The 57,671-nt window shown below is 39.6% G+C and carries 52 protein-coding genes and 1 tRNA gene (1 of these 53 running past the window's edge); 41 read left to right on the top strand and 12 right to left on the bottom strand.

Going from position 1 to position 57,671, the window contains the following annotated elements:
* The 22 genes from leuB to ACIY19_RS02675 all read left to right on the top strand — a co-directional run.
* Nucleotides 1-1,035: the 3' portion of a 3-isopropylmalate dehydrogenase gene (gene leuB, locus ACIY19_RS02780; RefSeq protein WP_045594891.1), read on the top strand. 3 nt of this gene lie to the left of the window's left edge; only the last 1,035 of its 1,038 coding nucleotides appear in the window; its start codon lies beyond the left edge, outside the window; the stop codon is at nucleotides 1,033-1,035.
* A complete protein-coding gene (locus tag ACIY19_RS02775; RefSeq protein WP_409002639.1) occupies nucleotides 1,032-1,301 on the top strand; it encodes a DUF1294 domain-containing protein in 270 nt (89 codons plus the stop codon). The genes leuB and ACIY19_RS02775 overlap by 4 nt, the downstream gene beginning before the upstream one ends.
* Before the next feature lie 3 nt (nucleotides 1,302-1,304).
* A complete protein-coding gene (leuC, locus tag ACIY19_RS02770; protein ID WP_409002638.1) occupies nucleotides 1,305-2,687 on the top strand; it encodes a 3-isopropylmalate dehydratase large subunit in 1,383 nt (460 codons plus the stop codon).
* 9 nt (nucleotides 2,688-2,696) lie between these two features.
* On the top strand, nucleotides 2,697-3,290 hold the full coding sequence (gene leuD / locus ACIY19_RS02765; protein ID WP_409002637.1) for a 3-isopropylmalate dehydratase small subunit: 594 nt from the start codon (nucleotides 2,697-2,699) through the stop codon (nucleotides 3,288-3,290).
* A gap of 26 nt (nucleotides 3,291-3,316) precedes the next feature.
* Nucleotides 3,317-4,096 carry an L-threonylcarbamoyladenylate synthase gene (locus ACIY19_RS02760; RefSeq protein ID WP_409002636.1) on the top strand — a complete coding sequence of 260 codons (780 nt, stop codon included), beginning with the start codon at nucleotides 3,317-3,319 and terminating at the stop codon, nucleotides 4,094-4,096.
* A 151-nt stretch (nucleotides 4,097-4,247) separates the two neighbouring features.
* Nucleotides 4,248-6,191 (top strand): McrB family protein, encoded by a 1,944-nt coding sequence (locus ACIY19_RS02755; protein WP_409002635.1) that lies wholly within the window; start codon nucleotides 4,248-4,250, stop codon nucleotides 6,189-6,191.
* Entirely contained in the window at nucleotides 6,175-7,482 is a 1,308-nt protein-coding gene (locus ACIY19_RS02750) for an McrC family protein (RefSeq protein ID WP_409002664.1), read from the top strand. Before ACIY19_RS02755 ends, ACIY19_RS02750 begins: the two co-directional genes overlap by 17 nt.
* Before the next feature lie 174 nt (nucleotides 7,483-7,656).
* Nucleotides 7,657-8,643: a GMP reductase gene (locus ACIY19_RS02745; protein ID WP_000931163.1), complete on the top strand. Its 987-nt coding sequence runs from the start codon at nucleotides 7,657-7,659 to the stop codon at nucleotides 8,641-8,643.
* A gap of 67 nt (nucleotides 8,644-8,710) precedes the next feature.
* Nucleotides 8,711-8,782: transfer RNA gene (locus ACIY19_RS02740), tRNA-Arg, on the top strand.
* A gap of 184 nt (nucleotides 8,783-8,966) precedes the next feature.
* Complete coding sequence (gene rnc, locus ACIY19_RS02735; RefSeq protein WP_000661472.1) at nucleotides 8,967-9,665, top strand: ribonuclease III; 699 nt, start codon at nucleotides 8,967-8,969, stop codon at nucleotides 9,663-9,665.
* Nucleotides 9,656-13,195, top strand: coding sequence for a chromosome segregation protein SMC (gene smc, locus ACIY19_RS02730; protein WP_409002634.1), 3,540 nt, complete (start codon nucleotides 9,656-9,658; stop codon nucleotides 13,193-13,195). The genes rnc and smc overlap by 10 nt, the downstream gene beginning before the upstream one ends.
* Before the next feature lie 143 nt (nucleotides 13,196-13,338).
* On the top strand, nucleotides 13,339-14,265 hold the full coding sequence (locus ACIY19_RS02725) for a bifunctional riboflavin kinase/FAD synthetase (protein WP_409002633.1): 927 nt from the start codon (nucleotides 13,339-13,341) through the stop codon (nucleotides 14,263-14,265).
* Between the two features lie 146 nt (nucleotides 14,266-14,411).
* On the top strand, nucleotides 14,412-15,905 hold the full coding sequence (locus ACIY19_RS02720; protein WP_042767806.1) for a class I SAM-dependent DNA methyltransferase: 1,494 nt from the start codon (nucleotides 14,412-14,414) through the stop codon (nucleotides 15,903-15,905).
* A 12-nt stretch (nucleotides 15,906-15,917) separates the two neighbouring features.
* A complete protein-coding gene (locus ACIY19_RS02715; RefSeq protein ID WP_409002632.1) occupies nucleotides 15,918-17,051 on the top strand; it encodes a restriction endonuclease subunit S in 1,134 nt (377 codons plus the stop codon).
* A gap of 76 nt (nucleotides 17,052-17,127) precedes the next feature.
* Complete coding sequence (locus ACIY19_RS02710) at nucleotides 17,128-17,364, top strand: AbrB family transcriptional regulator (RefSeq protein ID WP_000260605.1); 237 nt, start codon at nucleotides 17,128-17,130, stop codon at nucleotides 17,362-17,364.
* Complete coding sequence (locus ACIY19_RS02705; protein ID WP_000158366.1) at nucleotides 17,361-17,774, top strand: type II toxin-antitoxin system death-on-curing family toxin; 414 nt, start codon at nucleotides 17,361-17,363, stop codon at nucleotides 17,772-17,774. Before ACIY19_RS02710 ends, ACIY19_RS02705 begins: the two co-directional genes overlap by 4 nt.
* A gap of 117 nt (nucleotides 17,775-17,891) precedes the next feature.
* Nucleotides 17,892-18,857, top strand: a complete 966-nt coding sequence (gene xerA / locus ACIY19_RS02700; RefSeq protein WP_409002631.1) for a site-specific tyrosine recombinase/integron integrase — start codon at nucleotides 17,892-17,894, stop codon at nucleotides 18,855-18,857.
* A gap of 33 nt (nucleotides 18,858-18,890) precedes the next feature.
* Nucleotides 18,891-20,021, top strand: coding sequence for a restriction endonuclease subunit S (locus ACIY19_RS02695; RefSeq protein ID WP_409002630.1), 1,131 nt, complete (start codon nucleotides 18,891-18,893; stop codon nucleotides 20,019-20,021).
* A 28-nt stretch (nucleotides 20,022-20,049) separates the two neighbouring features.
* Nucleotides 20,050-23,400, top strand: coding sequence for a DEAD/DEAH box helicase family protein (locus ACIY19_RS02690; protein ID WP_049484159.1), 3,351 nt, complete (start codon nucleotides 20,050-20,052; stop codon nucleotides 23,398-23,400).
* A 17-nt stretch (nucleotides 23,401-23,417) separates the two neighbouring features.
* Nucleotides 23,418-24,191, top strand: coding sequence for a DNA polymerase beta superfamily protein (locus ACIY19_RS02685; protein WP_409002629.1), 774 nt, complete (start codon nucleotides 23,418-23,420; stop codon nucleotides 24,189-24,191).
* Nucleotides 24,192-24,199: 8 nt separating this feature from the next.
* Nucleotides 24,200-25,249, top strand: coding sequence for a hypothetical protein (locus ACIY19_RS02680; RefSeq protein WP_409002628.1), 1,050 nt, complete (start codon nucleotides 24,200-24,202; stop codon nucleotides 25,247-25,249).
* 17 nt (nucleotides 25,250-25,266) lie between these two features.
* The gene (locus tag ACIY19_RS02675) at nucleotides 25,267-25,878 is read left to right on the top strand and encodes a lipopolysaccharide assembly protein LapB (RefSeq protein ID WP_096406980.1); all 612 of its coding nucleotides are present in this window, start codon (nucleotides 25,267-25,269) and stop codon (nucleotides 25,876-25,878) included.
* A 20-nt stretch (nucleotides 25,879-25,898) separates the two neighbouring features.
* On the opposite strand, the gene ACIY19_RS02670 is transcribed toward ACIY19_RS02675, so the two are convergent.
* From ACIY19_RS02670 to ACIY19_RS02660, 3 genes are read right to left on the bottom strand one after another with little or no spacing between them, the layout of a single operon-like run.
* The gene (locus ACIY19_RS02670; RefSeq protein ID WP_409002627.1) at nucleotides 25,899-26,714 is read right to left on the bottom strand and encodes a TIGR03943 family putative permease subunit; all 816 of its coding nucleotides are present in this window, start codon (nucleotides 26,712-26,714) and stop codon (nucleotides 25,899-25,901) included.
* Nucleotides 26,711-27,616 (bottom strand): permease, encoded by a 906-nt coding sequence (locus tag ACIY19_RS02665; protein ID WP_409002626.1) that lies wholly within the window; start codon nucleotides 27,614-27,616, stop codon nucleotides 26,711-26,713. Before ACIY19_RS02665 ends, ACIY19_RS02670 begins: the two co-directional genes overlap by 4 nt.
* Nucleotides 27,617-27,748, bottom strand: coding sequence for an SPJ_0845 family protein (locus tag ACIY19_RS02660; protein ID WP_000268696.1), 132 nt, complete (start codon nucleotides 27,746-27,748; stop codon nucleotides 27,617-27,619).
* A 130-nt stretch (nucleotides 27,749-27,878) separates the two neighbouring features.
* Between ACIY19_RS02660 and ACIY19_RS02655 the strand changes: the two genes are divergently transcribed.
* The 5 genes from ACIY19_RS02655 (at nucleotide 27,879) to ACIY19_RS02635 (ending at nucleotide 33,906) form a co-directional block, all read left to right on the top strand.
* Nucleotides 27,879-30,008: a Tex family protein gene (locus ACIY19_RS02655; RefSeq protein ID WP_409002625.1), complete on the top strand. Its 2,130-nt coding sequence runs from the start codon at nucleotides 27,879-27,881 to the stop codon at nucleotides 30,006-30,008.
* Entirely contained in the window at nucleotides 29,995-30,444 is a 450-nt protein-coding gene (locus ACIY19_RS02650) for a SprT family protein (protein ID WP_409002624.1), read from the top strand. Before ACIY19_RS02655 ends, ACIY19_RS02650 begins: the two co-directional genes overlap by 14 nt.
* 59 nt (nucleotides 30,445-30,503) lie before the next feature.
* Entirely contained in the window at nucleotides 30,504-30,776 is a 273-nt protein-coding gene (locus tag ACIY19_RS02645) for a PspC domain-containing protein (protein WP_001092797.1), read from the top strand.
* Nucleotides 30,777-31,157: 381 nt separating this feature from the next.
* Entirely contained in the window at nucleotides 31,158-31,916 is a 759-nt protein-coding gene (locus ACIY19_RS02640) for an ABC transporter ATP-binding protein (protein ID WP_409002623.1), read from the top strand.
* Nucleotide 31,917: 1 nt separating this feature from the next.
* Complete coding sequence (locus tag ACIY19_RS02635) at nucleotides 31,918-33,906, top strand: FtsX-like permease family protein (protein ID WP_409002622.1); 1,989 nt, start codon at nucleotides 31,918-31,920, stop codon at nucleotides 33,904-33,906.
* A 40-nt stretch (nucleotides 33,907-33,946) separates the two neighbouring features.
* On the opposite strand, the gene ACIY19_RS02630 is transcribed toward ACIY19_RS02635, so the two are convergent.
* Entirely contained in the window at nucleotides 33,947-34,642 is a 696-nt protein-coding gene (locus ACIY19_RS02630) for a VIT family protein (protein ID WP_409002621.1), read from the bottom strand.
* 205 nt (nucleotides 34,643-34,847) lie between these two features.
* Between ACIY19_RS02630 and ACIY19_RS02625 the strand changes: the two genes are divergently transcribed.
* The 3 genes from ACIY19_RS02625 to ftsY are packed head-to-tail and all read left to right on the top strand — an operon-like array spanning nucleotide 34,848 to nucleotide 37,750.
* On the top strand, nucleotides 34,848-35,639 hold the full coding sequence (locus ACIY19_RS02625) for a Cof-type HAD-IIB family hydrolase (RefSeq protein WP_409002620.1): 792 nt from the start codon (nucleotides 34,848-34,850) through the stop codon (nucleotides 35,637-35,639).
* Nucleotides 35,639-36,457, top strand: coding sequence for a Cof-type HAD-IIB family hydrolase (locus ACIY19_RS02620; RefSeq protein ID WP_409002619.1), 819 nt, complete (start codon nucleotides 35,639-35,641; stop codon nucleotides 36,455-36,457). Before ACIY19_RS02625 ends, ACIY19_RS02620 begins: the two co-directional genes overlap by 1 nt.
* A gap of 3 nt (nucleotides 36,458-36,460) precedes the next feature.
* Entirely contained in the window at nucleotides 36,461-37,750 is a 1,290-nt protein-coding gene (gene ftsY / locus ACIY19_RS02615) for a signal recognition particle-docking protein FtsY (protein WP_409002618.1), read from the top strand.
* Nucleotides 37,751-37,794: 44 nt separating this feature from the next.
* Here the strand turns inward: ftsY and zwf are convergent, their stop codons facing one another.
* The 3 genes from zwf to ACIY19_RS02600 all read right to left on the bottom strand — a co-directional run bounded on the left by zwf (nucleotide 37,795) and on the right by ACIY19_RS02600 (nucleotide 42,337).
* A complete protein-coding gene (gene zwf, locus ACIY19_RS02610) occupies nucleotides 37,795-39,282 on the bottom strand; it encodes a glucose-6-phosphate dehydrogenase (protein ID WP_044020675.1) in 1,488 nt (495 codons plus the stop codon).
* A 149-nt stretch (nucleotides 39,283-39,431) separates the two neighbouring features.
* Nucleotides 39,432-40,172 carry an amino acid ABC transporter ATP-binding protein gene (locus ACIY19_RS02605; RefSeq protein WP_409002617.1) on the bottom strand — a complete coding sequence of 247 codons (741 nt, stop codon included), beginning with the start codon at nucleotides 40,170-40,172 and terminating at the stop codon, nucleotides 39,432-39,434.
* Nucleotides 40,172-42,337 carry an ABC transporter substrate-binding protein/permease gene (locus ACIY19_RS02600; protein WP_409002616.1) on the bottom strand — a complete coding sequence of 722 codons (2,166 nt, stop codon included), beginning with the start codon at nucleotides 42,335-42,337 and terminating at the stop codon, nucleotides 40,172-40,174. The genes ACIY19_RS02605 and ACIY19_RS02600 overlap by 1 nt, the downstream gene beginning before the upstream one ends.
* Before the next feature lie 180 nt (nucleotides 42,338-42,517).
* Here ACIY19_RS02600 and uvrB point away from each other — a divergent pair, with 180 nt between their 5' ends.
* From uvrB to ACIY19_RS02565, 7 genes are all read left to right on the top strand, one after another.
* A complete protein-coding gene (gene uvrB / locus ACIY19_RS02595) occupies nucleotides 42,518-44,506 on the top strand; it encodes an excinuclease ABC subunit UvrB (protein ID WP_409002615.1) in 1,989 nt (662 codons plus the stop codon).
* 18 nt (nucleotides 44,507-44,524) lie between these two features.
* On the top strand, nucleotides 44,525-46,354 hold the full coding sequence (locus ACIY19_RS02590; protein WP_000413446.1) for a DUF2971 domain-containing protein: 1,830 nt from the start codon (nucleotides 44,525-44,527) through the stop codon (nucleotides 46,352-46,354).
* 158 nt (nucleotides 46,355-46,512) lie between these two features.
* Nucleotides 46,513-47,016, top strand: coding sequence for a hypothetical protein (locus ACIY19_RS02585; RefSeq protein WP_409002614.1), 504 nt, complete (start codon nucleotides 46,513-46,515; stop codon nucleotides 47,014-47,016).
* Nucleotides 47,017-47,020: 4 nt separating this feature from the next.
* Nucleotides 47,021-47,566: a cytochrome C oxidase subunit I gene (locus ACIY19_RS02580; RefSeq protein WP_409002613.1), complete on the top strand. Its 546-nt coding sequence runs from the start codon at nucleotides 47,021-47,023 to the stop codon at nucleotides 47,564-47,566.
* Nucleotides 47,512-48,069, top strand: a complete 558-nt coding sequence (locus ACIY19_RS02575; protein ID WP_409002612.1) for a hypothetical protein — start codon at nucleotides 47,512-47,514, stop codon at nucleotides 48,067-48,069. Before ACIY19_RS02580 ends, ACIY19_RS02575 begins: the two co-directional genes overlap by 55 nt.
* Nucleotides 48,047-48,487 (top strand): hypothetical protein, encoded by a 441-nt coding sequence (locus tag ACIY19_RS02570; protein ID WP_409002611.1) that lies wholly within the window; start codon nucleotides 48,047-48,049, stop codon nucleotides 48,485-48,487. The genes ACIY19_RS02575 and ACIY19_RS02570 overlap by 23 nt, the downstream gene beginning before the upstream one ends.
* A gap of 23 nt (nucleotides 48,488-48,510) precedes the next feature.
* Entirely contained in the window at nucleotides 48,511-48,978 is a 468-nt protein-coding gene (locus ACIY19_RS02565) for an 8-oxo-dGTP diphosphatase (RefSeq protein WP_409002610.1), read from the top strand.
* Here ACIY19_RS02565 and ACIY19_RS02560 read toward each other — a convergent pair.
* Both ACIY19_RS02560 and ACIY19_RS02555 read right to left on the bottom strand, forming a co-directional pair.
* Nucleotides 48,975-49,490 carry a transcription repressor NadR gene (locus ACIY19_RS02560; protein WP_000159158.1) on the bottom strand — a complete coding sequence of 172 codons (516 nt, stop codon included), beginning with the start codon at nucleotides 49,488-49,490 and terminating at the stop codon, nucleotides 48,975-48,977. The two genes, ACIY19_RS02565 and ACIY19_RS02560, sit on opposite strands and share 4 nt — an antisense overlap.
* Nucleotides 49,491-49,501: 11 nt before the next feature.
* Nucleotides 49,502-50,029, bottom strand: coding sequence for an ECF transporter S component (locus ACIY19_RS02555; RefSeq protein WP_000354644.1), 528 nt, complete (start codon nucleotides 50,027-50,029; stop codon nucleotides 49,502-49,504).
* A gap of 135 nt (nucleotides 50,030-50,164) precedes the next feature.
* Between ACIY19_RS02555 and ACIY19_RS02550 the strand changes: the two genes are divergently transcribed.
* Nucleotides 50,165-50,524, top strand: a complete 360-nt coding sequence (locus ACIY19_RS02550; protein WP_409002609.1) for a hypothetical protein — start codon at nucleotides 50,165-50,167, stop codon at nucleotides 50,522-50,524.
* 41 nt (nucleotides 50,525-50,565) lie between these two features.
* Here the strand turns inward: ACIY19_RS02550 and ACIY19_RS02545 are convergent, their stop codons facing one another.
* Genes ACIY19_RS02545 through coaB form a run of 3 tightly spaced genes read right to left on the bottom strand, consistent with a single transcriptional unit; the run spans nucleotide 50,566 to nucleotide 52,365 of the window.
* Complete coding sequence (locus ACIY19_RS02545; RefSeq protein WP_409002608.1) at nucleotides 50,566-51,129, bottom strand: ECF transporter S component; 564 nt, start codon at nucleotides 51,127-51,129, stop codon at nucleotides 50,566-50,568.
* On the bottom strand, nucleotides 51,113-51,664 hold the full coding sequence (gene coaC, locus ACIY19_RS02540; RefSeq protein WP_409002607.1) for a phosphopantothenoylcysteine decarboxylase: 552 nt from the start codon (nucleotides 51,662-51,664) through the stop codon (nucleotides 51,113-51,115). Before coaC ends, ACIY19_RS02545 begins: the two co-directional genes overlap by 17 nt.
* A gap of 11 nt (nucleotides 51,665-51,675) precedes the next feature.
* Nucleotides 51,676-52,365 (bottom strand): phosphopantothenate--cysteine ligase, encoded by a 690-nt coding sequence (gene coaB / locus ACIY19_RS02535; RefSeq protein ID WP_409002606.1) that lies wholly within the window; start codon nucleotides 52,363-52,365, stop codon nucleotides 51,676-51,678.
* A gap of 228 nt (nucleotides 52,366-52,593) precedes the next feature.
* On the opposite strand from coaB, the gene ACIY19_RS02530 reads away from it, so the two are divergent.
* The 3 genes from ACIY19_RS02530 (at nucleotide 52,594) to radC (ending at nucleotide 57,462) form a co-directional block, all read left to right on the top strand.
* Nucleotides 52,594-54,264: a formate--tetrahydrofolate ligase gene (locus ACIY19_RS02530; protein ID WP_409002605.1), complete on the top strand. Its 1,671-nt coding sequence runs from the start codon at nucleotides 52,594-52,596 to the stop codon at nucleotides 54,262-54,264.
* Between the two features lie 183 nt (nucleotides 54,265-54,447).
* Nucleotides 54,448-56,739: a DNA helicase PcrA gene (pcrA, locus tag ACIY19_RS02525; protein ID WP_409002604.1), complete on the top strand. Its 2,292-nt coding sequence runs from the start codon at nucleotides 54,448-54,450 to the stop codon at nucleotides 56,737-56,739.
* A gap of 42 nt (nucleotides 56,740-56,781) precedes the next feature.
* The gene (radC, locus tag ACIY19_RS02520) at nucleotides 56,782-57,462 is read left to right on the top strand and encodes a RadC family protein (protein WP_000286945.1); all 681 of its coding nucleotides are present in this window, start codon (nucleotides 56,782-56,784) and stop codon (nucleotides 57,460-57,462) included.
* Nucleotides 57,463-57,671: the final 209 nt, after the last annotated feature.

Raw genomic sequence — 57,671 nt, 5'->3', positions numbered from 1 at the left:
ACAAAAAAAATAGTTTCTTTAGCAGGGGATGGAATCGGTCCAGAAATTATGGAAGCTGGTTTGGAAGTTTTGGAGGCCCTAGCTGAAAAAACGGGCTTTGACTATGAGATAGATGGGCGACCTTTTGGAGGGGCAGGTATTGATGCTGAGGGGCATCCCTTACCTGATGAGACCCTCAAGGCATGTAGAGGAGCAGATGCTATTCTCCTAGCGGCTATTGGTAGTCCCCAGTATGATGGGGCAGCGATTCGGCCTGAACAAGGACTGCTGGCCCTCCGTAAGGAACTCAATCTTTATGCCAATATTCGCCCCGTAAAAATCTTTGAAAGTCTCAAGCATTTGTCACCTCTCAAACCGGAACGAATTGCTGGTGTAGACTTTGTCGTGGTACGTGAGTTGACAGGTGGGATTTACTTTGGGGATCATATCCTTGAAGAGCGAAAAGCGCGTGATATCAACGACTACAGCTACGAAGAAGTAGAGCGGATTATTCGCAAGGCTTTTGAAATTGCAAGAAATCGTAGAAAACTCGTTACTAGTATCGATAAGCAAAATGTTCTAGCGACCTCAAAACTCTGGCGCAGAGTAGCTGAGGAAGTCGCGCAGGATTTCCCAGATGTGACCTTGGAACACCAGTTGGTGGACTCAGCTGCCATGCTTATGATTACCAATCCTGCCAAGTTTGATGTCATCGTGACGGAGAATCTTTTCGGAGATATCTTATCTGATGAATCAAGTGTTCTATCTGGTACACTTGGAGTCATGCCATCAGCCAGTCATTCTGAAAAAGGTCCAAGTCTCTATGAGCCTATTCATGGTTCAGCGCCTGATATTGCAGGTCAAGGAATTGCCAACCCTATTTCCATGATTTTATCAGTAGCCATGATGTTGAGAGATAGTTTTGGACATTATGAGGATGCGGAGCGTATCGAACATGCTGTTGAGAACTGTTTGGCAGCAGGAATTTTAACGAAAGATATTGGAGGACAGGCTTCGACCAAGGAAATGACAGAAGCCATCATTGAAAGACTATGAAGATAAATGAAGGAATCACGCTAGCTCTCTTGATTTGGAATTTGCTGATTTTCTTGATTTATGGCATTGACAAATCCAAGGCAAGGAGAGGTGCTTGGCGGATCCCAGAGAAGATTCTCTTGACGATAGCACTTGTCTGTGGTGGTTTTGGTGCATGGCTAGCAGGAATGACCTTTCACCACAAGACTCGAAAATGGTATTTTAAAACGGTTTGGTTCCTTGGCATGGTAACCACACTAGTAGCCCTATATTTTATTTGGAGGTAATGGATGGCAGGAAAATCGATTTTTGATAAATTATGGGACCGCCATGTCATCACAGGAGAAGAGGGGCAGCCCCAACTCATGTATGTGGACCAGCACTATATTCATGAAGTGACCAGTCCTCAAGCTTTTCAAGGATTAAGAGATGCGGGCCGCAGATTGAGACGACCAGACTTGACATTTGGGACCTTTGACCACAATGTACCAACGGTCAACATCTATGATATTCGAGATGTCATTTCCAAGGCTCAAATTGATAAGCTTGCTGAAAATGTTGAGGAGTTTGGGATTGAACATGCGGCCCACGGTTCTGAAAAGCAGGGCATCGTTCACATGGTTGGTCCAGAAACAGGACGGACGCAACCAGGAAAATTCATCGTCTGTGGAGATAGCCACACAGCTACTCACGGAGCTTTCGGAGCTATCGCCTTTGGGATTGGGACCAGTGAGGTCGAGCATGTCTTTGCTACCCAGACACTCTGGCAAGTTAAACCTAAGAAAATGTTGGTAGAATTCACTGGTGTTCCTCAAAAAGGAGTTTATTCTAAGGATTACATTCTCGCCTTGATTGCCAAGTATGGCGTTGCCTGTGGTGTAGGATATGTGGTAGAATATCGTGGGCAAGCGATTGATGCACTGACCATGGAAGAGAGAATGACTATCTGCAATATGTCCATCGAGTTTGGTTCTAAGATGGGAATTATGAATCCAGATCAGACTACCTATGACTATCTCAAGGGACGGGAATGTGTTCCCGAAGCTTTCGAGGAGGCAGTTGCCGACTGGAAGACCCTTGTCAGTGATAGTGATGCTGTTTATGATAAGGTTATCCGGATGGATGTCTCAGACTTGGCTCCTATGGTGACCTGGGGAACCAATCCTGCTATGGGCGTCGACTTTGACAGTAGTTTTCCAGAAATTAAGGATATGAATGATGAACGAGCTTATCATTACATGAACTTGGAGCCTGGTCAAAAGCCAGCGGACATTGAACTAGGCTATATTTTTATCGGGTCTTGTACCAATGCTCGTCTCAGTGACTTACAGCTGGCTGCGCGATTTGTCAAAGGGAAGAAAATTGCTCCCAATCTAACAGCAATCGTAGTACCAGGTTCTCGTCCTGTGAAACGAGCTGCGGAGAGGTTGGGCTTGGATAAGGTTTTCCTAGATGCTGGTTTTGAGTGGCGAGACCCAGGTTGCTCTATGTGCCTAGGTATGAATCCCGACAAGGTCCCTGATGGCGTCCACTGTGCTTCAACCAGCAACCGCAATTTTGAAGACAGACAAGGCTTTGGTGCTAAGACCCATCTCTGCAGTCCAGCTATGGCAGCTGCGGCGGCTATCGCAGGGCGGTTCGTAGATGTTCGGCAAATTCCAGAGGCCCCGTAAGGAGAGGATATGGAGAAATTTACAGTTTATACGGGAACGACCGTTACTCTCATGAATGATAACATTGACACTGACCAAATACTCCCCAAGCAGTTTCTCAAGTTAATTGATAAGAAAGGCTTTGGTAAGTACCTCATGTATGCTTGGCGTTATCTGGACGATAACTACACTGAGGATCCAGACTTTGTCTTTAACCGACCTGAATATCGTAAAGCTAGTATTCTCATCTCGGGGGATAACTTTGGTGCGGGGTCTTCGAGGGAACACGCAGCTTGGGCTCTAGCTGACTATGGTTTTAAGGTCGTGATTGCAGGATCTTTCGGGGACATTCATTACAATAATGAACTCAATAATGGCATGTTGCCTATTGTTCAGCCTAGAGAGGTTAGAGAGAAACTAGCCCAACTCAAACCGATCGACCAGGTAACTGTGGACTTGGAACAACAAAAAATCATCTCACCAGTTGGAGAATTCACTTTCGAAATCGATAGCGAGTGGAAACACAAGCTCTTAAATGGTTTGGATGATATCGGAATTACTTTGCAGTATGAAGATTTGATTGCTGCTTATGAAAAACAACGACCAGCCTACTGGCAGGATTAGAAAAATAGAAAAGGAACTATAGAACTATGACAAAACACATTCAATGGAACGGAACACTTTCACAAGAAGGATATGACATTTTAAAAGGTGAGGGCGGTTGTATTGTTTGCCCTACAAAAGTTGGTTACATTATCATGACGAGCGATAAGGCAGGTCTTGAACGCAAATTTGAAGCCAAAGAGCGTAACCATAACAAACCAGGTGTTGTACTTTGTGGTAGCATGGATGAGCTTCGCGCTTTAGCACAACTCAACCCAGAAATTGAAGCCTTCTACCAAAAACATTGGGACGAAGACATTCTCCTAGGTTGTATCCTTCCTTGGAAACCAGAAGCTTTTGAAAAACTCAAAGCATATGGGGATGGTCGTGAAGAACTCATGACAGACGTTCGTGGTACTAGCTGTTTTGTCATCAAGTTTGGTAAAGCTGGTGAACAATTGGCTGCCAAGCTTTGGGAAGAAGGCAAGATGGTCTACGCCTCATCAGCCAACCCATCTGGTAAAGGAAACCGTGGTAAGGTGGAAGGTATCGGAGAACGTATCGAAGGAGCAGTGGACCTTGTCATCGAAGCAGACGACTATGTGGCATCCATCCAACCTGACAAAACGATTGAAACGCGCTACGAGCAAGGTGTAATGGTGTCTATGGTTGATAAAGATGGGAAACTCATCCCAGAACAAGGAGGAGCCCGTTCAATCTCACCAGCACCAGTCGTTATCCGTAAAGGGCTTGACATTGATAAAATCATGATGCATTTGTCAGATACCTTTAACTCATGGGACTACCGTCAGGGAGAGTATTACTAAGATAAAAAAAGAAGTCTAGTGTTAAGAGTCATTGAAGCTCCTAACGCTGGGCTTTTTTTAGAAGTTCTTTTCTTTTTCTATAGGATATGATATTCTATATATGAAATATATAGTTTTTTATTCGAACATTATTATAAAAGGAGTAAGATTGATGTTGAAAAGAAAAGTTAGTCTGGAAGATTTTTATGACTGGTACCAAGAAAATAAAATAAGATTAAGAGAAGATGCATCTAAATATAGTATTTACAATGAACAATTACGTGAAGAATTTCTTAAAGAGTGGCCACTTGATAGAATTTTAACCATGTCTATTGATGATTATGTCATTGGGAAAGGTGCTAAAAGTAATTCTTTTTGCTATGCTCTTGAGACAGGAAAGTACCAATCATTATTTATGGGGATTGGTGGAGGAGGTTCTTCAAAATTTGGTATTTATTGGAATGAGGATACCAAAAACTATAAGAATCAAGCTAATAAAATCATTCCAGAATCAGAACTAGAAGACCGATTTAACAAATTAAAATTGGATTTGTATGAGATCATCCAAGTTGGTAGAATGTTGGATTTCAATAATCCTATCTTTGACATGAAAAAGTCAAAGAATGAATTTATTAGGCGTTCTGCAGTGGTAACAAAACTACTTTGTATTTATTCTGAGAATCCTTCTTTTTTAGGAGTAAATATGAATAGTCAAAATGAATTTTGGAATAGGTTGATTCCTCAAAGTAATCAAGGAGGACCCTATCGTCAGAATCATGAGATTTGTAAACTATTTTCTAAAACCTATCCTGAACTAGAATCTTCAATTTTGGGTAGTGTTTTATTTGAATATTCAAAAGATTTTATAGACAGTGATAATAAGCAAGGAGAGAAAGAAATGTCTGAACAAAATAGTATTCATCATCCCTTGAGTAATATCTTATTACAATCCAAAAACCTCATTCTCCGTGGTGCTCCTGGTACAGGAAAAACTTATCTTGCTAAAGAAATTGCTAAAGAATTAACGGGTGGCAACGAAGACCAAATCGAATTTATACAGTTTCACCCATCTTATGACTATACGGATTTTGTGGAGGGTTTAAGACCAGTATCAAATGGGGATGGAGCTATTGAGTTTAGGCTAGAAGATGGGATCTTTAAGAAGTTTTGTCAGAAGGCTAAAGAAGCTCAGAAAACTGGAGGACAAGATAATTTTGATGAAGCTTGGGATCTTTATCTTGAATATGTAAATAGCAGAGATGAAAAAGAATATTTGACAGAATTTTCCTATCTCACAGTAAATAGTAGAAATAATTTTAATATCAATTATGAAACTAAAGCCCAAGGAACTTGCTTAACAAAATCTTATGTTTATGAACTCTATAAAGATGAAAAATATCTGAAACAGCCTTATTATCGTAATCAAGGAAAAAAAGTCCTAGAAACTTTAAAGAAAAGATTTGGTCTGAAAGATTATATTTCTCCAACAGAAATTGATACTGATAAGAAATTCGTCTTCATCATCGATGAAATCAATCGTGGTGAGATTTCTAAGATTTTTGGTGAACTCTTTTTCTCTATCGACCCTGGTTATCGTGGTGAAAAGGGGAGTGTTTCCACCCAGTATGCTAATTTACATGAGTCGGATGAGAAATTTTATATCCCTGAAAATGTCTACATCATCGGAACAATGAATGATATTGATCGTTCGGTGGACACCTTTGATTTTGCTATGCGTCGTCGTTTTCGTTTTGTTGAAGTTACTGCTGAAAGTCAACTTTATATTCTAGATGAAGAACTAGGTGAAGATGCAAAAGAAGCTAAAATTCGACTAAGGAACTTGAATGCTGCTATTGAAAACGTTCAGGAATTAAACAGTCATTATCATATCGGACCAAGTTATTTCTGTAATTTAAAAAAATTGAAATATGATTATGAATTACTTTGGTCTGATTATCTCAAACCACTTTTGGAAGATTATGTACGTGGTTCTTATGATGAAGCTGAAACTCTAGAAACATTGAAAAAAGCATTCGATCTGACAAAGAATGAGCAAAAAGATCAGGCAGTAGCTGATGACAATGAAGGCGATGAAAACGATGATGCGGATCACTGATAATCAGCATAGAATTGCTAAAGAAGGTTTTGTCGCAGAATATCCCAAACTAAGTCAAGCTCTTCTTGATAGAACACTGGATAACCTTTCTAGAGAGGATAATATCTTTATTTTTCCAAATGATTTGACTCATACTCCTGATTTAGAGAAGGACCAAAAGATTTTTGAAACTGTCAATCAGGAAATTAAGACCGGAAATGTGATTGGTTTTCTGGGGTGTGGTCAGGAAAAATTGACGATTTCCTCTCGTTTTTCTGATGAAAATAACGACCATTTTTTGCATTATCTTTTACAAAAGGTTCTTCATATCAATCTCACTAGTTTAGATGTAGCTTTGTCGCGTGAAGATAAGCTCTATCAACTTTTGATGTATCTCTTCCCCAAGTATCTACAAGCTGCAATTCGAAAAGGTCTTTATAAGGAATACCAAAGATTTTCTCATAACGACAGTCATGTAAAGGGAGTGATAGATGTAAGAAATCATCTTAAGAGAAATGCTCCTTTTATGGGAAATGTTGCCTACACAACGAGAGAGTTCACCTATGATAATCCACTCATGCAATTGATTCGGCATACGATTGAGTACATAAAGATTCAAAAAAGTTTCAGATCTTTGCTTGATAATAATCGTGAAACTATAGCTGAAATTATCCGTGTAAGTCCGTCTTATAAACTCGCTGATCGTGCTAAGATTATCAGAATGAATAAAATCAAACCCATCCGACACGCCTACTTCAGAGAGTACAGAAAGTTACAGGAGCTTTGCCTGATGATCCTAAACCAAGAAAAGCACGGTTTAGGATATCAAGAGCAAAAAATCCATGGTATTCTTTTTGATGTTGCCTGGCTTTGGGAAGAGTATGTTTACACCTTGTTGCCAAAAGGTTTTGTACATCCCAGAAATAAGGATAAGACGGATGGAATTTCAGTATTTTCTGTTGGGAAACGAAAAGTATATCCAGATTTTTATCATAAAGAGTTAAAAATAGTTCTAGATGCTAAATATAAAAAACTTGAAGATACTGAGAAAGGAATCAACCGTGAGGACTTATTCCAGCTGATTTCCTATTCTTATATTTTAAAAGCTGAGAAAGCTGGTCTTGTTTTTCCGAGCAAGGACAAGGTTGTTGATAATGAAATAGGAAAGCTAGCAGGTTATGGAGCTTTGTTGAAGAAATGGTCTATCCAAATTCCTCAGAATGCTTCATCCTACAGTGCGTTTTGTAAAATGATGGAAAGTTCCGAAGAAATTTTTAAAGCGATTATTGATGAAGAAGTGGGGAGAAAGTAATCTCTTCGCTTTTTTTGCTATTTATATAAGTAATTTCCGAACGATATAATTTGATTATTAAAAATATTTGACAAAAACTGTACTTTGGTTTATAATAAGTCAAGGAAACGTCGGAAAAAGGCGTAGGGATGCGTAAGCATAGGTAGGTCATTACAAAAGAAACGAGACATCGATATGTTAAATGAATTTCCAATTTTTGATTACGAAGATATTCAGTTGATCCCAAATAAATGTGTCATTAAAAGTCGTGCAGAAGCAGACACGAGTGTCACACTTGGAAATCACACTTTCAAACTACCTGTTGTACCAGCAAATATGCAGACGATTTTGGATGAGAACGTAGCAGAACAACTGGCTAAAGGTGGCTACTTCTACATTATGCATCGTTTTGATGAGGCTGGGCGCATTCCTTTTATCAAACGCATGCACGATCAAGGGCTTATTGCTTCCATTTCTGTCGGTGTCAAGGATTACGAGTATGACTTTGTTAGCCAGCTCAAGGCTGATGCTCCTGAGTATATCACGATTGATATTGCTCATGGTCATGCGGATAGCGTGATTTCTATGATTCAACACATCAAGAAAGAATTGCCAGATACTTTTGTCATTGCTGGGAATGTTGGAACTCCAGAAGCTGTTCGTGAATTGGAAAATGCCGGTGCGGATGCTACTAAGGTTGGAATCGGTCCTGGTAAGGTTTGTATCACCAAGGTCAAGACTGGTTTTGGTACAGGTGGCTGGCAGTTGGCAGCACTTCGCTGGTGTGCTAAAGCGGCTCGTAAACCGATCATCGCTGATGGTGGGATTCGTACTCATGGCGATATTGCTAAGTCTATCCGTTTCGGTGCCAGCATGGTCATGATTGGTTCCCTTTTTGCAGGACACATCGAAAGCCCAGGAAAGACGATTGAAGTCGACGGTGAACAGTTCAAAGAATACTATGGTTCAGCTTCTCAATATCAAAAGGGTGCTTATAAAAACGTGGAAGGAAAACGCATCTTACTTCCTGCCAAAGGACATTTGCAAGATACCCTTACTGAGATGGAGCAGGATCTGCAAAGTGCCATTTCCTATGCAGGTGGACGCAAGGTTGCTGACCTCAAGCACGTTGATTATGTGATTGTGAAAAACTCTATCTGGAATGGTGATGCATCCCACTAATGGACGCATACTCCATCCATAAAAAACTTGTTATTAGAGCAAATTTCTGTTATAATAAGACAAGTTTCCACCCTTAGTGTAATGGATATCACGTAAGATTCCGGTTCTTGAGATGGGGGTTCGATTCCCTCAGGGTGGATGCAAATAGCCTAAGAAAGCCTTATTCAAAGGCTTTTTTCTTTATTTCGCTCCAAATTTGCCCCTAAAATTGAAAAGTTTGTTCTAAAAAATGCTCAAATCCCCTCTAGTCCCGTTTTAAAGTGACTCAGGGGGCTTTTTTTGATATAATAAGAAAGACTGTTATCAGTTAGAAAGAGGTTGGTATGAAAGAATTACAAACTGTACTAAAGAAGCGTTTTGCAATCGAATTTGCAGACAAAAACTTACTGGAAACGGCTTTTACCCATACGAGTTATGCCAATGAGCACCGCCTCTTAAAAATTTCACACAATGAGCGCTTGGAATTTTTAGGAGACGCTGTTCTGCAATTATTGATTTCAGAATATCTGTATAAAAAATATCCCAAGAAACCAGAGGGAGATTTGTCTAAACTCCGTGCTATGATTGTCCGTGAGGAGAGTTTGGCTGGTTTTGCGCGTGATTGCCAGTTTGATCAGTTTATCAAGCTAGGAAAAGGAGAAGAAAAGTCTGGTGGGCGCAATCGTGACACCATTCTTGGAGATGCCTTTGAAGCCTTTTTGGGAGCATTGCTTTTGGACAAGGATGTTGCTAGAGTAAAAGAGTTCATCTATCAGGTCATGATTCCCAAGGTCGAAGCAGGTGACTTTGAAATGATTAAGGATTACAAGACACACCTGCAAGAGTTGCTCCAAGTCAATGGAGATGTAGATATTCGTTACCAGGTGACCTCTGAAACGGGACCTGCCCATGACAAGGTTTTTGATGTAGAAGTTCTGGTTGAGGGCAAGAGCATCGGAAAAGGTCAAGGCCGTTCTAAAAAATTAGCAGAACAAGAGGCCGCGAAAAATGCAGTTGAGAAAGGGCTGGATTCATGTATTTAAAGGAAATTGAGATTCAGGGATTCAAGTCCTTTGCTGACAAGACAAAGGTCGTCTTTGACCAAGGTGTGACAGCTGTCGTTGGGCCCAATGGTTCTGGGAAGTCAAATATCACAGAAAGTTTGCGATGGGCCTTGGGAGAGTCTAGTGTCAAGAGTCTTCGTGGAGGCAAGATGCCTGACGTTATCTTTGCTGGAACTGAAAGTCGCAAACCACTCAATTATGCCTCTGTTATCGTGACCTTGGACAATGAAGATGGCTTCATCAAGGATGCAGGGCAAGTCATTAAGGTAGAACGCCATATCTATCGTAGTGGAGATAGCGAGTATCGAATTGATGGCAAGAAAGTGCGCTTGCGTGATATTCATGACCTCTTCTTGGATACAGGTTTGGGACGGGATTCCTTCTCCATCATTTCCCAAGGGAAGGTTGAGGAGATTTTTAACTCCAAGCCCGAAGAACGCCGAGCTATTTTTGAAGAAGCTGCTGGGGTTTTAAAATACAAGACTCGTCGTAAAGAAACAGAAAGCAAACTGCAACAAACTCAAGACAATCTCGACCGCTTAGAGGACATTATCTACGAGTTGGACAATCAAATCAAGCCCCTTGCAAAACAAGCTGAGAATGCGCGCAAGTTTCTCGACTTGGATAGTCAACGTAAGGCTATTTACTTGGATGTACTGGTTGCCCAAATCAAGGAAAACAAGGCTGAACTAGAGCTGACAGAAGAAGAGCTAACGCAAGTTCAGGAACTTTTGACTAGCTATTACCAAAAGCGTGAAGAGTTAGAAGAGGAAAATCAAACTCTTAAAAAGAAACGTCAGGATATCCAAGCTGAAATGGCCAAGGATCAAGGAAGTTTGATGGATTTGACTAGTTTGATCAGTGACTTAGAGCGAAAACTAGCCCTGTCTAAACTGGAATCTGAGCAAGTAGCCCTCAACCAACAAGAGGCACAAGCCCGTTTGGCGACTTTGGAAGATAAGAGAAAGGCTCTAAGTAAGGAAAAGGCTGAAAAAGAAGCGAACTTAGAACAGTTAGAGGAAAGTCTAGATGAAAATAACAAGGAACTCAATCGCCTAGAAGCAGAGTTGTTGGCATTTTCTGATGATCCTGACCAGATGATCGAGCTCTTGCGTGAACGTTTTGTGGCTCTTTTACAAGAAGAAGCGGATGTCTCAAACCAGTTGACCCGTATCGAGAATGAGTTGGAAAACAGCCGTCAACTATCTCAAAAACAAGCAGATCAACTTGAGAAACTGAAAGAACAACTGGCTACAGCTAAAGAGAAGGCCAGTCAGCAAGAGGCTGAGCTTGAAACTGCCAAGGAGCAGGTTCAGAAATTATTGGCAGACTACCAAGCTAGTGCCAAGGAACAAGAGGAGCAGAAAGTTTCTTACCAAGCCCAGCAGAGCCAACTCTTTGATCGTCTAGACAGTCTCAAAAACAAGCAGGCTAGAGCCCAGAGTTTGGAAAACATCCTAAGAAATCATAGTAATTTTTATGCGGGTGTTAAGAGTGTTCTTCAAGAAAAAGACCGTCTTGCTGGGATCATTGGTGCAGTCAGTGAACATTTGACCTTTGATGTTCATTATCAAACTGCCCTAGAGATTGCGCTTGGAGCTAGCAGTCAGCATATCATCGTAGAAGATGAAAACGCGGCAACCAAGGCGATTGATTTCCTAAAACGTAACAGAGCTGGTCGTGCAACCTTTCTTCCATTGACGACGATCAAGGCACGTACGATTTCTAGTCAGAATCAAGATGCTATCGCAGCAAGTCCAGGATTTCTGGGAATGGCAGATGAGTTGGTGTCGTTTGATAAGAGACTAGAAGCCATTTTCAAGAACTTGCTAGCTACGACAGCAATTTTTGATACTGTAGAACATGCGCGTGCAGCTGCTCGTCAAGTTCGTTATCAGGTTCGCATGGTGACACTGGATGGGACAGAGTTGCGTACAGGTGGTTCCTACGCGGGGGGTGCCAATCGTCAAAATAACAGTATCTTCATCAAGCCAGAACTAGAGCAATTACAAAAAGAAATTGCTGAGGAAGAAGCTAACTTGCGGTCAGAAGAAGCGAGTTTGAAGACCTTGCAAGATGAGATGGCGGTATTGGCAGAAAGATTAGAAGCTATCAAATCTCAGGGTGAGCAAGCTCGTATTCAGGAGCAAGGCTTGTACCTTGCTTATCAACAAACCAATCAGCAGGTCGAAGAACTGGAAACGCTTTGGAAACTTCAAGAAGAGGAATTAAATCGTCTTTCTGAAGGAGATTGGCAAGCGGACAAGGAAAAATGCCAAGAGCGCCTTGCTACTATTGCTAGAGAAAAGCAAAATCTAGAAGCTGAGATTGAAGAGATTAAGTCTAACAAAAACGCTATTCAAGAACGCTATCAAAACTTGCAGGAACAAGTAGCGCAAGCGCGCTTGCTTAAGTCAGAACTGCAAGGACAAAAGCGGTATGAAGTGACTGATATTGAACGCTTAGGTAAGGAATTAGATAACCTCAATCTTGAACAAGAAGAAATCCAGCGTCTCCTCCAAGAAAAGGTTGATAATCTTGAGAAGGTTGATACGGATCTGCTAAGTCAGCAGGCGGAAGAGGTCAAAACTCAGAAAGCCAATCTTCAACAAGGTCTGATTCGCAAGCAGTTTGAATTGGATGATATCGAGGGTCAACTGGATGATATTGCCAGCCATTTGGATCAGGCTCGCCAGCAGAACGAAGAGTGGATTCGCAAGCAAACACGTGCTGAAGCCAAGAAGGAAAAGGTCAGCGAACGCTTGCGCTATCTACAAGCTCAATTAACAGACCAGTACCAGATTAGCTATAATGAGGCGCTAGAAAAGGCTCATGAACTGGAAAATCTCACCCTGGCGGAGCAAGAGGTTAAGGATTTAGAGAAGGCTATTCGCTCGCTGGGCCCTGTCAACTTAGACGCTATTGACCAGTACGAAGAAGTTCACAACCGTCTGGACTTCCTCAATAGTCAACGAGATGATATTTTGTCTGCGAAAAACCTACTCCTTGAGACCATCACAGAGATGAATGATGAGGTTAAGGAACGCTTTAAATCAACCTTTGAGGCTATTCGTGAGTCCTTTAAAGTGACCTTTAGACAGATGTTTGGCGGTGGTCAGGCAGACTTGATATTGACTGAGGGCGATCTTTTAACAGCTGGTGTGGAGATTTCTGTTCAACCACCAGGTAAGAAAATCCAATCTCTCAACCTCATGAGTGGTGGTGAAAAAGCCCTTTCTGCTCTGGCTCTGCTCTTCTCAATCATCCGAGTTAAGACTATTCCTTTCGTCATCTTGGACGAGGTAGAGGCGGCGCTGGATGAAGCTAATGTCAAACGTTTTGGGGATTATCTCAACCGCTTTGATAAGGATAGTCAGTTTATCGTCGTGACCCACCGTAAGGGAACGATGGCGGCAGCGGATTCTATCTATGGAGTTACCATGCAAGAATCAGGTGTATCTAAAATTGTTTCGGTTAAGTTAAAAGATTTGGAAGAAACAATAGACTAGTTACCAAATGATAGCATCTCTTAGGAGGTGCTATTTTTTAAAACTAAAGTGCTAAATCTTCTCTTACGGTCAGTTCAGGCGCAAAAAACGACATTTGGGATTTCCTCTTAGCGAAAAGACTTGCTCTATGATATAATAGTTTCATGATTACAACAGTACCTATTAAGAACGAAAAAGATATTGCAGTACCAGGGAAAACAGTCCTTGTACTAGGTTATTTTGATGGTATCCACAAGGGACATCAGAAACTCTTTGAAGTGGCCAGCAAGGCTTCGATGAAGGATTATCTGCCAGTTGTCGTAATGACCTTTACAGAGTCGCCAAAACTTGCCTTACAACCTTACCAACCTGAACTCATGCTTCACATCGTCAATCATGAGGAACGAGAGCACAAGATGAAGTGGCATGGAGTAGAGGCTCTATTCTTACTTGACTTTAGTAGCAAATTTGCTAGTCTAACGGGTCAAGAATTCTTTGATACCTATGTTCGAGCTTTAAAACCAGCGATTATTGTAGCAGGATTTGACTATACCTTTGGCTCAGATAAGAAAACTGCGGATGACCTGAAGGACTATTTTGATGGAGAGATCATCATTGTTCCTCCAGTTGAGGATGAAAAGGGCAAGATTAGTTCTACACGGATTCGCCAAGCTATTCTTGATGGAGATGTAAAGGAAGTCAATCATCTGCTCGGCACTCCGCTCCCATCTCGTGGAATGGTCGTTCATGGAAATGCACGAGGGCGTACTATTGGTTATCCAACAGCCAATCTGGTCCTAAGAGATCGAACCTATATGCCAGCAGATGGTGTCTATGTAGTCGATGTCGAGGTGCAACGTCAGAGATATCGTGGCATGGCGAGCGTTGGTAAAAATGTTACCTTTGATGGAGAAGAACAACGCTTTGAAGTCAATATTTTCGATTTTTCAGATGATATTTACGGTGATACCGTCATGGTCTACTGGCTGGACCGTGTCCGAGATATGGTCAAATTTGACTCCGTAGAGGAACTGGTAGACCAACTCCAGAAAGACGAAGAGATTGCTCGAAACTGGAAGGGTGGAGAGTAGAAGAGTTAAAAAAGTGAACCATATTTTGTGTTTGCTTTTTTATTTTTGAAAGAAATTTTTATAGCGAGGAACATAATTGAATCTTAATTGAAAATCTGTTAAAATAGTGATATTCATGACTTTAAAACCAAAGAAGAGAGACTAGTATGATTACAGGCGAATTAAAAAATAAAATTGATCAGCTATGGGAAATGCTGTGGACTGAAGGAAATGCAAATCCTCTAACAAATATTGAACAATTGACTTATCTTCTGTTTATGAAGGATTTGGATAGTGTTGAACTTGGACGCGAAAGCGATGCTGAGTTTCTAGGGATTTCTTATGAGGGAATTTTTCCAAAAGACAAACCTGAATACCGTTGGTCGACTTTTAAAAATATAGGAGATGCTCAGGAAGTTTATCGTTTAATGACCCAGGAGATTTTTCCATTTATTAAGAATCTTAAGGGTGATACTGACGATACAGCTTTTTCACGTTATATGCGTGAAGCCATCTTTCAAATTAATAAACCAGCTACGCTTCAAAAGGTGATTTCTATATTAGACGAATTTCCAACTAGAGGGTCAGATATAGATTTTGATAGTGACACACAGGGAATTAATGATATTGGAGATATCTATGAATATCTGCTATCAAAATTGTCAACCGCAGGTAAAAATGGACAGTTTCGTACACCTCGTCACATCATCGATATGATGGTTGAGTTGATGCAACCAACTATCAAGGATATTGTTTCAGATCCTGCTATGGGCTCTGCAGGTTTCTTAGTATCTGCTAGCCGTTACTTAAAGCGTAAGAAAGATGAATGGGAAACCAATCCAGATAATATCAAACATTTTCATAACAATATGTTTCATGGAAATGATACGGATACAACTATGCTGAGACTTGGTGCAATGAACATGATGCTGCATGGAGTGGAAAATCCACAAATTAGTTATCTTGACTCACTATCTCAAGATAATGAAGAAGCAGATAAATACACTTTAGTTCTAGCAAATCCTCCATTTAAAGGGTCACTTGACTACGATTCAACTTCAAATGATCTCCTTGCAACTGTAAAAACCAAAAAAACAGAATTACTTTTCCTTGCTCTTTTCTTGCGTACATTGAAACCAGGGGGACGTGCAGCAGTTATTGTACCTGACGGTGTCCTCTTTGGTTCTTCTAAAGCCCATAAAGGAATTCGTCAGGAAATTGTAGAGAATCATAAATTGGATGCTGTAATATCAATGCCAAGTGGCGTTTTCAAACCTTATGCTGGAGTTTCAACTGCCATTCTCATCTTTACAAAAACTGGAAATGGTGGAACGGATAAGGTCTGGTTTTACGATATGAAAGCAGATGGTTTAAGTTTGGATGATAAACGACAACCGATCAGTGATAATGATATTCCAGATATTATCGAACGTTTCCATCAACTCGACAACGAAGCAGAACGTAAGAGAACGGACCAGTCTTTCTTTGTTCCAGTCGATGAGATAAAGGATAATGATTATGATTTATCGATCAATAAATACAAAGAAATTGAGTATGAAAAAGTTGAGTATGAACCAACAGAAGTCATCTTAAAGAAAATTAATGATCTAGAAAAAGAAATTCAAGCTGGATTAGCAGAGTTAGAGGAATTGCTCAAGTAGGGAGATACAGGTATGAAAAAAGTGAAGTTGGGGGAAGTTTGTGAGATTTTATCTGGTTACGCTTTTAAATCATCACAATTTAACGATAAAAAAATCGGTCTCCCCTTAATACGAATTCGAGATGTAGAAAGAGGTTTTTCTGATACCTACTTTGAAGGAGATTTTCCAGAAGAATATCTTATTCATAGGGGAGATTTATTGATTACAATGGATGGTAGTTTTATAATGAAAAAATGGGAAGGAGATTTGGCACTACTTAATCAACGTGTTTGTAAGTTAAGAATAACTGATGAAAATGTGGATGAAGGTTATCTTTCTTGGATAATACCTAAATTTTTGAAAGAAATTGAAGACAAGACTCCTTTTGTAACGGTAAAACATCTTTCAGTTGCTAAAATTAAAAATATCTCGTTTTTCTTGCCTGATATACAAGAACAGAAGATAATATCAAAGAAACTGGATACTATAAGGCAGATTTATAATTTTCGTAAAAAACAGTCAGAGAAATATAACGAGCTCGTCAAATCCCGATTTAACGAGATGTTTGGGGATGATTCAAATTTTGATATTGACAGATTAAATAACTCTATAAAAGAAATGTTTATTGGTCCTTTTGGCAGTTCATTAAAAAATGAGTATTTTGTTCAAAAAGAAAAATCATACTGTATGGTTTATGAGCAAAAACACGCGATTAAAAAGACAATGAATTTGGAAACTAGGTATGTAGATGAAAAAAAATATAAGGAATTAAAGAGATTTTCGATTTATGGTGGAGATATTATAGTTAGTTGTAGAGGAACAATTGGGGAAATTTTTCAAGTACCAAATGATGCCCCTCTAGGTATAATGCACCCATCTATTATGAAAATTCGGTTAGATAATTCTAAGTATATTCCAGTGTTCTTTACATTTATGTTAAGTGAGTATATGAAAGTACAAAAGAATAATTCACAAGGCAGTGGTGTTAAAATGGCGATTACTGCATCTGAGCTTGGAAAGATAGAATTCCCCCTCCCCCCTCTTTCCCTCCAAAACGAATTCGCAGACTTTGTAGCTCAGGTCGACAAATCACAATTGGCAATTCAAAAATCTCTGGAAGAATTGGAAACCTTGAAAAAATCACTTATGCAGGAGTATTTTGGTTAAGATTTGAGATAGCAGTTTACACTATCGTTGTAATTACCGTAATTATTTGTTATAATACTTCAAAGGAGGAAATCAGATGGTAGTAAAAACAAGAAAACAAGGAAATTCAATCACCATTACGATTCCAAGTGAATTTAATATTCCAAGTGGTGTTAAATACGAAGCGAAATTGTTACCAAGTGGTGAGATTATCTTTACTCCTGAAGAATTGGGGCAGCAGGTTTCTTATGTATCTGATGATGCCTTTGACTTAAATTTAGATAAAATATTTGACGAATACGACGATGTTTTCAAAGCTTTGGTGGAAAAATGACAATCTATCTGACAGAAAAGCAAATTGAAAAAATAAATGCTTTAGCAATTCAACGGTATTCTCCAAATGAGAAAATTCAAACAGTTAGTTCTTCTGCCTTAAATATGATTGTGAACTTACCAGAACAATTTGTCTTTGGGAAGTCTCTTTATCCAACAATTTTTGATAAAGCAACGATACTATTTGTCCAATTGATAAAGAAGCATGTTTTTGCTAATGCTAATAAAAGAACTGCTTTCTTCGTTTTGGTCAAATTTTTACAATTAAACGGCTATCGTTTTTCTGTAACGGTAGAAGAAGCAGTAAAAATGTGTGTAACCATCGCAGTAGAAGCTTTAACTGATGAAAAAATGACAAGCTACTCCAAATGGGTTTCTGAACATTCTGTTAGAGAAAAGGTCAAAAAGTAACCTAGTATGCTGGATTTGAATGAGCACAAGAAAATAAATGAACAGACAATATTAGAATTCTGTAATGCAGAAACTGATATTGTCTCTTTTTATTGATGAATAAGAAAGTGAGAAATTATGGAATCAAAAGTTACAATTATCATGCAAGAAATGTTACCTCTTTTAAATAATGAACAATTACTAGCGTTGAGAGAGAGTTTAGAACATCATCTAGTAGACGGAAAAAAGCAGCAGAAGTATTCGAATAATAACCTGTTGCAACTATTTATTACCGCCAAGCAGGTAGAGGGCTGTAGCTCAAAAACAATTCGTTATTACCAGAGGACGATTGAAAACTTGTTTAATGCTATTAAAGAGTCTGTGACACAACTCACAACAGATGATTTAAGGAGTTATTTAGCAAATTACCAGTCTGAAAAGGACTGTAGTAAGGCGAATTTGGACAATATTCGGCGTATATTGTCCTCTTTTTTTGCTTGGCTTGAGCAAGAGGAATATATCATCAAGAATCCTATTCGAAGGATTAAAAAAATTAAGACAGAACAAAATGTGAAAGAAACTTATACGGATGAACATCTCGAAATTATGAGAGATAATTGTGAAAATTTAAGAGATTTGGCAATGATTGACCTACTAGCATCAACAGGTATGCGTGTAGGAGAACTGGTCCAGTTGAATCGTTCTGATATTGATTTTGAAAACAGAGAGTGCGTTGTTTTTGGAAAAGGTAAAAAGGAAAGACCCGTATATTTTGATGCTCGTACGAAAATTCATTTAAGAAACTATCTCAATTATAGAAAAGATAGTCATCCAGCTCTTTTTGTAACGCTACTTGGAAAAGCCCAGAGACTTGGAATTGCTGGTGTCGAGATTCGATTGAGAAAATTAGGACAAAAACTTGGAATACAAAAGGTTCATCCACATAAATTCAGAAGAACCCTAGCGACTAAGGCTATTGATAAAGGAATGCCTATTGAACAAGTCCAAAAACTACTTGGTCACAGCAAAATTGATACAACCCTGGCCTATGCCATGGTAAACCAAAGCAACGTTAAACATTCGCATCAAAAATTCATCTCTTAACTGCAAATCCCGATATTTCGAGGAGGTGGTTGCATGAAGAAAGTGAAGTTAGGGGAAATTTGTGAGATAGTTACAGGCTCAACTCCAAAGAGTAGTAATCCAAATTATTGGAATGGAGAATACAAATGGATTACTCCTGCAGAAATTAGTGATGATGATTTTATCGTTTTTGACACACAACGAAAAATTACGAAGTTAGGAATTGAAAAAACGGGATTGAAATCATTTCCTAAGGGAACGGTTTTGCTATCATCTCGTGCTCCGATAGGTAAAGTTGCTATTTCAGGATGTGAGATGTATTGTAATCAAGGTTTTAAAAATTTTATCTGCTCAAATAAAATCAACAATGAATATTTGTATTATTTTTTAAAATCAAGAAAAAATTATTTGAATATTTTGGGAAGAGGAGCAACATTCAAGGAAATATCTAAAAGTATTGCATATGATATTGAGATTTTTTTGCCAACGTATGATATACAGAGGAAACAAGTTAAAGTTCTTAAAAAAATTGATAAACTTATTTATACTAGAAAAGAACAGTTGATTGAGTTTGAACATCTTGTAAAATCCCGATTTAACGAGATGTTTGGGGATTTTTATACTACATTATTCCCCAAATATAAAATAGGTGAAAAATTTGAACTTTCTAGTGGAAGTACACCATCAAGAGATAATAAATTATATTGGGATAGCGGAACGATTAATTGGGTAAAAACAACTGAGGTAATAAATAAAGAAATTACGGAAACTGAGGAAAAAATCACAAAATTTGCCTTAGAGAATACATCTCTTAAACTTTTTCCAGTTAATACAATATTAATTGCTATGTATGGTCAAGGACAAACAAGAGGAAGAAGTGCAATCCTCAAAGTTGAATCTACTAGCAACCAAGCATGTGGTGCTATATTTCCAAATGAAATAGACAATCCAGTTTTTATTTGGCATCAATTAATGCTAAGGTATAGCGAATTACGAGAACTTGGACGAGGAGGAAATCAACCTAATTTAAACGGTCAACTGATTAAAAATTTTGAACTGATTCTCCCCCCTCTTTCCCTCCAAAACGAATTCGCAGACTTTGTAGCTCAGGTTGACAAATCACAATTTGCTTGTGGGATAGTTATAAAACTGTGGAGAAATAGCTTGAAATCTAGTATAATATAGCTATCTATTTATTCAAAGTGAGAGAAAAATGGGAAATTTTGATTTTCTTTTAAACAACGAAGAGTATGAATCTTTTTCAAAGCCTTGTATAGAAGCTGAGAATATGATCGCGACATCTACTGTAGCTACTGCTTTTATGGCACGCCGTGCTTTGGAGCAGGCTGTTCATTGGATATATAGTCACGATTCATATTTAGAAGCTCCCTATCGTGCCACCTTATCTTCTTTGGTATGGGATGATGATTTTAGAGAGATTGTGGATCCTGAGCTCCATAGGCAGATTGTTCTTTTAATTCGATGGGGAAATCATGCTGCACATGGTGGAGAAATTAAGGAACGAGAAGCGATTTTGGCTTTGCATCATTTGTATCAATTTGTCAATTTTATTGATTATTGCTACAGTAACGAGTTTGTGGAGCGTTATTTCGACGAGCAGTTATTGCCACTTTCAGCAAACATCAAGTTTCGAGAAACGCCACAATCTATGGCGAAATTACAAAACAGTTTGCCAGATCTTCCTGATTTCGATGAACAGATGGCTAGTCAGTCCTTAACTATTCAAGAGACTTATACTGAAAAACGTGAAACAGCAGCTCTGCGGCAAGATGTACCTTTCCATATCGATCTACTATCTGAAGCAGAGACAAGAAAACTCTTTATTGATATTGATCTCCGTTTAGCAGGTTGGACATTTGAGGAAAACTGTCGTGTTGAGGTAGCCGTTCATGGTTTGAAGCATGGTACAGGAACTGGATACTGTGACTATGTCCTTTATGGCAAAAATGGGAAAGTTCTAGCAATTGTTGAGGCCAAAAAGGCATCTGTAAATCCAGAAGTAGGGGAGGTTCAGGTCAAGGAATATGCTGAAGCTCTTGAGAAACAAATCGGCTATAGGCCAATTTGCTTTATTACCAATGGTTTAAAGCACTACATACTTGATGGTGTTAATCGTCGGAAGGTTTCAGGGTTCTATTCTCAAGAAGAGTTGCAACTTTTGATGGACAGACGTCACTTGCAAAAACCACTCAAGGATATTTCTAGTAAAATTAGGGACGACATTTCTGGACGTCACTATCAGAAACATGCGATTACAAGTGTCTGTGAAACATTCTCTAATAATCGCAGACAGGCACTCTTGGTTATGGCAACTGGGTCTGGGAAAACCCGTACAGCGGTTTCCCTAGTTGATATCCTTTCGCGTCATAACTGGGTAAAAAATGTTCTTTTTTTAGCTGATAGAACTTCCCTAGTTAAGCAAGCTTATGATTCGTTTAGGAAATTACTTCCAGATCTTTCAGTTTGTAATTTCTTAGAGGATAAAGATAGTGCTCGATCTAGTCGTATGGTTTTTTCAACCTATCCGACTATGATAGGAGCGATCAGTGATCAAGAAGAAGTAAATCAACGACCCTTTACTGTTGGGCACTTTGACCTTATCATAATTGATGAATCTCACCGTTCTATTTATCAGAAATACAAATCAATTTTTGATTATTTTGATGCAAGGATTGTAGGATTAACTGCTACTCCGCGTCAAGATTTGGATAAAAACACCTATAGTTTCTTTAACTTGGAGAATGGTGTTCCAACATACGCATACGATTTGGAAGAGGCTGTAAAAGATGGTTATTTAGTAGCTTATCATTCGATTGAAACTAAGTTAAAACTACCAACGGATGGTCTACATTACGATGATTTATCCCAAGACGAAAAAGAATATTTTGATAGTCAATTTGAAGATGGTAGTTCTGAGAAAGATATTGATCCTGAGGATTTTAATACCTCTATTTTCAATAGAAAAACAGTCAAAATTGTTCTAGACGAACTAATGACAAGAGGAATTCAGACAGCTTCAGGTGACGAAATTGGTAAAACCATTATCTTTGCTAAAAACCATCGACATGCTGAATACATCAGAGATATTTTTAACGAACGCTATCCTGAAAAAGGAAGCGATTATGCTCAAGTGATTGATTATAGCATTAAGCATTATCAAACCTTAATTGATGATTTTAAAATTAAGGAGAAATACCCTCAAATTGCAATTTCTGTTGATATGTTGGATACAGGTATTGATGTACCAGAGGTTGTTAATTTAATCTTTTTCAAGAAAGTGCGTTCTAAAACTAAGTTTTGGCAGATGATTGGCCGTGGAACCCGTCTTTGTAAAGATTTATTCGGCCCTGAGCAGGATAAGGAAAATTTCTTGGTATTTGATTATGGCGATAATTTTGAATATTTCAAAGCTGATCCAAGAGAAGGAGATGGTCGTCACATTGTTTCTCTGACTCAACGTTTGTTTAACATCAAGGTGGACTTGATTCGTGAACTGCAGGAGCTTCGTTATCAAGATGATCAGTTTGCTAGAGAATACCGTCAACAACTCGTCTCAGAACTTCATGAACGTATGGTGAGCTTAAATGAGTTAGACTTTAGGGTTCGTATGGTCTTAGATACAGTTTATACTTACAGAAAGTTGGAAAATTGGCAAAATCTAACGACCGTCACAAGTGAAACAATCCAGAAAGATCTTTCGCCGATTCTATTTGAAGAAAATAAAGAAGACGAGATGGCGAGACGATTTGATTTATGGCTGTTTCAGATACAGTTAGGACAACTGTTGGCTAAGCCAGCAACTGTCCATATATCTCAAGTTATGAAAACAGCTAAAGCCCTTGCTAGGGTTGGCAATATACCACAAGTTTTTGCACAGGCTGAAATTATCAGGAAAGTACAAGAACCTGAATTTTGGGAAGAAGTTAGTTTATCCGAGTTGGAAAAAATACGCCTTGCGCTTCGAGATTTACTACAGTTTCTGGATAAACCGGAACGCACTGTATATTATGTCAATTTTGATGATCACATTCTTTCCACTGTCCATGATACTAAGCCATATTTACAAGTCAATGACCTGCGATCTTATAATGAAAAAGTTGAACATTATTTGAAAACTCATCTAGATGATGAAGCAATTTCTAAGTTATACCATAATGAAAAATTGACCTCTCAAGATTTACTTGCACTTGAAACATTGCTATGGGAAAAATTAGGTAGCAAGTCAGATTACCAACAACATTATGAAAATAAGGCAATTCCTAGATTGGTTCGTGAGATTATTGGTTTAGATAGAGAGGCTGCTAATCAAGTTTTTTCTAAATTTTTATCGGATGAGAGTCTCAATGCCAAGCAGATTTCTTTTGTGAAATTGATTGTAGATTACATTGTAGAGAATGGTTGCTTGGAGACCAAAGTTTTAACACAAGAGCCGTTTAAATCGTATGGTTCAGTTCAACTACTCTTTCAACACCAACTCCCTATACTTCGTAATATTGTCCAAACAATTGAACTCATTAATGATCGAGCTGGAGAAGCAGCATAAATAATAAGAGGTTATAAATGCTAACGCAAGAAGAAATGAATGTTCTGGTACCGGAAAAATTAGCAAAAATTGAGCGTGATTTCGATGTCAAAGTTTTGTGGGCTATTGAGTCTGGTAGTCGTGCTTGGGGATTTGAGCCTCCTGATAGTGACTTTGATGTGCGATTTATCTACAAACACAAGCAAGATTTTTATCTCCGTTTGAATGAACAGCGTGATGTTATCGAGCTACCAATTGACGACACTTGGGATGTGAGTGGCTGGGATTTAGACAAGACTTTAAAACTCCTTTATAAGTCAAATCCTACACTTTTTGAATGGTTACAGTCACCAATTGTTTATCAACAAACGGATTTTATCGAGCGCATGCGTCCTCTTGCCAACCAGTATTTTTCTGAGAAAAAAATGCTGTATCATTACTTGAATACTGCTAGAACTCATATGAATAAGTACCTTTCAGGAGACAAGGTCAAACCTAAAAAGTATTTCTATGCGCTGCGTCCCATTTTGGTCTGCCGTTGGATTGAAAAATACCATTCAGTTCCGCCAATTTTGTTTGATGATTTAGTGAAAGAATTGCTTCCTGATGAGATGAAAGAGCATGTATCAAGATTGCTTGATATCAAGGTAAAGGGACCTGAAGGTATGGAAATTGATCCGATTATGCCGATCCAATACTACATCATCAAAAATATCAAAGAGCTGGATGCATACGTTCAAAGTGTTCGTGAGGAAAAGAAAGACTGGAAAGCTCTAAATCAATTTTTTCTTGAAGAATTAGGCCGCGACTGAGGTTTTTTATGGGTAAATGGACATGTAAATGTGGGCAAGAAATGAATGACCACCGAGCGCCCGATCCAAATGCTTATTCAGTTTATTCGGATGAGTTGTTTGAAGAAATCATAAATAAAGCTGACGACCATAATAAAATTTCTTATGATGATATTTCTGAAGCGTCATTTTATATGTGGAAGTGCCCTGAGTGTGGCAGTTTCATGGTTTTCGGCGAAGACGGGGATGGAGATCACTTTACTTTTTATGAGCGCCAAGAAGTAGAAAAGGTAGAGCCTCTCTTTGATCCAGATCAAGAGTTAAATCTTGTTGTGGTTGAGTTTCAGGAAGGAGGGAATGGTTATACTTATATTTGTGATGACCCAAATATCCATATAGGACACGCTGTTATTGTCCCAGTCGGGAAGGAAAATACTGAAAAAAATGCTTTAGTTGTACAGAAGTATCATGCCCTACCAAAGGATATCACTTTTCCTGTTGAAAAGTTAAAACGTGTCATTCGTAGGTATTCACATTTCGACCCAATCACTTCGAAAAACGTTTTTAGAAATATAATAAAGCTGGGAAGAATTCTTGATGCTTGCTCCAAAAATGTTAAACCTGCTAATCAGCAATATTATAGTATCAAAACTCCCTTAGGCTATTTCTGGTTAGAATTAAATGGAGTTCCAATTCCAATGAAAATTACGCAGGTTCAAGTCAAAGATACAAAGTACCAAGTAGATGGTGCCCTTTATATTAAGCCTTCAGAGATTAACTGTAGAAGATTCTATGAATTGGAGTTATGTGCAGATTTTGATATTGATGCCTCGAGATGGATCGATGTTCTCTCTGATGAAAATGTTTGGGGCAATAGCTGGGAACTAAATGGTCTTCAATTTGGAATTACTGCAGGGGAGTCTCCAGAATTTGAAGACGAAGTTGTAGCGAGAAAGTATAGTCGTGTCCCACTTTATTATGACTGGCACCCTGAATTTGAAGATTATTATGGCTTCAGTTTAGCTTGGAAAAAATACGAGTCTGATAGCGATTTGTCAATTTTTTTCTATACAACGTAAGAAGCAGGAGGATATGTATGAATCAAGCATGGGATTTATTGTTTGAGGGTAAGATTAATGAGGCTAAAAAATTAGTTGAAGCTGATTTTTTATTGGAAACTTGCACAGATTTTAGTTTGTTAAATTTGATGGGGTATATTTATCTTGAAGAGCAAAAATACAACGAGTGCTTAAGTATCTATCAGCGTTACATTGACTTAGCACGAACTAAAAGCGACCCAGAAAATGAACATATAGGCTATCATCAGTTAGCCATGGTTTATCGTGAAATGAATGAATTTCAAACAGCCCTTTTCTATATCGAAAGAGAGCAAAAAGTCATTGAAGAAGCTTTTACAGAGGATACCCTCAAATCTTCTGTTAACAATTATGAGCAAGGTTATTTACGATTAAAGTTAGGAAAAGTAGCAGAAGCATTCATGTATATGGAACAGTCCTTAAAACAAGCTTTGCAAACAGATGATTTGATTGCCCAAGCTTGTGCCTATAGAGGTTTAGGAGAGATTGGTTCGATACAAAATCCTGAAGAATCACATGAAAATTTTTTACAAGCTATCGTTCTTTTTGAAAAGGCAGGCGATCAGATTGGTGCTCAAGAGGTTAGAAAATTGCTAAATAATAAAAAGTAGCCTTGTCAGGCTACTTTTTATTAAAACACGCGATATACATAAGGATTTTCTGGTTTGTCTACTTTTGTGAAACTCTCAACTTCCAGTGTTGGGAGTTTTTGTTTGAGTTCTTTATGGTATTGGAGGGTCAGGGTTCCTTTGGCAGTGATCCAGGTATTGTCAGGATACTGGCGTGAGTTACCCTTGGTCAAGAGTCCATATACACCAGAGTCTGCGATACAGTGGATAATCCCAAAGCGAAAGAGGAACTGGCTATCTGGATGGCTAGGATCGTTATAGACAAAGCCTGTAAACTCGATTTTCTTTCCTTCAAACTCCTGTGGATAGTCATAGAGAACTTCCATGACTTCCATATAGTTTTCGTCTGTAACCTGAATGGTTGGCTGGGAGAGGTATTTATCAGCTGTACTCCTCATTTCCTTTTCATAAGCAGACTTGGAAAAATAGGTACTGGTATCGGGTTTGAGGTATTGACTGGATGTACCTTCACTTGCCTGAATAGCTGTATCGATTCCCTCAGCAAGTGGGAAATGATATCCCTTAGCAGATACGGTTCTCGAGTCCAAACTTACGGTAGGAAAGGCAACTCCAATCAATAGGGGTAGTGACAGTAAAAAGAAGCTGATTCGTCTAGCTCGACGACTCTCCCAATGGCTGTGAGAGTTGACTTTCTTAATCCAGATGTAGAATTGAACCAGAGCCAATAGAAGAGAAAGGACCATAGAGATATAGACTAGATAGGAATAGTGGAGGTTTATGTAATGACTGAGCTTGCCAGATAGCTGCAGATACAGAGTCAGGGCAAAATAACCCAGTAAAATGAAAAATCGGATCATAACATCACCCCCATCATGTAAGAATAAAGCAAGACAAGCACTGTCACGATGCCCATGAATTGCCAGATGAAGCGCGCTTTTAGATAGTGTTTCATCATGAGGAGATTTTTGATATCAAGCATGGGGCCAATGACCAGAAAAGCAAGGACTGGCGCTAGACCGAAGCTGGAGAGGAAAGAAGCACCTATAAAGGCGTCCGCCTCGCTACAAAGAGAGAGGAGAAAGGATAGAAACATGAGCAAGAGAATCGCAAGGACTGGACTAGCACTGATAGAGGTCAAGATCCGAGTCGGGACATAGACTTGCACGATTGCCGCAAAGAGACAGCCAAAGACAAGGTAACGCCCCATATCGAAAAACTCATCAATAGCTTGTATAAAGACCTGAAATACTTTTCTAGCGGGACTTAAGTGTGAAAAGTCATGTTCATGGCAAGCGATAGGATTCTCTTTTTGAATGGGTTCCTTCCAGAAAAATCCTAGGAAAATCCCCAGAACAAAAGCAATCACAATAGCTCCCAGCGCTCGCAAGAAGGCAAGTTTTATTGAATTGCCAAAGGCAGAATATGTAGCGAAAAGAACGATAGGATTGATGATGGGAGCAGTCACCAGAAAAGGAACCGCTGTGTAGCTGGGCACTTTCTTTTCTAGAAAACGATTGATAATCGGAACGATACCACATTCGCAAGAAGGAAAGAGAAAGCCAATGAAGGTACCAAAAAAGATCCTCCCCCAACGATTGCGAGGGAGAAACTCATAAACTTTATCAGGTGTGATATAGACCTCAATCAATCCCGAAATGAGACTCCCAATCAAGACAAAAGGAAGGGCTTCAATCATGATGGAGAGAAAAATAGCTCCCGCTTGTAATACACTAGGAGGAAGAGATTGGAAAATCGTCATCTATTTTTTCTTCTCAACTTTTTCTTTTTTATCTTTGTCATCTGGAAAAGTGACTTGTGTTAAGTCAGGAAGTTTTGCGAATTCTTCAAACATCTTGTCCAAGTCATCCGTTTTTGTAAATTTAACAGCCATGGGCCTACCTCTTTTCTACATTCTACCTTTATTATACCATTATTTTCTTGAAAAGGGATTATTTTGATAATCAAAGAGGTAAAAAAGGGTAGGGCGAAACAAGGGCTGTTCCTTATGGTATAATAGGTATATGGATAAAAAATATGAAAAAATCTCCCAAGATTTGGGTGTAACCTTAAAGCAAATCGATACCGTTCTAAGTTTGACCGCTGAAGGAGCGACAATTCCCTTTATCGCCCGTTATCGCAAGGACATGACTGGTAGTCTGGATGAGGTAGCGATTAAGGCCATTATTGATCTGGATAAAAGTCTGACAAATCTCAACGATCGTAAAGAAGCTGTCTTAGCTAAGATTCAAGAACAAGGTAAGCTAACAAAGGAATTGGAAGAAGCTATCCTTGCAGCTGAGAAATTAGCAGATGTAGAAGAACTCTATCTTCCTTATAAGGAAAAACGTCGGACCAAGGCTACCATTGCCCGTGAAGCTGGACTCTTTCCTCTTGCTCGCTTGATTTTGCAGGATGTAGCTGACTTGGAGAAAGAAGCTGAGAAGTTTGTCTGTGAAGGATTTGCGACTGGTCAAGAAGCCTTGGCTGGTGCGGTTGATATCTTGGTCGAAGCCTTATCCGAAGATGTCAATCTACGTGCTATGACCTATCAGGAAGTGTTGAGACACTCTAAAATCACTTCGCAAGTCAAGGGTGAAAATCTCGATGAAAAACAAGTTTTTCAGATTTATTATGATTTTTCAGAGACAGTTGGCAACATGCAGGGCTATCGTACCTTGGCTCTCAACCGTGGGGAAAAATTAGGTATTTTGAAGGTTGGCTTTGAACATGCGACGGACCGTATCTTATCTTTCTTTGGTGCTCGTTTTAAAGTCAAAAATGCCTATATAGATGAAGTTGTCCAACAGTCAGTTAAGAAAAAGGTATTGCCTGCTATTGAGCGACGCATTCGGACAGAGTTGACTGAGAAAGCGGAAGAAGGGGCTATCCAACTCTTTTCTGACAATCTGCGCAATCTCCTCTTGGTTGCTCCGCTGAAAGGGCGCGTGGTTCTAGGATTTGACCCAGCCTTTCGTACAGGTGCCAAGCTAGCTGTCGTTGATGCAACAGGGAAAATGCTGACGACTCAAGTCATTTATCCAGTAAAACCAGCCTCCGATCGTCAAATCGAAGAAGCCAAGCGAGACTTAGCCGACTTGATCGGTCAGTATGGCGTGGAAATTATTGCCATCGGAAATGGAACGGCCAGTCGTGAAAGTGAAGCCTTTGTGGCGGAAGTTCTGAAAGATTTTCCAGAAGTCAGCTATGTTATCGTCAATGAAAGTGGCGCTTCTGTCTATTCTGCTAGTGAACTAGCTCGTCAGGAGTTTCCAGACTTGACCGTTGAAAAACGCTCTGCTATCTCGATCGCTCGACGTTTGCAAGATCCCCTTGCTGAATTGGTCAAAATTGATCCCAAGTCAATCGGTGTCGGTCAATACCAGCACGATGTCAGTCAGAAGAAACTGTCTGAGAGTCTGGACTTTGTCGTAGATACGGTGGTTAACCAAGTCGGTGTCAATGTCAATACAGCCAGCCCAGCTCTTCTTTCCCACGTAGCTGGACTCAATAAAACCATTTCTGAAAATATCGTCAAATACCGTGAGGAAGAAGGAAAAATCACTTCACGCGCTCAAATCAAGAAGGTTCCTCGTCTGGGTGCCAAGGCCTTTGAGCAGGCTGCTGGTTTCCTCCGTATCCCTGAAAGTAGCAATATCCTAGATAATACTGGAGTTCACCCAGAAAACTATGCTGCAGTTAAGGAACTCTTCAAACGTTTAGATATTAAAGACCTAAACGAAGAAGCCCAAAATAAGCTTAAGTCCCTTTCTGTCAAGGAAATGGCGCAAGAACTAGACCTCGGTCCAGAAACCCTTAAAGATATCACTGCCGACCTTCTCAAACCAGGTCGAGATTTCCGTGACTCTTTTGATGCTCCAGTTCTCCGTCAAGATGTACTGGACATCAAGGATCTTGTTGTCGGACAGAAGCTGGAAGGTGTGGTGCGTAATGTAGTTGACTTCGGTGCCTTCGTTGATATCGGAATTCACGAGGACGGCCTGATTCATATTTCCCATATGAGTCGTAAATTTATCAAACACCCCAGCCAAGTGGTGTCAGTGGGAGATTTGGTAACGGTCTGGGTTAAGAAAATCGATACTGAACGTGAAAAAGTTAATCTGTCGCTCCTCGCTCCAGATGAAACTGACTGAGTACGTTCAGTCTGTTTCCCTCGAAGACTTTGGTAGACCTTTCACGCACCAAGCCCAGTGGAATTCTCGTCTGCGAACGACAGGTGGACGATTTTTCCCCAAGGATGGACATTTGGATTTTAATCCCAAGGTTTATAATGAACTAGGTTTGGAAGTCTTTCGCAAAATCGTGCGCCATGAACTCTGTCACTATCATCTTTATTTTCAGAAAAAGGGTTATCGCCATAAGGACCGAGATTTTAAGGAACTGTTGAAAGAAGTGGATGGACTGCGCTTTGTACCACCTTTGAAAACACAATCTCAAAGTTCCTACCTAATCTATCAGTGCCAATCCTGCCAGCAAAGTTATCAGCGTAAGAGAAGGATTGATACCAAACGCTATCGCTGTGGCGTCTGCCGTGGCAAACTCGTCATCATAAATCGGCCTAAGGACTGATGATGATAGTTCTGATTCATGCTATACTACTTGTAAGAATACCGAAAGAGGAAACAATCATGAATACAAAATTTTATAAAATGAGACGAAATCGTATGGTGTCAGGAGTTTTAGCTGGTCTATCAGACAAGTGGAATTTTGATGTAACCCTAGTCCGCTTTCTCTTTGCCATTTTTACCGTGGCAAATTTTGGAATTGGTGTGATAATTTACATCATCCTTGCCTCTATCCTGCCAACTAAGGAAGAAATCGAAGCCGAAATGTACGGAACAGGCCCACGTAAACGCAAGGAAGCCCAAGCCATTGAAGACAATGATGGCTGGTTTTGGTGAGTCAGATTTGAAAATAGTTTATAGACACTTTCCTTATTTCTCAAAGACGTCAGAAAAAGAAGTGAATTTTAACCCTTGTATTCGCAAGGGTTTTCTTCTTGTTTCCCCATTTATGGTACAATACTTTTAGTGAAATTTCTAAATTTTTTTCTATCTTACAAAAATGTAAGATTAAAGTCTCTTTTGTAAGATTAGGTTATGGCAAGCCGTCTTTTTTTGCGATAAACTAGACTCATAAAGAACAAAGGAGCAAAACCATGAAAAGAATTTTACAAAAGAAAACAAGAAAACCAAGTCAAAAAGATATCGAGCGTGTTCAACTAGGATGCGCTATGATGCAAGCACAGTTTCAAATGATGGGATATTAAGAAGGAGAAAATCATGACACTTTTAGATGTAAAACACGTTCAAAAAATCTATAAAACACGTTTCCAAGGAAACCAAGTAGAAGCACTCAAAGACATTCACTTTACTGTAGAAAAGGGTGACTACGTTGCTATCATGGGAGAGTCTGGCTCAGGGAAGTCTACCCTACTCAACATCCTAGCTATGCTTGACAAACCAACTCGCGGGCAGGTTTACCTAAACGGAACAGACACAGCAACCATTAAAAATTCTCAGGCTTCTAGCTTCCGTCGTGAAAAGTTGGGATTTGTCTTCCAAGACTTTAACTTGCTAGATACTCTATCGGTCAAAGACAATATCTTGCTTCCTCTAGTTTTATCAAGAAGACCCATCATAGAGATGATGAAAAAATTGGTAGTGACTGCTGAAAATTTAGGCATCAACCAATTGCAAGAGAAGTATCCTTACGAGATCTCGGGTGGTCAAAAACAGCGGGTTGCAGTAGCGCGCGCCATCATCACAGAGCCTGAAATTCTTCTTGCCGATGAGCCAACAGGAGCCCTCGACTCCAAGTCATCTGCAGCTCTTCTGGATGTTTTTGATGAAATCAATGAACGTGGCCAAACTATTCTTATGGTAACCCACTCAACGGCAGCAGCCAGCAGGGCCAAGCGCGTTCTCTTTATCAAGGACGGAATCCTCTATAACCAAATCTACCGTGGAGAAAAGACAGAACGTCAAATGTTCCAGGAAATCTCTGATACCTTGACTGTTATGGCGAGCGAGGTGAATTAGTATGTTTCGATTGACCAATAAGTTAGCGGTATCGAACTTAATCAAAAACCGCAAACTCTACTATCCCTTTGCTTTAGCAGTTCTCTTAGCTGTGACCATCACTTATCTCTTTTACTCATTGACACTTAATCCTAATATTGGCAAGATTCGAGGGGGAGAGACTATCTCTATGACGCTTGCCCTCGGTATGGTGGTTGTTACCATCGCTTCTGGAATTATTGTACTTTATGCCAATAGTTTTGTCATGAAGAACCGCTCCAAGGAGCTGGGTGTATATGGTATGCTGGGTCTCGAAAAGCGCCATTTGATCAGTATGGTTTTTAAGGAGCTTCTTATTTTTGGTTCCTTAACCTTGACAGCTGGTCTCGGTCTAGGAGCTCTCTTTGATAAGCTAATCTTCGCCCTTCTTCTGAAGCTGATGAAGATGAAAGTGGAGCTCGTTTCGACTTTCCAACCAATTGTCTTTATCCTAGTTCTCATCGTCTTTGGAGCTATCTTCCTAGGTCTGATTTTTATCAATGCCTTTCGTATTGCACGCATGAATGCCCTTCAGCTCTCTCGTGAGAAGGCCAGTGGTGAGAAAAAAGGACGTTTCTTAGGTGTCCAAACCATTCTAGGTCTGATTAGTTTGGGAGCGGGTTACTATCTAGCAGTAACAGTCGAAAACCCACTTTCTGCTGTTCTGATTTTCTTCGTAGCAGTCTTGTTGGTAATTTTGGGAACTTATCTTCTCTTCAATGCAGGGATTACAGTCTTCTTACAAATCTTAAAGAAAAACAAGCGTTATTATTACAAACCCAACAACATGATTTCCGTATCCAATCTCATTTTCCGTATGAAGAAAAATGCGGTTGGTCTGGCTACGATTGCCATCCTTTCCACCATGGTCTTGGTAACCATGTCAGCAGCAACCAGTATCTTCTCAGCTTCTGAAACCTTCAAAAAATTCATGAATCCACATGATTTTGGAATTACAGGACGAAATGTTGAAAAAGAAGATTTAGATAAACTTTTGAGTCAGTATGCTAGCGATAAGGGATTAACTGTCACCAAAAAAGAAGTCTTTCGTCACAGTAGTTTTGGCATCGAGAGCCAAGATGGAACCAAGCTCCGTATCTTTACAAAGGGAAATAACTTCGTTCAACCGAAAACCATTTTCATGGTCTTTGACCAAAATGACTATGAAAACATGACTGGTCAAAAACTCTCCCTTTCAGGCAAAGAAGTCGGCTTGTTTACCAAGAATAAGGTGCTTGAAGGACAGAAAGAACTCACTCTAAATGATCAAACCTACACAGTTAAAGAAGAAATTAAAAATGATTTTATTCTGGAACATGTGCCAAATCAGTATAACATTCTCACATCGGACTACAATTATCTTGTTGTTCCTAATTTGCAGGCCTTTATTGATCAATATCCTGATTCCTCTCTCTTTGATCAACTTTATGCTGGTATGAATGTAACAGCAAGTGAGGAAGAACAGCTCAAACTCGCTGACGACTTTACAGAATACCTTGGTAACTTCAATAGAGACTTAAAAAAAGAGGGAAGCTATGTATTCGGAAGCAATTTGGCTGATAGCAGTGCGCAAATAAGCGCCCTTTATGGAGGTGTCTTCTTCATCGGTATTTTCCTTTCTATCATCTTTATGGTGGGAACTGTTCTGGTAATTTACTACAAACAAATCTCTGAAGGATACGAAGATCGCGAACGCTTTATCATTTTGCAAAAAGTCGGTCTCGATCAAAAGCAAATTAAGCAAACTATCAACAAACAGGTGCTAACTGTTTTCTTCCTTCCTTTGCTATTTGCCTTCCTACACCTTGCCTTTGCCTATCATATGCTTAGCCTCATCCTAAAAGTCATTGGTGTGCTAGATGCAACCATGATGCTGACTGTCACTCTGTCCATCTGTGCTATCTTCCTCATTGTCTATGTCTTAATCTTTATGATTACCTCAAGAAGCTATCGCAAGATTGTGCAAATGTAAAAAAAGATACCTCGATGTTTATCGAGGTATTTCTTTTATCTTAAATGCTGAAGAGTTGTCCAAATAGGTAAGTTACTGCCATGGTCAGAAGACCGATACAAAGGTTACGGATCATAGCAGTTTTCGTAGGAGCCTTGCCTAGTTTAGCACTGCTATAGCCAGTGACGAGAAGGGAAAGGGCCACGATAAAAACAGTAGCAGGAATGCGATAGTCACTTGGAAAGACAGTGATTGAAAGCATAGGCGGAAGACTACCCAGTACAAAGGCGATAAAGCTAGAAATAGCAGCATGCCAAGGATTGGTAAACTCTTCGTACTCGATTCCATACTTTTCTTCTACCAAGGCTTTGAGTGGATTTTTTAAAAAGGCCTTGTTGGTCAAGAGTTGGGCGGACGTTTCACACTCACCATTTTGAAGGTAAGCGGCATAGAGGGATTGTTTTGCAGATTCGATGTCCTTATCCAAGAGTAGTTGCTCTCTAGCGACAGCGGCTTCTTCCGTGTCTTTCTGAGTGGATACAGAGACATATTCGCCACCTGCCATAGAAAAAGCACCAGCGAGGATAGCAGCTAGTCCAGATAAAAAGATTATCCAGATATTGCTGGTCGCACTGGCAACTCCGATAACAACCCCAGCGATGGAAATAATCCCATCATTGGCACCAAGAACACCCGCGCGCAGGATATTGAGTCGTCCTGCAAAGTTTGCATCAATTTCATGTTTCATTTCTGTCATAGTCATCTCCTTTCTCTCCATTATAGAGAAAAGAGTAAGGGAATACAAACTTTTTAAACTATCTGAAAAAAGTTCTACGATTCTAATTTTTAGGCCCTTTGAAGTTTCTCTGAAAAAGTAGTGCTATCCTACTGTACTGGACCTTTTTAAACTTATCTATGGTATAATAGAAGGTAGATTTATCAATTGGAGAATGAAGGATTTTATGATTAAACTTGTAGCAACCGATATGGATGGTACCTTTCTAGATGGAGAGGGTCGGTTTGATATGAAACGCCTCAAAAACGTACTTGTTTCCTACAAGGAAAAGGGGATTTATTTTGCAGTGGCTTCAGGTCGCGGTATCTTGTCCCTGAAAAAGTTGTTTGCGGATGTGAGTGATGAAGTGATTTTTATAGCTGAAAATGGGAGCTATGTTGAGTTTCATGGTGAGGATATGTATGAGGCTACTATGTCTCGGGATTTTTACTTGAGTACTTTTGAAGCTTTAAAGAAATCACCCTATTTTGATGAAAGTAAAATGCTTTTGACTGGGAAAAAAGCTTGTTATGTTTTGGACACAGTGGATGAGACCTATCTCATGTTTAGCCGTCACTACAATGAAAATATTCAAAAAGTAGCGAGTTTGGAAGATATCACGGATGAGATTTTTAAATTCACTACTAACTTTACTGAAGAAACGATAGAAATTGGTGAGGCCTGGGTCAACGAAAATGTTCCTGGTGTGAAAGCCATGACAACTGGTTTTGAATCCATTGATATTGTCTTGGACTATGTTGATAAGGGTGTAGCTATTGTTGAGCTGGTAAAAAAACTTGGTCTGACAATGGATCAGGTTATGGCTTTTGGCGATAATCTCAATGACCTTCACATGATGCAGGTTGTTGGACACCCAATCGCTCCTGAAAATGCGCGACCAGAGATTTTAGAATTAGCAGAGACAGTGATTGGCCACCATAAGAACCAGTCAGTGATGGCTTATATGGAGGGTTTGTAATGGCAGATATTAAATTGATTGCATTGGACTTGGATGGCACCTTGCTGACAACGGATAAAAAGCTAACAGAACGTACCAAGGAAGTCCTCAAAGCTGCGCGTGATCGTGGCATTAAGGTCGTGCTGACAACAGGTCGTCCTTTGAAGGCTATGGATTTCTTTCTCCATGAGCTAGGGACTGATGGTCAGGAGGACGAGTACACCATCACCTTTAATGGTGGTCTGGTACAGAAAAATACAGGAGAGATTCTCGATAAAACCGTCTTTTCAATCGATGATGTGGCACGATTGTACGAGGAAACTGAAAAACTCGGACTTCCGTTAGATGCTATTTCAGAAGGAACAGTCTATCAAATCCAGTCTGACCAAGAAAGTCTCTATGCCAAGTTCAACCCAGCTTTGACTTTCGTAGCTGTCGCTTTTGAGGATCTATCTAGTCAGATGACGTATAATAAATGTGTGACTGCCTTTGCCCAAGAACCCTTGGATGCAGCGATTCAACAGATTTCTCCCGAATTGTTTGACCAATATGAGATCTTCAAATCGCGTGAACTCTTATTGGAATGGTCGCCAAAAAATGTCCACAAGGCAACAGGTTTAGAGAAATTAATTAAACACTTAGGAATCGACCAAAGTCAAGTCATGGCTTGTGGGGACGAGGCTAATGATCTTTCCATGATTGAGTGGGCAGGTCTGGGAGTTGCCATGCAAAATGCAGTTCCTGCGGTTAAGGAAGTTGCTAATGTCATTACCCCGATGACCAACGACGAGGAAGCCGTTGCATGGGCTATCGAAGAATACGTGCTAAAGGAGAACTAGAATATGGGATTATTTGACCGTTTATTCGGTAAAAAAGAAGAGCCGAAAATTGAAGATATTGTAAAAGAAGCACTGGAAAATCTTGATTTGTCAGAAGAGGTTGAAGAAAACCAAACGGCTGTCGAAGAAACTGCTCAGGAAGAGACAGCAAGAGACAAAGTGGAAGCAACTCTTGCTCAAGAAGAACTTCCTCAGGTCTTGACAGAAGGAGCGATTGAACCAGAAACAGTTGAGGAAACGGTTCAAGAAGAGGTTGATGAGACAGAGCAAGGCCAAGAGCCTGAAGAAGTTTTAGAAGAAGAGAGCCAAGAAACTGAGGAAGAACTAGCGTCAGAAGTAGTAGAAGAAGAACTTCCTCAGGTTGAAGAAACCGTGCAGGAAAAATATGACCGCAGTCTAAAGAAAACCCGTACGGGATTCGGAGCTCGTTTGAATGCTTTTTTTGCCAACTTCCGTTCTGTCGATGAAGAATTCTTCGAAGAATTGGAAGAACTGCTCATCTTGAGCGACGTTGGTGTGCAAGTCGCTTCAAACTTAACAGAAGAACTACGTTATGAAGCCAAACTCGAAAATGCTAAGAAGCCTGATGCGCTCCGTCGTGTCATTATCGAGAAATTGGTCGAGCTCTACGAAAAGGATGGCAACTACGATGAACAAATCCATTTCCAAGATGGCTTGACAGTCATGCTCTTTGTTGGAGTGAATGGTGTTGGGAAAACAACTTCTATTGGGAAATTAGCTCATCGCTACAAACAAGCTGGCAAGAAAGTCATGTTGGTTGCGGCAGATACCTTCCGTGCGGGAGCTGTGGCCCAGCTAGCTGAATGGGGCCGTCGTGTTGATGTTCCTGTTGTGACGGGCCCTGAAAAAGCTGATCCAGCAAGTGTGGTCTTTGATGGGATGGAACGTGCTGTAGCAGAAGGAATTGATATTCTCATGATTGATACAGCAGGTCGTCTGCAAAACAAGGATAACCTTATGGCCGAGTTGGAAAAGATTGGTCGTATTATCAAACGTGTCGTTCCAGAGGCACCTCATGAAACCTTCCTTGCCCTTGATGCTTCAACTGGACAGAATGCCTTGGTACAAGCTAAGGAATTTTCTAAGATAACTCCATTGACAGGAATTGTTTTGACAAAAATTGATGGAACTGCCCGAGGTGGTGTTGTTCTGGCTATCCGCGAAGAACTCAATATCCCTGTGAAATTAATTGGTTTCGGTGAAAAAATCGATGATATCGGAGAATTTAACTCAGAAAACTTTATGAAGGGTCTCTTAGAAGGCTTGATTTAATACAAAATAAATATCCTGCAAGATTGACTTGCAGGATATTTTTGCTATTCTAAACGGCCATCTTCACGATAGGCGATATCTGGTTGCCAGGTCCATTTAGCTCCATACTTCTCAAGTAAGTCAAAGCTAGCTTGTGGCCCCATGCTTCCAGCTTTATAATCGTAGAGTGGAGCTCCGTTTTCATCCCAGAGCTTTTCGATACGGTCAATCAATTTCCACGAAGCACTTACCTCATCCCAGTGGCTAAAATTGGTTGAGTTGTTGTTCAAAACATCGTAGATTAATTTCTCGTACGGATCTGGTGAGGCTCCAGTAGCAGTAGCATCTGTACGGTAATCCAGAGAGCTTGGTGCCAGATTAAATTCTTCACCGACTTGCTTCCCATTGAGGCTGAGAGAGAAGCCTTCTGTTGGTTGGATATAGATGGTCAAGATATTTGGTGCCAAAGGTTCTCCAAAGATAGAGTCCATTTGCTTAAAGACGATATTGACATGAGTCCCTTTTTCAGTCAGACGTTTCCCTGTTCGGAAGAAGAAAGGAACACCACGGAAACGATCGCTATCTACAAAGAAGGCGCCAGATGCAAAGGTTTCTGTTGTAGATTCAGGATCGACATTTGGCTCGCTTCGATAGGAAATGTATTTCATACCATCGATTTTACCAGAGCGGTACTGACCACGGATAAAGTGTTCTTTCAATTCTTCCTCAGTTGGATGATAGAGGTTTTTAAAGACCTTTATCTTTTCAGCACGAATCTCATCTTTTGTAAAGCTAGCTGGTTTGTCCATGGCTAGAAGAGAGAGGAGTTGGAGTGTATGGTTTTGCACCATATCACGAAGGGCACCAGATTGATCATAGTAGCCACCGCGTTCTTCAACACCCAAGCGTTCCGCAAAGGTAATTTGAATATTATCGATGTGTTCGCGGTTCCAAACATTCTCAAAGATCATGTTGGCAAAACGCACAGCAAAGATACTCTGAATCATCTCTTTACCTAGGTAATGGTCGATACGGTAGATTTGCTCCTCATCAAAGGCCGCAAGAAGATCTTCATTGAGTTTGCTAGCTGTTTCGTAGTCTGTACCAAATGGTTTCTCAACGATCAAGCGCTCAAAACCTTTGCCATCAACAATGTTTTCAGATTTGAGGTGCTTGGCAATGGTTCCAAAGAACTGAGGTGCCATAGACAAGAAGAAGAGCTTGTTGTGATCAGCTTGGTATTTTTCGTTAAGTTCAGCTTGTAATTGGCGCAAAGCAATATAATGTTCTGTATCATTCACATCATGGCTTTGATAGTAGAAGTGGCTAGCAAATTCCTGAGCTTGCTCGGTACTATCTGCCAAATCAAGGATAGACTCGACAACTACAGATTCAAAATATTCCTTACTCCAAGGTCTACGAGCTGTTCCGATAACAGCAAAATGCTCAGAGAGATTGCCTGATTTATAGAGTCTGAAAAGGGAAGGGTAGAGTTTGCGTTTAGCTAAATCTCCACTCGCACCGAAAATTGTAACAATAACCTTTGATGACATCTAGCTACCTAATTTCTATATTTTTTCCTAGTTGGACTAGGGATGAGATTTCCTCATTATCATAGTTTTTATTTTATCATAATTTTCAAAAAAAACAAAAAATCCAATACGCAATTAAAAAACTGTAAGGAGAACCTTACAGTTTTGTTTTATACATTTAGGACCTTATCCAAGAACTCTTTTAGACGAGGGTGTTGTGGGTTATCGAAGATTTGATCTGGAGTTCCATCTTCCAGGAACTCACCATCAGCCGTAAAGATAACACGGTTGGCTACCTGACGAGCAAATCCCATCTCGTGGGTTACGATAATCATGGTCATGCCTTGTTCCGCCAATTCCTTCATAACGTTTAGTACATCTCCAACCATTTCAGGGTCAAGAGCGGAAGTTGGCTCATCAAAGAGCATGATATCAGGATTCATGGCTAGTCCACGTGCGATAGCCACACGTTGTTTTTGACCACCTGAAAGACTATCTGGGTTGGCATTAGCTTTATCTGCTAGTCCTACCTTTTCAAGCAACTCCATCCCCAATTTTTCAGCTTCTTCTTTGGTCATCCGTTTGTGTTCAATAGGTGCAAAAGTGATATTTTCTAGGACGGACATGTGTGGGAAGAGGTTGAAGTGTTGGAAGACCATTCCTACATTTTCGCGAACATGGTCGATATTGGTTGATTTTTCAGTCAAATCATAACCATTCACTGTGATGTGGCCACTCGTTACCTCCTCGAGAAGGTTAAGGCTACGGAGGAAAGTGGATTTACCAGAACCAGAAGGACCGATGATGCAGACAACATCTCCTTCATAGAATTTAGTTGTAATTCCTTTTAAAACTTCGTTTTTTCCATAATACTTATGCAAATCATTTACATCAATTTTTAGTTTTGCCATTATCGAATCCTCTTTTCTAAGCGTTTCGCTAGTCTAGTCAAAAGCGTGATAATTACAAGATAGAAGATAGCAAGGATTGCATACATCTTGAAACTTTGGTAGTTACGGGCGATGATGATCTTACCAGTTTGGAAAAGTTCCACCAGACCGATAGCAGAAACGATGGTTGTATCTTTGAGAGCGATAACGAATTGGTTGACAAAGTTTGGCAACATCAATTTAGTCGCTTGTGGCAAGATAATCTTACGCATGGTTTTTCCATAAGAGATACCAAGACTGCGGCTGGCCTCCATTTGCCCAACTGGAACGGCTTGGATCCCACCACGAACAATTTCAGCGATATAAGCAGCTGCATTGAGTGAGAGGGCTATGGTACCAGCTACAAAGTCATTGATTGGACTTTGTTGGCCGGTAATCGACTCGATGAAGTTTGGAATACCCCAGAAGATAAAGGCTGCAAGAATCATCAATGGAATTCCTCGAATAACGTCAACGAAAATCTCAGAGATTAGACGAAGAGATTTGTATGGGCTAACACTAAACATACCGAAGATAATCCCGATGACAATGGCAATTGCAAATGAAATAAGCGCTAAGGCAAGAGTGATTCCAAGTCCACTAAGAAGTTGTTTGTAGTTGTTTTGAAGCAAGCCCCAGATAGTTGTTTCGTCAACCGTACTTGTAGAGTCAGTTGAAGTTTCGCTAGCTAGATACTTGTCAAGAATCTTTTGGAATTCACCGTTAGCTTTGAGGTTCGCAAGTCCGTTATTGAACATCTGGATCAATTCAGGGTTTGTTCCTTTTTTAACCGCAAAGGCAGTTTCACCGATTGGAGTTCCAGCGATTGGTGTTTTCAATTTTTGACCTTGGCTGATAGAATATTTGAGAACTGGCTCATCATCCATCACAGCATCAATAGCTCCAGTATTCAGACTGTCATACATTGATGCGCCATCAGCAAAGGTTTTAATCTTATAACCGTATTTGCTTTGATTTTCAGTAAGGAACGTTTGAGAAGCAGTTCCGTTTTTAACACCGACAGTTTTATCCTTGAGGTCTTCATAAGAAGCGATCGTGCTTGATTCTTTCACACCAAGAATCGTATTTGCTGTGTAGTATGATTCTGAGAAGTCGAAGGTTTCCTTACGGGCATCTGTTACAGACATACCAGCAATGATACCATCTGCTTGTCCTGCTTGAACAGCACTGATTGCTGCGTCAAATCCTGGGTTGGTAATTTCAATTTCAAAACCTTGGTCTTTGGCAATGGCCTTGATGAGGTCCATATCAATACCGGTGTATTGATTGCTTGAATTTTGAAAGACGAATGGGGCGAAAGATGAGTCGCTGGCAATAATGTACTTGCTTTTCACAGGAGTAGCTTTTTGTCCAGCAGCCGTAGTTGTCGTTGGGCTTGCCGTAGTTGTAGAAGCTGTCCATTTTTGGATGATTTGCTCCAAGCTACCATCTTTCTTCATTTGTGCTAGGGCTTCGTTAAACTCGGTAACCAAGTGTTCATACTTGCTCCCTTTCTTGACACCAAAGGCAAAGCTTCCAACAGCCTCACCATCCATATTGATGCTGAGATCTTGTCCTTGGTTAATCGCATACTCAATAACAGGTTTATCATCCATGATGGCATTTACAGCACCAGCACTTAGACTGTTATTCATCAAATCACCTGTATCAAAGGTTTTGATAGAGAAACCGTATTTATCTTTGATACTTTCGAGGAAACGTTGAGCGGCAGTTCCGTTCTTAACTCCAACTGTTTTGCCGCTAAGTTCCTCATATTTGGTGATTCTATTTGCCTTTGTCGTAGCAATGACAACTTTTGTATCATAATAAGTATCAGACATGGTAAAGACATTTTCACGTTCTTTTGTTTTTGTCATACCTGCCATAATAGCACCTGCTTGACCTGACTGCACTGCATTTACAGCTGCATCAAAACCAGGATAAGACATTTGGATATTCCATCCTTTGATTTCTGCGACTTTATTGATAATATCAACATCAACCCCTTTATAGGTTTGATCTGAATCTTTAAACTCAAAGGGTGCGTAAGCTGTATCAGACACAATCTTAACAGTATCAGCTTTTGCCATACCTAGTGAGAAAATGGGAAATAAAATGAGCAAACATGCTAGTATTTTTTTCTTCATTTTTAGTCTCCTTTTCCGAATATTTTCCCATTATATCAGAAAATGAATGAAAAGGCAAATTTTATGGATTTTATGTAAGAAAATGTGACATAGAATCCTTGCTCTCATCAACCTAGAGAAGAGTCTGAAAAGTAAATTTATGGTAAAATAGAAGGATAGAAAAATGCAGATGAGGCAATCATGATTAATAGAATTACAGATAATAAATTTAAACTAGTATCAAAATATGAACCTTCAGGAGATCAACCCCAAGCGATTGAGCAGTTGGTTGACAATATCGAGGGTGGAGAAAAGGCTCAGATTCTGATGGGGGCGACGGGTACAGGGAAGACCTATACCATGAGTCAGGTCATTTCCAAAGTCAATAAACCAACTTTGGTCATTGCCCATAACAAAACCCTAGCTGGTCAGCTCTATGGGGAGTTTAAGGAATTTTTCCCTGAAAATGCTGTTGAGTACTTCGTATCCTACTATGATTATTACCAACCCGAGGCCTATGTTCCTTCGAGTGATACCTATATTGAGAAGGATAGCTCAGTCAATGACGAGATTGACAAGCTCCGTCACTCAGCGACTTCAGCCCTTCTGGAGCGCAATGATGTCATCGTCGTGGCTTCTGTCTCTTGTATCTATGGTTTGGGTTCGCCAAAGGAATATGCTGATAGTGTCGTTAGTCTCCGTCCAGGTCTGGAGATTTCTCGTGACAAACTCTTGAATGACTTGGTGGATATTCAGTTTGAACGCAATGATATTGATTTCCAACGGGGAAGATTTCGCGTTCGAGGGGATGTGGTGGAGATTTTCCCAGCTTCCCGTGATGAACACGCTTTTCGAGTAGAGTTTTTCGGAGACGAAATCGACCGTATCCGTGAAGTTGAGGCTTTGACAGGTCAGGTATTGGGAGAAGTCGATCATTTGGCGATTTTCCCTGCCACTCACTTTGTGACCAATGACGACCACATGGAAGTTGCGATTGCCAAGATTCAGGCAGAATTAGAAGAGCAGTTAGCCATATTTGAGAAGGAAGGCAAACTGCTAGAAGCCCAGCGTTTGAAGCAGCGGACAGAGTATGATATTGAAATGTTGCGTGAGATGGGTTATACCAATGGGGTCGAAAACTATTCTCGTCACATGGATGGTCGTAGCGAAGGAGAGCCTCCTTATACGCTTCTTGATTTCTTCCCAGATGATTTCTTGATCATGATTGATGAAAGTCACATGACCATGGGGCAAATCAAAGGTATGTACAATGGAGACCGTTCGCGTAAGGAAATGCTGGTTAATTATGGTTTCCGTTTGCCGTCTGCCTTAGATAATCGTCCTCTCCGTCGGGAGGAGTTTGAAAGCCATGTACACCAGATTGTTTACGTTTCAGCGACACCAGGTGACTATGAAAATGAACAGACCGAGACAGTAATTGAGCAAATCATTCGTCCGACAGGACTTCTAGACCCAGAGGTGGAAGTCCGTCCGACTATGGGACAGATTGATGACCTCCTAGGTGAAATCAATGCCCGTGTTGAAAAGAATGAACGAACCTTTATCACCACTTTGACAAAGAAAATGGCTGAAGACTTAACCGACTACTTCAAAGAAATGGGCATCAAGGTCAAGTATATGCACTCGGATATCAAAACCTTGGAACGGACGGAGATTATCCGTGACCTACGCTTGGGTGTTTTTGATGTCTTGGTCGGAATCAACCTGCTCCGTGAAGGGATTGACGTTCCTGAAGTAAGTTTAGTAGCCATTCTCGATGCCGACAAGGAAGGATTCCTACGTAACGAACGTGGCCTCATCCAGACCATTGGACGTGCCGCCCGCAATAGTGAAGGGCATGTCATCATGTATGCAGACACGATGACCCAGTCTATGCAAAAAGCTATCGATGAAACAGCCCGTCGTCGGAAAATCCAGATGGCTTATAATGAAGAGCATGGTATTGTGCCACAAACTATTAAGAAAGAAATTCGTGATCTAATCGCCGTAACCAAGGCAGTTGCCAAGGAAGAGGACAAGGAAGTCGATATCAATAGCCTCAATAAACAAGAGCGCAAGGAACTCGTCAAGAAACTGGAAAAACAAATGCAAGAAGCCGTCGAAGTGCTTGATTTTGAACTCGCAGCACAGATACGTGATATGATGTTGGAAGTGAAGGCTTTGGGGTAGGTTTTAGAAGGGGATGAAATGGAAAAGTTAAATTATTTTACTGGTGAATTTAGTGAATCCGAATTAAAGAATCATTTTGATTCCTTAAATAAAGAAAAACTGAAATACGATCTTGATAATTTTATAAATCAATATCTAGATTTATCTGAAGAAGAACAATTAGAATTTTCTGAATGTGTTTTAGATATTTGTAATGAATTTGAAGAACAAATTGACAGTTCTTCAAAAGAACGCTTATTAGAGTTTTTCAATAAATTCTTTTTAAGTGAATTTTTACAAGTTTCAAGTTTTTCAATCAGATTATATTTAGATTTTTTATATTATTACATTTCTAAAGCTCATAATTATGAAGATTATTCAATATTCATTGATAATGATAGTTTATTTTTACACTTATGTCATCAAGTAATTACGGAGAATATTGAAGAAGATGACAGGATTTCTTACGTCATCTCTGGGATGTTATCAGTTTTTTGGCGTGTATTTAGATATATAAGATATGATAATACAAAAATAGGAAATTTAGAAAAGAAATTACAAGAATTTATTGATGTTGTATATAAAAAGTTTAATTTTGAATCATTTGAATTCATAAATTTTTGGTATTTTCAATTAGATGAGTTACTTTTAATTTTTAAAATTCAACATCTCAAAACTATTAATAACTATTATCTCAATAATCCTCAATCTCTTTTTGTTGGGCAATACTTGGATTTTGTGTTAAGACACTCTGAAGACGTAATTAAAAATTCGATTAATGTTGTTCGAAAGATAGCAGAAGAAAATGATTCGGATATCATCCGAAACCAAGCTATTAAGTTAATTGAGAAGTATGATAATGATTACCTTAATGAAACAAGTGATTTAGAATCTATTCCGTCATTAGACGCGACTCAACTTTTAGAACAAGCGGATAAAATTATCACCAATATTCGTTCTAAATTGACTGTTGATTCAAATGAGTTGAAAGAAATTGGTTCCTTTGGACATTATACTAAGATTGATACTTTAACAAACTTTCTCATAAAAGCAGACTGGAAGAATGACAATGATTCTAAAGTGAAATCTCCATATTTACGGCTTACTAATCTCAAGCAGCTAAATGACCCGATGGAAGGAAGAGTAATATATGATTATTTGGGTATAGATAATACTTTTTTCCAAAAATATCAAACTTCCAATGTTTTTATATCTTCTCTAACCACGGTATCTGATAGTTTACCTATGTGGAAGGAGTATGCAGATTCATCTCAAGGTGCCTTCCTTGAATATGATCTGTCTTATCTTGAAGATATAGTTGCTCATAAATCGATAGAGTTTGTTAAAGTTCATTATTTGGATTTAATATCAGTGAATAAAGATGAAACAGATGTTGGTAAATCTCTTGATAATTTAAAACAGATATTTGAAAAATTGCAAGAACTGGAAGCTGAAAAAGAATTAAACAGTTTTGCTGAGAAATTGAAGAAGATTTCTTATCTTTTTAAAGTAAAAGATTATGAATATGAGATGGAGTATCGTATTCTAATCAATTTAGATGATACAGCTATACAAAATATTATTAAAAGAGGTGTTAATGATTCATCAAATGAAAAGTACTTGAAGAAAGAAGAAATTGGGTTAGAAGTTTTTGATAAGGTTAACTATAAAGATTTTAGGAAGTATATCGTATTAAGCTCGAAAGATAATGGCAGATATGATTTATTTGTATACATCAATTTATTACCTTTGAAATACTCAAAAGTAATTCTAGGTCCAAAGGTTACAGATGCAGACTATATTGCTCCTTATCTCAAACTTGCTAATCCCAATATAGAGATAGAAAGTTCGAAAATTCCTTATCGTTAAGTTGAGGATGATATAAATCAGAAGGTGGTTTGAGAGAATTTAGTGAGATTAAATTGATAAGGCAAACTTAATTGGAAAATTTTAAATCTTAAAATTTAACTTTGAACCTATACCACTAATATGTTTTAAAGAATATTTTTAAATGGAAAGAAGTTATTATGAATTTGAAAGAGAAGAAGTATAAGAAGTCATCGAGCTTAGATTCTGTTCGTTTTTGGTTACAAGGGCATCGATTTATCAAATTTATGCTTGATATTACCTTTTATATCAGCTTGTTCCTAGTTATAGAATTTACAACATCACAGAACAAAAGCATTCCAGCTGATTTTCGGTACAGAGAGCTTTTATTTCCCTTGCAATTGAATCTTTTTATTTTGGGTAATAGGTTCTATGCTCTCTTTTTGTCAGTGAAAACTGAAAAAGAAAGGACCCTTAAAAGATTTTGTGAACCCTTTATTTATATCAATATCCTTAGCTTCATTTTTCAACTGATTGGCGTGAGAAAAAGAGGAAGAGTTGTTCTGTCACCTTTGTTTTCACTGGAGTCATCCTATATCTGGTTTCCTATTGTTGTCTACCTTCTAGTCTTGATGTTAACTCTGGCAATCTTCTTTCTCTCTAAAGGTTCAAAAAAAGGAGTAGATGAAAATGAAGATGAGTAGACAAATGAAGTACAAGACAAATGAAAAGCCTTCTTGGACTAAGATGATTTATCTTTGGATGGAAAGGCACCGAAGGATTGGTCAACTCCTGGATACGAGTGTGTTATTCGGATCTTTGTTTGTATCATTTCTTGCTGCCTCTTTCATTGGTTCTCCATTCCCAAACTTAAACTATCTTTCTCCCTTAAGCTTTAATCTTTTCCTTCTGCTCTTATCAACCTATTTCCTTGTCTTTCGTTTTAGTAGTGATAAACTTCAGAAATGGCGTTACTTTTCATGGGGATTTATTGGGTTCAATGGTCTTCTTTTTCCCTTTCATCTCTTGGTGGGTCTGAATTGGCTAGGACGTCGTAAGTCAACGAATTTCCCTCCTATAATTTCTATGGATCCAGCCTATGTCTGGGCTCCTATTGTAAGTTATGTCTTTTTCTTTTTCTTGGGGCTGGGCATTCTGCTTTTGATTATACAGATAGAAAAGAGAAGAAGGAGGCGTAAATGGAACGAAAGATTAAGAAACCAAAGAAGATCAAACAAAAGAACAGAAAAATGAGAAAAATCCATAAAAAGGATTCTTTGATAGCTCACGTCCAATTGTGGATGGGAAGGCATCCAAAGCTTGCTTCTTTTATGGATGGTGGCATAATATTATTTTCTATTTTTGGTATCATGTATGTGTTGTTTGGGACAACACTTATCCCGAAACCATATCAGGAAATGTCCTATGTCTTGCCAATTATTATGAATTTTGTCTTTTTGGTGTACACACTCTATCAAGGTATTTTTAGAGATGGTTTTAGTGAAAAGACTTCAGTACAAGAATTTTTAGAACCTTTTCTATACATAAATGGACCTATTTTTCTTCTCCACTTAATTGTTGGGGTGAAAGGGAGAAATGTTAAAAAAATTCCTTCCCTATTATCTGTTGATTATCGCTACATCTGGCTTCCAATTGCTACTTATCTAATCTTTTTCTTCATTCCAGCGATAGTGATAGTGATTTTGAAATATAAGGACAAAAAGAGGAAAAATCATGACAAAAGAAAATCGAATTAAGTTATTTTCATTTAAAAACCTCTATCTGGTCTTGCTGACCTTTGTGGTTCTTCATTTGGTGTTGCTGGTTTTTGGACTATCTTTTACGCCGATTTTGTGGAATAGTTGGTTTTTCATTCTTTGTTTGACCTTCCTAATCCATCCCTGGAGAATCTTTTATAGAATAAGAGATGCTAAATGGTACCACCTTATTTTTCAAATATTTAGTGGATTGGTGGCACTTTATCTTTGGTTTGGAGCATTTTTTGCTTTGTCAATTATCTCGGATCCAACCATTCCTATTAATATAGACTATCACATACAAGATAAAGAAATCATCATTGTTAGAGGTTTTTTGGCCCGTAGTACTTATGAACATCACGAGTTGATTAATCCATTCATCATGAAATCTGATATCAAGTTCGAAAAAGGCATATAACAACTTAGAAAGCGAGCAAATCTATGTCCCGTGCGCAAGCAACCATTTTAACCAACATCTGTCTAATCGAAGATCTAGAAAATAAGCGAGTAGTCATGCAATATCGCTCTCCTGAAAACAATCATTGGTCTGGCTATGCCTTTCCAGGAGGTCATGTTGAGAATGGCGAGGCCTTTGCCGAGTCTGTCATTCGTGAGATTTATGAAGAAACAGGTCTAACCATTCAGAATCCACAACTAGTCGGCATTAAAAATTGGCCCTTAGATACAGGAGGGCGCTACATCGTTTTTTGTTATAAGGCGACAGAGTTTACTGGAAGTCTCCAATCCTCAGAGGAAGGAGAAGTATCTTGGGTGCAAAAAGACCAGATTCCAAACTTGAATCTGGCCTATGATATGTTGCCTTTGATGGAAATGATGGAAGCACCTGACAAGTCTGAGTTCTTCTATCGCCACCGCACAGAGGACGGCTGGGAGAAAGAAATTTTCTAGTCTTTTACCAAATAACCTAACTGATCCAAGGCCTCCTCGATATAGTGGAGGTCTTGTTGTGTTTCTGCCTCAACAAGGTGGTAATGGATGCCGTCTGTCAATTCAGAAAGGGGTCTAAAGTCTGAATTCTCGACTTGTTCCAGAAAGTGCTGGACATCTCGGCGGCAAGTGAGTTTGAGTAGGGTTTCAATTTCGCCATAAACGGGATGATCGATTAAGATATTTTGAACGCGTCCGCCATTGTCTACAATAGCTAGTAGTTCCTGTCCGATTTCTTCCAGTTCATGTTTCACTTTAAAGAGTTTGTGGACGTAGGGGCTGGCATCATTTTCTTTGTAGATATAACCACGATTGGTGGATAGGATAGGAGCGCCATCTGCTCGAAGAATAGCGATGTCCTGTACAATGACTTGGCGCGTAACATGAAAGTGTTCAGCCAAGGTTTGACCATTGAGAGCTTTTGGTGCCTCTTTTAACAGTTTGAGAAGAGCTTGTTTGCGATCCTTTGTCATAGTTTTTCCTTTTAGCGACGTTTTCGAAGCACTTTATAGACAGCTAGTGCTAATGTATAGTCTACCATACTATGGACGATTGTGCCAAAACCAACTAGGACAAAGAGAACATAAAACATATTTTCAACATTTGTCCCTGAAGTAGCATAAAAGATGATACAAGCTATTACTTCAGCGATAGCATGAACAACACCCAAAACAAAGTTAAAAATCCAAGATGCCTTTGGTTTATCCAAGGTTTCAGGGAATTTTTTTAAGTACAAAGCCCCCAAAGTACCAAAAACGATGTGAGAGAAGGCACGAAGTACAATAACAGGCGGATAGCCAGCCATCAGGAAACCAAGACTAGAAGCAATAATCACAAAAGCAGCCATCAAAGGCGAAAGAAACATGGCGATAAAGATGGGGATATGACTTCCCAAGGTGTAAGAAGCCGGTGGGATAACGATTTTAAAAGGCATAATGATTGGAATCAAAATCGCTATTGCAGTGAGTAGGGCAGTCATAGTCATAAACTGCGTTTTTTTCCGTATATCCATAAGAACCTCCATTTATCTGTATATACACAAGTATAGTACAATAAATCACCAATCAAGTCAAGAAGCATTATTGATTTTTCAGGAAAATTTGGTTAAAATGTGGTAAAGAATAATAGGAACTGAGGAGAAATTGTGATGATACTTTTTGTTTACCTAATCGTGGTAATCGTGATGATGTCAAAACAGAAAAGTGAAGGGAAAGTAGTCTCAGGTTGGACTCGTTTCCTAGTTTATAGTTTATTGGTCCTTTCGCTACTCTCTCTATTAGCAAGTAGCCTGGCTGTTTCACTTTTTAGCCTTCCTTTATTAGGTTTTCTTTTGATGGCAGCAATACTCAAAATTGCTTATTTCGTCAGATTGGTGATTGCATTTGGTTTGATTTTTCTATCTCTAACCCTATACTTGGATAGCCAAAAAAGTCAGCAACATACACCTCTTTCGTATCAGCTCCTGCGCTTTGGCTTTCACATTCTATTGATATTTCTTATGTTTTAAATGCTAAACTCCACCTTCAGGACGAAAGTGGAGTTGATTTTTTAATTCTTCAAAGTTTCGAGACGGGGAACAATTGCTACTGTGAGAACGGCAGAGATGACAAGCTCGGCAATTGAGTTTGTAGAAATAACGGTTGCTAGGAGTTTTTGGATATTGCCGTCGAAGACATTACCAAAAAGGAAGAAAATTCCCCCAAGGACAAAGACGGTGTTGGTGAGGGAACCGAGAGCACCAGCAAAGATGAGACCCGTTCTGTTTTTTAATAATTTATAAACCAAGTAAGGTGTCAGCCCAATCAAAACGCGAGGGACAATAGCGATAATCGCAGAATAGATATTTCCGTTCGGTACGAATGGTGAGAAGAGGTAGCTGGTTGGAAGGATGGTAATCGTATTTACCGTTAAGCTCAATAGTCCCATAAGAAAACCAAGTGTAACCCCAACCCGAGGACCATAGATGATACTAGCAATAATGACTGGAATATGAACGATAGTTGGTTTAATTGGGAATGGGAAAAGGTTAAATAGGAGAGAACTCAAAAAGTGGATAACGAGCATAACTGCAAAAAAGATAGCAATCGGTGCAATGTTAGAGCGTTTGTTCATTGAGGGTTTCCTTTATTCTTTCTAAAATAGTATTCAGGTCAGCTAGGGCGCCTTTGCCGTGATCGCCACAGGCTAGTAGAGATTCTTTTGGAGAGATAATCTGATAACCATAGGTCTCTAATATTTTTAGATTAGCCTGAGTTGCCGGATGGTCATACATCTTTGTATTCATGGCTGGTGCGACTAACTTTTTGACGTGGTTTGGTAGGGCAAGTGCTGTACTTGTCACCATGTTATCAGCAAATCCATGGGCTAACTTTGCGATGGTATTAGCAGTAGCAGGAGCTACAATAAAAAGGTCAGTCCTTTTGCCTAGTTCGATATGATTGACTTGATCAGGAGTGGGTTCCTGCATGACATCAAGGTGGACAGGATTTTGAGAGAGGACCTGTAGTGTCAACGGTTGGATAAACTCTCTCGCTGCCTCAGTCATTAAGACAGTGACCTGATGGCCTTGTTTTTTCAAGGAACTGACTAGATCAGCTGCTTTATAGGAGGCAATGGAACCTGTCACTGCGATGAGAATATTTGCCATGGCTTTCCTTTCTATGAATCGTATGCTTGAATTTTTTCAAGAAGGAGGTTTGCAATTTCCTCTTTGGTTTGAACGGTTTGGAGTTGTTCTCTCTCAACAAAGATTGCATAATGCTGATTTGCTGAAATTTGAGTCAGGTCATTTGCAATGATTAAGTCTGCTTGGTTCTTGACAAGACTTTTTCGTGCGATCTGAATGAGATAATCCTCAGAGACATCAACCAGCAATTTAAACCCAATCAGATGAATGGCAGGATTCCATTCTTTGACCAGAGAGATGATTTTGGGTGTTTTTTTCAGGAATAAGACCTGAACTTCATCAGTTGAAGAAATCTTAGCTTGATGATTCTGCTTGTTTAAAAATTCTTCTAAATTAGAGCTAGCCTGAACTTCCTCAAGTCCCGTCATATAAACAGGAGTGTAGTCAGACACAGCCATTGAGTGGATTAAGACCTGATATTCCTTGACAAGTTCTTGCATCACAACTAGAAGGTCGTTGGTATTATCAATTTCTCGAATGCTTAAGTTGGGATGAGCTTCTGGCTTCAAAGCTCGTTTTGTCGTTATCAAACAAACTTCATGCCCCGCAGCAAGCAAGGTTTCTGTGATGATTTTTCCCAAGCGACCAGTTGAATGGTTAGTAATAGAGCGGACACTATCAATAGCTTCACTGGTACCGCCCGATGTGACTAAAATTTTCATAGGACTATTGTACACAAAAATAAACAGTAAGTAAAATGAAAGCGATAAAATTTTGCTAAAACAAAGCTACACTATAGTTTATAACTATAAAGCCATATAAAATTTTTAAAAGAGCCCTAAAAATCTTGAAATTCAGGATATTTACGAACGTTTAGAGAGTTTATGGATGTTAAAAATCTTGTTTTGTGTTATAATGAATTATCATATTAGAGGCTAGAGGAGTTTTGAATGAAAACAGATATTGAAATCGCACAGAGTATTGAGTTGAAACCAATCGTTGATGTTGTAGAGAAACTGGGTATTTCTTACGATGATTTGGAATTGTATGGAAAGTACAAGGCTAAGCTCAGCTTTGATAAAATTCGTGCAGTTGAGAGCAATCCAGTTGGGAAATTGATCTTGGTTACTGCCATCAACCCAACACCTGCAGGTGAAGGGAAATCAACCATTACCATTGGTCTTGCGGATGCCTTGAACAAGATTGGTAAGAAAACCATGATTGCTATCCGCGAACCGTCTCTTGGCCCAGTAATGGGGATTAAGGGTGGTGCAGCCGGTGGTGGTTATGCCCAAGTGTTGCCAATGGAAGACATCAACCTTCACTTTACGGGGGATATGCATGCCATTACAACTGCCAACAATGCTCTTTCTGCCTTGATTGACAATCACCTGCACCAAGGAAATGAGCTGGGAATCGATCAACGTCGTATTCTTTGGAAACGTGTTGTGGACTTGAATGACCGTGCCCTTCGTCATGTGACCGTTGGACTTGGTGGTCCTCTAAATGGTATTCCACGCGAGGATGGTTTCGATATTACCGTTGCTTCAGAAATCATGGCCATTCTTTGCTTGGCGACCGATATTGAAGATTTGAAACGTCGCTTGGCTAACATCGTTATTGGCTATCGTTACGATCGTACGCCAGTTACTGTTGGTGATTTGCAGGTTGAGGGAGCTTTAGCATTGATTTTGAAAGATGCTATTAAGCCAAACTTGGTTCAGACAATTTATGGTACACCTGCCTTTGTACACGGTGGTCCATTTGCCAATATTGCTCATGGCTGTAACTCTGTTTTAGCAACGACCACAGCCCTTCACTTAGCGGACTACACAGTTACTGAAGCTGGTTTTGGTGCAGACCTTGGTGCTGAGAAATTCCTTGATATCAAGACACCAAACTTGCCAACTTCTCCAGATGCAGTTGTCATCGTTGCAACCCTTCGTGCCCTCAAGATGAATGGTGGAGTTGCAAAAGATGCTTTAACAGAGGAAAATGTAGAAGCAGTTCGTGCAGGTTTCGCTAATTTAAAACGCCACGTTGAGAACATCCGTAAGTTTGGTATTCCAGCAGTTGTTGCGATTAATGAATTTGTCACGGATACAGAGGCTGAAATCGCAGCTTTTAAGGAACTTTGTGCCTCAATCGATGTGCCAGTTGAACTAGCAAGTGTCTGGGCTGATGGCGCAGAAGGAGGAGTGGCGCTTGCTGAAACGGTTGTTCAGACTATTGCTGAAAATCCATCCAACTATACTCGCCTATATGACAACGACCTTTCTGTCCAAGAAAAGATTGAAAAGATTGTCACTGAAATCTACCGTGGTAGCAAAGTGAACTTTGAGAAGAAAGCTCAAACGCAAATTGCCCAAATCGCTCAAAATGGTTGGGACAAATTGCCAATCTGTATGGCTAAAACTCAATATAGTTTCTCTGATAATCCAAATGCACTTGGAGCACCAGAAAACTTTGAAATTACCATTCGTGAATTGGTACCAAAATTGGGTGCTGGCTTCATCGTTGCTCTTACTGGTGATGTCATGACCATGCCAGGACTTCCAAAACGACCAGCAGCTCTCAACATGGATGTTGAAAGTGACGGAACCGTTCTAGGATTGTTCTAGTAAATTGCAATTGATTTAAATGAGTTTGGAAAAGCTATCCAAACTCATTTTCTTGTCTAGATATGAGGAGTTGTCTTCAGCTGATAATAGAGTTACTTTCTAGACGCAACCAGTCTATGTAAAGATATTTTCCCTGATTTCTGATATAATAGAAACATTGACTTCAAGAGTAAGGAAGAGAAAATGAACGCATTATTGAATGGAATGAATGACCGTCAAGCCGAGGCGGTGCAAACGACAGAAGGGCCCTTGTTAATCATGGCGGGGGCTGGTTCTGGAAAGACTCGTGTTTTAACTCACAGAATCGCTTACTTGATTGATGAAAAGATGGTCAATCCTTGGAATATCTTGGCCATTACCTTTACCAATAAGGCTGCTCGTGAGATGAAGGAGCGTGCCTATGGGCTCAATCCAGCTACTCAGGACTGTCTGATTGCGACCTTTCACTCCATGTGTGTTCGTATCCTACGTCGCGATGCGGATCATATTGGCTACAATCGTAATTTCACCATTGTAGATCCTGGTGAACAGCGAACCCTCATGAAACGAATCCTCAAGCAGTTAAACTTGGATCCTAAAAAGTGGAATGAACGGACCATTTTGGGAACCATTTCCAATGCTAAGAATGACCTGATTGATGATGCCGCATATGCTGCTCAAGCTGGTGATATGTATACGCAAATCGTGGCTCAGTGTTACACAGCCTATCAAAAAGAGCTTCGTCAATCTGAGTCGGTTGACTTTGATGATTTGATTATGCTGACCCTGCGTCTCTTTGATCAGAATCCTGATGTTCTGACCTACTATCAGCAGAAGTTCCAGTACATTCACGTTGATGAGTACCAAGATACCAACCATGCACAGTACCAACTGGTCAAACTTTTGGCTTCACGCTTTAAAAATATCTGCGTGGTCGGTGATGCAGACCAATCTATCTACGGTTGGCGTGGGGCTGATATGCAGAATATCTTGGATTTTGAGAAAGACTACCCTAACGCCAAGGTTGTTTTGTTAGAAGAAAATTATCGTTCAACAAAAACCATTCTCCAAGCCGCCAATGACGTCATCAAAAACAATAAAAATCGTCGTCCTAAGAATCTCTGGACTCAGAATGCGGATGGAGAGCAGATTATTTACTATCGCGCAAATGACGAACAGGATGAGGCTGTTTTTGTAGCCAAAACCATCGACGAACTTGGTCGTAGTCAAAACTTCCTTCATAAGGATTTTGCAGTTCTTTATCGGACTAATGCTCAATCCCGTACTATTGAGGAGGCCCTCCTCAAGTCCAATATCCCTTATACTATGGTTGGTGGGACCAAGTTCTACAGCCGTAAGGAAATTCGTGACATTATCGCCTACCTCAATCTCATTGCTAATTTAAGTGACAATATCAGTTTTGAGCGCATTATTAACGAACCGAAACGTGGAATCGGTCCAGGAACGGTTGAGAAAATCCGGGATTTTGCCAATATGCAAGAGATGTCTATGCTGGATGCTTCAGCCAATATTATGTTGTCTGGCATCAAAGGTAAGGCAGCCCAGTCTATCTGGGATTTTGCCAATATGATTCTGGATTTGCGGGAGCAACTGGATCAATTAACTATCACCGAGCTGGTGGAGGCTGTTCTAGAAAAAACAGGTTATGTCGATATTCTTAATGCTCAGGCAACCTTGGAGAGCAAGGTGCGGGTTGAAAATATAGAAGAGTTCCTATCTGTTACCAAGAATTTTGACGACAATCCTGATAGTCAAGAAGAGGAAACAGGTTTAGATAAACTCAGTCGTTTCTTGAATGACCTTGCCCTGATTGCGGATACGGACTCTGGTAGTCAGGAAACATCGGAAGTGACCTTGATGACCTTGCACGCAGCTAAGGGACTTGAGTTCCCAGTTGTCTTTATCATTGGGATGGAGGAAAATGTCTTTCCACTTAGCCGTGCAGCTGAGGATCCTGATGAACTGGAAGAAGAACGCCGTTTGGCCTATGTCGGTATTACACGCGCAGAAAAGATCCTTTATCTGACCAATGCTAACTCTCGCTTGCTTTTTGGGCGTACCAACTACAATCGTCCAACTCGTTTTATCAATGAAATTAGTTCGGACTTGATTGAATATCAAGGCTTGGCTCGTCCGGCGAATACTAGCTTTAAGGCATCTTATAGCAGTGGTGGAGTGGCCTTTGGTCAAGGTATGAGCCTAGCTCAGGCCCTTCAAGAACGGAAACGGAATGCTGCACCAAGCTCTATCCAGTCAAGTGGTCTTCCGTTTGGACAGTTAGCAGCCGGAAATAAAAAAGATTCAAGCGATACCAACTGGTCTATTGGGGATATTGCTCTCCACAAGAAGTGGGGAGAGGGAACTGTTCTGGAAGTCTCTGGTAGCGGTGATACTCAGGAGTTGAAAATCAATTTCCCAGAAGTGGGGCTGAAAAAACTCTTAGCCAGTGTAGCTCCAATTGAGAAAAAAATCTAATTTTCCATCCTTCTCACGAATAATAAAGTGAGGAGGATTTTTATGTACAGCATTTCATTCCAAGAAGATTCACTTTTGCCTAGAGAAAGACTGGTTAAAGAAGGAGTAGAGGCTCTAAGCAATCAAGAGTTGTTAGCTATTTTGCTCAGAACAGGAACGCGTCAGGCTAATGTCTTTGAAATTGCCCAGAGAGTCTTGAATAGTCTTAACAGTCTAACTGATCTGAAAAATATGACCCTGCAGGAATTGCAGAGTCTGTCTGGTATTGGACGGATTAAAGCCATTGAACTACAAGCAGTGATTGAACTGGGACACCGCATTCACAAACATGAAACCCTTGAGATGGAAAGTATTCTCAGTAGTCAAAAGCTAGCCAAGAAAATGCAACAGGAACTTGGCGACAAAAAACAAGAGCACCTAGTGGCGCTCTATCTCAATACTCAAAATCAAATCATCCATCAGCAAACTATTTTTATCGGATCTGCGACACGCAGCATTGCTGAACCGAGGGAAATCCTTCACTATGCCCTCAAGCATATGGCTACCTCAGTGATTCTCGTTCACAATCATCCATCCGGTGCTGTATCTCCTAGTCGAAACGACAACCATGTCACTAAACTAGTCAAGGAAGCCTGCGAACTGATGGGAATTGTGTTTCTGGATCATCTGATTGTCTCTCACTCGGATTACTTTAGTTACCGTGAAAAGACGGATTTGATTTAAGATTACACATGATCTTACTCAATCACTTTTAAAACATAGGAATCTACTTCTGCCATATTGATAACAGGAAGAGGTTTTATCGTGGGTACAAGTAAATTTTCTTGAACGATAAAGTTGACAATCGAATTGAAAAGTCAAGTCCAGACTCCTGTGTAAAATGCTATACAATGTTTTTACCATTTCTACTTATCAAAATTGATGTATTTTCT

Origin of the sequence: Streptococcus sp. ST14 (genome assembly GCF_046098195.1) — a bacterium.
In the GTDB taxonomy this organism is placed as follows: domain Bacteria; phylum Bacillota; class Bacilli; order Lactobacillales; family Streptococcaceae; genus Streptococcus.
This window is presented reverse-complemented; position numbering and strand designations above follow the sequence as displayed.

Coding starts and splice junctions, on each gene's coding strand:
- ACIY19_RS02775 (WP_409002639.1), top strand. CDS start 1,032: ATGAAGATAAATGAAGGAATCACGCTAGCTCTCTTGATTTGGAATTTG.
- leuC (WP_409002638.1), top strand. CDS start 1,305: ATGGCAGGAAAATCGATTTTTGATAAATTATGGGACCGCCATGTCATC.
- leuD (WP_409002637.1), top strand. CDS start 2,697: ATGGAGAAATTTACAGTTTATACGGGAACGACCGTTACTCTCATGAAT.
- ACIY19_RS02760 (WP_409002636.1), top strand. CDS start 3,317: ATGACAAAACACATTCAATGGAACGGAACACTTTCACAAGAAGGATAT.
- ACIY19_RS02755 (WP_409002635.1), top strand. CDS start 4,248: ATGTTGAAAAGAAAAGTTAGTCTGGAAGATTTTTATGACTGGTACCAA.
- ACIY19_RS02750 (WP_409002664.1), top strand. CDS start 6,175: ATGATGCGGATCACTGATAATCAGCATAGAATTGCTAAAGAAGGTTTT.
- ACIY19_RS02745 (WP_000931163.1), top strand. CDS start 7,657: ATGTTAAATGAATTTCCAATTTTTGATTACGAAGATATTCAGTTGATC.
- rnc (WP_000661472.1), top strand. CDS start 8,967: ATGAAAGAATTACAAACTGTACTAAAGAAGCGTTTTGCAATCGAATTT.
- smc (WP_409002634.1), top strand. CDS start 9,656: ATGTATTTAAAGGAAATTGAGATTCAGGGATTCAAGTCCTTTGCTGAC.
- ACIY19_RS02725 (WP_409002633.1), top strand. CDS start 13,339: ATGATTACAACAGTACCTATTAAGAACGAAAAAGATATTGCAGTACCA.
- ACIY19_RS02720 (WP_042767806.1), top strand. CDS start 14,412: ATGATTACAGGCGAATTAAAAAATAAAATTGATCAGCTATGGGAAATG.
- ACIY19_RS02715 (WP_409002632.1), top strand. CDS start 15,918: ATGAAAAAAGTGAAGTTGGGGGAAGTTTGTGAGATTTTATCTGGTTAC.
- ACIY19_RS02710 (WP_000260605.1), top strand. CDS start 17,128: ATGGTAGTAAAAACAAGAAAACAAGGAAATTCAATCACCATTACGATT.
- ACIY19_RS02705 (WP_000158366.1), top strand. CDS start 17,361: ATGACAATCTATCTGACAGAAAAGCAAATTGAAAAAATAAATGCTTTA.
- xerA (WP_409002631.1), top strand. CDS start 17,892: ATGGAATCAAAAGTTACAATTATCATGCAAGAAATGTTACCTCTTTTA.
- ACIY19_RS02695 (WP_409002630.1), top strand. CDS start 18,891: ATGAAGAAAGTGAAGTTAGGGGAAATTTGTGAGATAGTTACAGGCTCA.
- ACIY19_RS02690 (WP_049484159.1), top strand. CDS start 20,050: ATGGGAAATTTTGATTTTCTTTTAAACAACGAAGAGTATGAATCTTTT.
- ACIY19_RS02685 (WP_409002629.1), top strand. CDS start 23,418: ATGCTAACGCAAGAAGAAATGAATGTTCTGGTACCGGAAAAATTAGCA.
- ACIY19_RS02680 (WP_409002628.1), top strand. CDS start 24,200: ATGGGTAAATGGACATGTAAATGTGGGCAAGAAATGAATGACCACCGA.
- ACIY19_RS02675 (WP_096406980.1), top strand. CDS start 25,267: ATGAATCAAGCATGGGATTTATTGTTTGAGGGTAAGATTAATGAGGCT.
- ACIY19_RS02670 (WP_409002627.1), bottom strand. CDS start 26,714: ATGATCCGATTTTTCATTTTACTGGGTTATTTTGCCCTGACTCTGTAT.
- ACIY19_RS02665 (WP_409002626.1), bottom strand. CDS start 27,616: ATGACGATTTTCCAATCTCTTCCTCCTAGTGTATTACAAGCGGGAGCT.
- ACIY19_RS02660 (WP_000268696.1), bottom strand. CDS start 27,748: ATGGCTGTTAAATTTACAAAAACGGATGACTTGGACAAGATGTTTGAA.
- ACIY19_RS02655 (WP_409002625.1), top strand. CDS start 27,879: ATGGATAAAAAATATGAAAAAATCTCCCAAGATTTGGGTGTAACCTTA.
- ACIY19_RS02650 (WP_409002624.1), top strand. CDS start 29,995: ATGAAACTGACTGAGTACGTTCAGTCTGTTTCCCTCGAAGACTTTGGT.
- ACIY19_RS02645 (WP_001092797.1), top strand. CDS start 30,504: ATGAATACAAAATTTTATAAAATGAGACGAAATCGTATGGTGTCAGGA.
- ACIY19_RS02640 (WP_409002623.1), top strand. CDS start 31,158: ATGACACTTTTAGATGTAAAACACGTTCAAAAAATCTATAAAACACGT.
- ACIY19_RS02635 (WP_409002622.1), top strand. CDS start 31,918: ATGTTTCGATTGACCAATAAGTTAGCGGTATCGAACTTAATCAAAAAC.
- ACIY19_RS02630 (WP_409002621.1), bottom strand. CDS start 34,642: ATGACAGAAATGAAACATGAAATTGATGCAAACTTTGCAGGACGACTC.
- ACIY19_RS02625 (WP_409002620.1), top strand. CDS start 34,848: ATGATTAAACTTGTAGCAACCGATATGGATGGTACCTTTCTAGATGGA.
- ACIY19_RS02620 (WP_409002619.1), top strand. CDS start 35,639: ATGGCAGATATTAAATTGATTGCATTGGACTTGGATGGCACCTTGCTG.
- ftsY (WP_409002618.1), top strand. CDS start 36,461: ATGGGATTATTTGACCGTTTATTCGGTAAAAAAGAAGAGCCGAAAATT.
- zwf (WP_044020675.1), bottom strand. CDS start 39,282: ATGTCATCAAAGGTTATTGTTACAATTTTCGGTGCGAGTGGAGATTTA.
- ACIY19_RS02605 (WP_409002617.1), bottom strand. CDS start 40,172: ATGGCAAAACTAAAAATTGATGTAAATGATTTGCATAAGTATTATGGA.
- ACIY19_RS02600 (WP_409002616.1), bottom strand. CDS start 42,337: ATGAAGAAAAAAATACTAGCATGTTTGCTCATTTTATTTCCCATTTTC.
- uvrB (WP_409002615.1), top strand. CDS start 42,518: ATGATTAATAGAATTACAGATAATAAATTTAAACTAGTATCAAAATAT.
- ACIY19_RS02590 (WP_000413446.1), top strand. CDS start 44,525: ATGGAAAAGTTAAATTATTTTACTGGTGAATTTAGTGAATCCGAATTA.
- ACIY19_RS02585 (WP_409002614.1), top strand. CDS start 46,513: ATGAATTTGAAAGAGAAGAAGTATAAGAAGTCATCGAGCTTAGATTCT.
- ACIY19_RS02580 (WP_409002613.1), top strand. CDS start 47,021: ATGAAGTACAAGACAAATGAAAAGCCTTCTTGGACTAAGATGATTTAT.
- ACIY19_RS02575 (WP_409002612.1), top strand. CDS start 47,512: ATGGAACGAAAGATTAAGAAACCAAAGAAGATCAAACAAAAGAACAGA.
- ACIY19_RS02570 (WP_409002611.1), top strand. CDS start 48,047: ATGACAAAAGAAAATCGAATTAAGTTATTTTCATTTAAAAACCTCTAT.
- ACIY19_RS02565 (WP_409002610.1), top strand. CDS start 48,511: ATGTCCCGTGCGCAAGCAACCATTTTAACCAACATCTGTCTAATCGAA.
- ACIY19_RS02560 (WP_000159158.1), bottom strand. CDS start 49,490: ATGACAAAGGATCGCAAACAAGCTCTTCTCAAACTGTTAAAAGAGGCA.
- ACIY19_RS02555 (WP_000354644.1), bottom strand. CDS start 50,029: ATGGATATACGGAAAAAAACGCAGTTTATGACTATGACTGCCCTACTC.
- ACIY19_RS02550 (WP_409002609.1), top strand. CDS start 50,165: ATGATACTTTTTGTTTACCTAATCGTGGTAATCGTGATGATGTCAAAA.
- ACIY19_RS02545 (WP_409002608.1), bottom strand. CDS start 51,129: ATGAACAAACGCTCTAACATTGCACCGATTGCTATCTTTTTTGCAGTT.
- coaC (WP_409002607.1), bottom strand. CDS start 51,664: ATGGCAAATATTCTCATCGCAGTGACAGGTTCCATTGCCTCCTATAAA.
- coaB (WP_409002606.1), bottom strand. CDS start 52,365: ATGAAAATTTTAGTCACATCGGGCGGTACCAGTGAAGCTATTGATAGT.
- ACIY19_RS02530 (WP_409002605.1), top strand. CDS start 52,594: ATGAAAACAGATATTGAAATCGCACAGAGTATTGAGTTGAAACCAATC.
- pcrA (WP_409002604.1), top strand. CDS start 54,448: ATGAACGCATTATTGAATGGAATGAATGACCGTCAAGCCGAGGCGGTG.
- radC (WP_000286945.1), top strand. CDS start 56,782: ATGTACAGCATTTCATTCCAAGAAGATTCACTTTTGCCTAGAGAAAGA.